The 56599-nt window shown below is 60.8% G+C and carries 54 protein-coding genes (2 of these 54 running past the window's edge); 27 read left to right on the forward strand and 27 right to left on the reverse strand.

The genetic code is table 11. The features are described from left to right. The 7 genes from ACE10W_RS16675 to ACE10W_RS16705 form a co-directional block, all read right to left on the reverse strand. Window positions 1–369, reverse strand: the 5' portion of a protein-coding gene (locus ACE10W_RS16675) for a hypothetical protein (RefSeq protein ID WP_375762619.1). Its footprint begins 306 nt before the window's first position; the window shows 369 of its 675 coding nt (coding positions 1–369); it begins with the start codon at window positions 367–369; the stop codon falls past the left edge of the window. Continuing rightward, window positions 366–593 (reverse strand): hypothetical protein, encoded by a 228-nt coding sequence (locus ACE10W_RS16680; RefSeq protein ID WP_375762620.1) that lies wholly within the window; start codon window positions 591–593, stop codon window positions 366–368. The genes ACE10W_RS16675 and ACE10W_RS16680 overlap by 4 nt, the downstream gene beginning before the upstream one ends. After that, complete coding sequence (locus tag ACE10W_RS16685; protein ID WP_375762621.1) at window positions 593–793, reverse strand: cold-shock protein; 201 nt, start codon at window positions 791–793, stop codon at window positions 593–595. The genes ACE10W_RS16680 and ACE10W_RS16685 overlap by 1 nt, the downstream gene beginning before the upstream one ends. Beyond that, entirely contained in the window at window positions 790–954 is a 165-nt protein-coding gene (locus tag ACE10W_RS16690) for a hypothetical protein (RefSeq protein WP_375762622.1), read from the reverse strand. Before ACE10W_RS16690 ends, ACE10W_RS16685 begins: the two co-directional genes overlap by 4 nt. 28 nt (window positions 955–982) lie before the next feature. After that, window positions 983–1678 (reverse strand): hypothetical protein, encoded by a 696-nt coding sequence (locus ACE10W_RS16695; RefSeq protein ID WP_375762623.1) that lies wholly within the window; start codon window positions 1676–1678, stop codon window positions 983–985. An 18-nt stretch (window positions 1679–1696) separates the two neighbouring features. Then, complete coding sequence (locus ACE10W_RS16700) at window positions 1697–1924, reverse strand: hypothetical protein (protein ID WP_375762624.1); 228 nt, start codon at window positions 1922–1924, stop codon at window positions 1697–1699. 220 nt (window positions 1925–2144) lie between these two features. Next, window positions 2145–3410, reverse strand: coding sequence for a tyrosine-type recombinase/integrase (locus tag ACE10W_RS16705; RefSeq protein WP_375762625.1), 1266 nt, complete (start codon window positions 3408–3410; stop codon window positions 2145–2147). A 316-nt stretch (window positions 3411–3726) separates the two neighbouring features. On the opposite strand from ACE10W_RS16705, the gene ACE10W_RS16710 reads away from it, so the two are divergent. Next, a complete protein-coding gene (locus tag ACE10W_RS16710) occupies window positions 3727–4035 on the forward strand; it encodes a hypothetical protein (protein WP_375762626.1) in 309 nt (102 codons plus the stop codon). Window positions 4036–4175: 140 nt separating this feature from the next. Beyond that, window positions 4176–4409, forward strand: coding sequence for a DUF4145 domain-containing protein (locus ACE10W_RS16715; protein ID WP_375762627.1), 234 nt, complete (start codon window positions 4176–4178; stop codon window positions 4407–4409). Between the two features lie 80 nt (window positions 4410–4489). On the opposite strand, the gene ACE10W_RS16720 is transcribed toward ACE10W_RS16715, so the two are convergent. After that, on the reverse strand, window positions 4490–5035 hold the full coding sequence (locus tag ACE10W_RS16720) for a hypothetical protein (RefSeq protein WP_375762628.1): 546 nt from the start codon (window positions 5033–5035) through the stop codon (window positions 4490–4492). Window positions 5036–5143: 108 nt separating this feature from the next. Here ACE10W_RS16720 and ACE10W_RS16725 point away from each other — a divergent pair, with 108 nt between their 5' ends. The 6 genes from ACE10W_RS16725 (at window position 5144) to ACE10W_RS16750 (ending at window position 13481) form a co-directional block, all read left to right on the forward strand. Beyond that, window positions 5144–5659 (forward strand): hypothetical protein, encoded by a 516-nt coding sequence (locus ACE10W_RS16725; RefSeq protein ID WP_375762629.1) that lies wholly within the window; start codon window positions 5144–5146, stop codon window positions 5657–5659. Window positions 5660–5889: 230 nt separating this feature from the next. Beyond that, window positions 5890–9351, forward strand: coding sequence for a type I restriction-modification system endonuclease (gene hsdR / locus ACE10W_RS16730; protein WP_375762630.1), 3462 nt, complete (start codon window positions 5890–5892; stop codon window positions 9349–9351). Next, the gene (locus ACE10W_RS16735; RefSeq protein ID WP_375762631.1) at window positions 9348–9938 is read left to right on the forward strand and encodes a hypothetical protein; all 591 of its coding nucleotides are present in this window, start codon (window positions 9348–9350) and stop codon (window positions 9936–9938) included. Before hsdR ends, ACE10W_RS16735 begins: the two co-directional genes overlap by 4 nt. A 1-nt stretch (window position 9939) precedes the next feature. After that, the gene (locus ACE10W_RS16740) at window positions 9940–11430 is read left to right on the forward strand and encodes an N-6 DNA methylase (RefSeq protein ID WP_375762761.1); all 1491 of its coding nucleotides are present in this window, start codon (window positions 9940–9942) and stop codon (window positions 11428–11430) included. Further along, window positions 11427–12746, forward strand: coding sequence for a restriction endonuclease subunit S (locus ACE10W_RS16745; protein ID WP_375762632.1), 1320 nt, complete (start codon window positions 11427–11429; stop codon window positions 12744–12746). Before ACE10W_RS16740 ends, ACE10W_RS16745 begins: the two co-directional genes overlap by 4 nt. Before the next feature lie 372 nt (window positions 12747–13118). Next, the gene (locus ACE10W_RS16750; RefSeq protein ID WP_375762633.1) at window positions 13119–13481 is read left to right on the forward strand and encodes a hypothetical protein; all 363 of its coding nucleotides are present in this window, start codon (window positions 13119–13121) and stop codon (window positions 13479–13481) included. A 311-nt stretch (window positions 13482–13792) separates the two neighbouring features. Here ACE10W_RS16750 and ACE10W_RS16755 read toward each other — a convergent pair whose 3' ends face one another. The 6 genes from ACE10W_RS16755 to ACE10W_RS16780 form a co-directional block, all read right to left on the reverse strand. Beyond that, a complete protein-coding gene (locus tag ACE10W_RS16755; RefSeq protein ID WP_375762634.1) occupies window positions 13793–15271 on the reverse strand; it encodes a hypothetical protein in 1479 nt (492 codons plus the stop codon). 617 nt (window positions 15272–15888) lie between these two features. Continuing rightward, window positions 15889–16407 carry a hypothetical protein gene (locus tag ACE10W_RS16760; RefSeq protein ID WP_375762635.1) on the reverse strand — a complete coding sequence of 173 codons (519 nt, stop codon included), beginning with the start codon at window positions 16405–16407 and terminating at the stop codon, window positions 15889–15891. A 102-nt stretch (window positions 16408–16509) separates the two neighbouring features. Beyond that, window positions 16510–17229 (reverse strand): recombinase family protein, encoded by a 720-nt coding sequence (locus ACE10W_RS16765; protein WP_375762636.1) that lies wholly within the window; start codon window positions 17227–17229, stop codon window positions 16510–16512. A gap of 412 nt (window positions 17230–17641) precedes the next feature. Next, window positions 17642–18640, reverse strand: a complete 999-nt coding sequence (locus tag ACE10W_RS16770) for a serine/threonine-protein kinase (RefSeq protein ID WP_375762637.1) — start codon at window positions 18638–18640, stop codon at window positions 17642–17644. A 62-nt stretch (window positions 18641–18702) separates the two neighbouring features. Continuing rightward, window positions 18703–19695 (reverse strand): serine/threonine protein kinase, encoded by a 993-nt coding sequence (locus ACE10W_RS16775; protein ID WP_375762638.1) that lies wholly within the window; start codon window positions 19693–19695, stop codon window positions 18703–18705. 37 nt (window positions 19696–19732) lie between these two features. Next, the gene (locus tag ACE10W_RS16780) at window positions 19733–20551 is read right to left on the reverse strand and encodes a PP2C family protein-serine/threonine phosphatase (RefSeq protein ID WP_375762639.1); all 819 of its coding nucleotides are present in this window, start codon (window positions 20549–20551) and stop codon (window positions 19733–19735) included. 804 nt (window positions 20552–21355) lie between these two features. Here ACE10W_RS16780 and ACE10W_RS16785 point away from each other — a divergent pair. Continuing rightward, the gene (locus tag ACE10W_RS16785; protein WP_375762640.1) at window positions 21356–23359 is read left to right on the forward strand and encodes an ATP-binding protein; all 2004 of its coding nucleotides are present in this window, start codon (window positions 21356–21358) and stop codon (window positions 23357–23359) included. An 88-nt stretch (window positions 23360–23447) separates the two neighbouring features. Here ACE10W_RS16785 and ACE10W_RS16790 read toward each other — a convergent pair whose 3' ends face one another. After that, window positions 23448–24833, reverse strand: a complete 1386-nt coding sequence (locus tag ACE10W_RS16790) for a tyrosine-type recombinase/integrase (RefSeq protein ID WP_375762641.1) — start codon at window positions 24831–24833, stop codon at window positions 23448–23450. Between the two features lie 296 nt (window positions 24834–25129). Here ACE10W_RS16790 and ACE10W_RS16795 point away from each other — a divergent pair, with 296 nt between their 5' ends. Both ACE10W_RS16795 and ACE10W_RS16800 read left to right on the forward strand, forming a co-directional pair. Then, on the forward strand, window positions 25130–25492 hold the full coding sequence (locus ACE10W_RS16795; protein ID WP_028170946.1) for a DUF1428 domain-containing protein: 363 nt from the start codon (window positions 25130–25132) through the stop codon (window positions 25490–25492). A 31-nt stretch (window positions 25493–25523) separates the two neighbouring features. Further along, a complete protein-coding gene (locus ACE10W_RS16800; RefSeq protein ID WP_231166696.1) occupies window positions 25524–25649 on the forward strand; it encodes a hypothetical protein in 126 nt (41 codons plus the stop codon). On the opposite strand, the gene ACE10W_RS16805 is transcribed toward ACE10W_RS16800, so the two are convergent. Beyond that, window positions 25631–26317 carry a TetR/AcrR family transcriptional regulator gene (locus ACE10W_RS16805; RefSeq protein WP_039185093.1) on the reverse strand — a complete coding sequence of 229 codons (687 nt, stop codon included), beginning with the start codon at window positions 26315–26317 and terminating at the stop codon, window positions 25631–25633. The genes ACE10W_RS16800 and ACE10W_RS16805 overlap by 19 nt on opposite strands. 107 nt (window positions 26318–26424) lie before the next feature. Between ACE10W_RS16805 and ACE10W_RS16810 the strand changes: the two genes are divergently transcribed. Then, on the forward strand, window positions 26425–28713 hold the full coding sequence (locus tag ACE10W_RS16810; RefSeq protein WP_304552752.1) for an arylsulfatase: 2289 nt from the start codon (window positions 26425–26427) through the stop codon (window positions 28711–28713). 85 nt (window positions 28714–28798) lie between these two features. On the opposite strand, the gene ACE10W_RS16815 is transcribed toward ACE10W_RS16810, so the two are convergent. The 3 genes from ACE10W_RS16815 to ACE10W_RS16825 all read right to left on the reverse strand — a co-directional run bounded on the left by ACE10W_RS16815 (window position 28799) and on the right by ACE10W_RS16825 (window position 33742). Continuing rightward, window positions 28799–29362, reverse strand: coding sequence for an invasion associated locus B family protein (locus tag ACE10W_RS16815; RefSeq protein WP_038966870.1), 564 nt, complete (start codon window positions 29360–29362; stop codon window positions 28799–28801). A 64-nt stretch (window positions 29363–29426) separates the two neighbouring features. Next, window positions 29427–32573, reverse strand: coding sequence for a multidrug efflux RND transporter permease subunit (locus ACE10W_RS16820; RefSeq protein WP_011086679.1), 3147 nt, complete (start codon window positions 32571–32573; stop codon window positions 29427–29429). Beyond that, on the reverse strand, window positions 32570–33742 hold the full coding sequence (locus ACE10W_RS16825; RefSeq protein WP_038966871.1) for an efflux RND transporter periplasmic adaptor subunit: 1173 nt from the start codon (window positions 33740–33742) through the stop codon (window positions 32570–32572). Before ACE10W_RS16825 ends, ACE10W_RS16820 begins: the two co-directional genes overlap by 4 nt. Before the next feature lie 399 nt (window positions 33743–34141). On the opposite strand from ACE10W_RS16825, the gene ACE10W_RS16830 reads away from it, so the two are divergent. From ACE10W_RS16830 to ACE10W_RS16855, 6 genes are all read left to right on the forward strand, one after another. Then, a complete protein-coding gene (locus ACE10W_RS16830; RefSeq protein ID WP_028170951.1) occupies window positions 34142–34381 on the forward strand; it encodes a hypothetical protein in 240 nt (79 codons plus the stop codon). A gap of 227 nt (window positions 34382–34608) precedes the next feature. Continuing rightward, the gene (locus tag ACE10W_RS16835) at window positions 34609–37140 is read left to right on the forward strand and encodes a TonB-dependent siderophore receptor (RefSeq protein ID WP_304553780.1); all 2532 of its coding nucleotides are present in this window, start codon (window positions 34609–34611) and stop codon (window positions 37138–37140) included. 19 nt (window positions 37141–37159) lie between these two features. Then, window positions 37160–37849: a Fe2+-dependent dioxygenase gene (locus ACE10W_RS16840; protein WP_161535282.1), complete on the forward strand. Its 690-nt coding sequence runs from the start codon at window positions 37160–37162 to the stop codon at window positions 37847–37849. Further along, the gene (exbB, locus tag ACE10W_RS16845; RefSeq protein ID WP_271556554.1) at window positions 37846–38826 is read left to right on the forward strand and encodes a tonB-system energizer ExbB; all 981 of its coding nucleotides are present in this window, start codon (window positions 37846–37848) and stop codon (window positions 38824–38826) included. The genes ACE10W_RS16840 and exbB overlap by 4 nt, the downstream gene beginning before the upstream one ends. 3 nt (window positions 38827–38829) lie before the next feature. After that, window positions 38830–39294: a TonB system transport protein ExbD gene (gene exbD / locus ACE10W_RS16850; RefSeq protein ID WP_304552762.1), complete on the forward strand. Its 465-nt coding sequence runs from the start codon at window positions 38830–38832 to the stop codon at window positions 39292–39294. Window positions 39295–39302: 8 nt separating this feature from the next. After that, entirely contained in the window at window positions 39303–40130 is an 828-nt protein-coding gene (locus ACE10W_RS16855; RefSeq protein ID WP_011086685.1) for an energy transducer TonB, read from the forward strand. On the opposite strand, the gene ACE10W_RS16860 is transcribed toward ACE10W_RS16855, so the two are convergent. The 8 genes from ACE10W_RS16860 to ACE10W_RS16895 all read right to left on the reverse strand — a co-directional run bounded on the left by ACE10W_RS16860 (window position 40118) and on the right by ACE10W_RS16895 (window position 47826). After that, the gene (locus ACE10W_RS16860; RefSeq protein WP_011086686.1) at window positions 40118–40540 is read right to left on the reverse strand and encodes a hypothetical protein; all 423 of its coding nucleotides are present in this window, start codon (window positions 40538–40540) and stop codon (window positions 40118–40120) included. The two genes, ACE10W_RS16855 and ACE10W_RS16860, sit on opposite strands and share 13 nt — an antisense overlap. A gap of 63 nt (window positions 40541–40603) precedes the next feature. Continuing rightward, window positions 40604–41284: a site-2 protease family protein gene (locus tag ACE10W_RS16865; protein ID WP_060911616.1), complete on the reverse strand. Its 681-nt coding sequence runs from the start codon at window positions 41282–41284 to the stop codon at window positions 40604–40606. Between the two features lie 151 nt (window positions 41285–41435). Next, on the reverse strand, window positions 41436–41828 hold the full coding sequence (locus ACE10W_RS16870) for a GFA family protein (protein WP_011086688.1): 393 nt from the start codon (window positions 41826–41828) through the stop codon (window positions 41436–41438). A gap of 1 nt (window position 41829) precedes the next feature. Further along, entirely contained in the window at window positions 41830–42963 is a 1134-nt protein-coding gene (locus ACE10W_RS16875; protein ID WP_304552766.1) for a serine hydrolase, read from the reverse strand. Window positions 42964–43032: 69 nt separating this feature from the next. Continuing rightward, window positions 43033–43779, reverse strand: a complete 747-nt coding sequence (locus tag ACE10W_RS16880) for an SDR family NAD(P)-dependent oxidoreductase (RefSeq protein WP_161535278.1) — start codon at window positions 43777–43779, stop codon at window positions 43033–43035. A 124-nt stretch (window positions 43780–43903) separates the two neighbouring features. Continuing rightward, on the reverse strand, window positions 43904–44635 hold the full coding sequence (locus ACE10W_RS16885) for an SDR family oxidoreductase (protein ID WP_038966876.1): 732 nt from the start codon (window positions 44633–44635) through the stop codon (window positions 43904–43906). A gap of 138 nt (window positions 44636–44773) precedes the next feature. Next, window positions 44774–46603: an IlvD/Edd family dehydratase gene (locus tag ACE10W_RS16890; protein ID WP_028170958.1), complete on the reverse strand. Its 1830-nt coding sequence runs from the start codon at window positions 46601–46603 to the stop codon at window positions 44774–44776. A gap of 122 nt (window positions 46604–46725) precedes the next feature. Next, a complete protein-coding gene (locus tag ACE10W_RS16895) occupies window positions 46726–47826 on the reverse strand; it encodes a LacI family DNA-binding transcriptional regulator (protein ID WP_161535276.1) in 1101 nt (366 codons plus the stop codon). Between the two features lie 200 nt (window positions 47827–48026). On the opposite strand from ACE10W_RS16895, the gene ACE10W_RS16900 reads away from it, so the two are divergent. The 9 genes from ACE10W_RS16900 to ACE10W_RS16940 all read left to right on the forward strand — a co-directional run. Continuing rightward, window positions 48027–49094 carry an ABC transporter ATP-binding protein gene (locus ACE10W_RS16900; RefSeq protein WP_011086694.1) on the forward strand — a complete coding sequence of 356 codons (1068 nt, stop codon included), beginning with the start codon at window positions 48027–48029 and terminating at the stop codon, window positions 49092–49094. A 59-nt stretch (window positions 49095–49153) separates the two neighbouring features. Next, complete coding sequence (locus ACE10W_RS16905) at window positions 49154–50473, forward strand: ABC transporter substrate-binding protein (protein ID WP_011086695.1); 1320 nt, start codon at window positions 49154–49156, stop codon at window positions 50471–50473. Between the two features lie 64 nt (window positions 50474–50537). Continuing rightward, complete coding sequence (locus tag ACE10W_RS16910; protein WP_028170961.1) at window positions 50538–51494, forward strand: carbohydrate ABC transporter permease; 957 nt, start codon at window positions 50538–50540, stop codon at window positions 51492–51494. Continuing rightward, complete coding sequence (locus ACE10W_RS16915) at window positions 51487–52410, forward strand: carbohydrate ABC transporter permease (RefSeq protein ID WP_161535274.1); 924 nt, start codon at window positions 51487–51489, stop codon at window positions 52408–52410. The genes ACE10W_RS16910 and ACE10W_RS16915 overlap by 8 nt, the downstream gene beginning before the upstream one ends. A 65-nt stretch (window positions 52411–52475) precedes the next feature. After that, entirely contained in the window at window positions 52476–53462 is a 987-nt protein-coding gene (gene denD / locus ACE10W_RS16920) for a D-erythronate dehydrogenase (protein ID WP_304552773.1), read from the forward strand. A 29-nt stretch (window positions 53463–53491) separates the two neighbouring features. Further along, a complete protein-coding gene (locus ACE10W_RS16925; RefSeq protein WP_304553783.1) occupies window positions 53492–54484 on the forward strand; it encodes a sugar kinase in 993 nt (330 codons plus the stop codon). A gap of 13 nt (window positions 54485–54497) precedes the next feature. Then, window positions 54498–55148, forward strand: a complete 651-nt coding sequence (eda, locus tag ACE10W_RS16930) for a bifunctional 4-hydroxy-2-oxoglutarate aldolase/2-dehydro-3-deoxy-phosphogluconate aldolase (RefSeq protein WP_038966878.1) — start codon at window positions 54498–54500, stop codon at window positions 55146–55148. Window positions 55149–55210: 62 nt separating this feature from the next. Continuing rightward, window positions 55211–56380: an acetyl-CoA acetyltransferase gene (locus ACE10W_RS16935; RefSeq protein ID WP_011086701.1), complete on the forward strand. Its 1170-nt coding sequence runs from the start codon at window positions 55211–55213 to the stop codon at window positions 56378–56380. Window positions 56381–56500: 120 nt separating this feature from the next. After that, window positions 56501–56599, forward strand: the 5' portion of a protein-coding gene (locus ACE10W_RS16940) for a hypothetical protein (protein ID WP_011086702.1). It continues 108 nt past the right edge of the window; only the first 99 of its 207 coding nucleotides appear in the window; the start codon lies at window positions 56501–56503; its stop codon lies off the right edge, out of view.

Genomic DNA, 56599 nt, shown 5'->3' on the forward strand with positions numbered 1-56599 from the left:
GCCAAAGCCGCTGCTGTCGTGCTCGCCTGACGTCCGGATGAAGAAGATCATTGGGCGACCGCGGAAAAAGCCCGCTAAGTTGAGTTCGAACGGCCGATCCAACTTGAACTGATTGACGATCAGAGGAAGCTCGCGCGAGACGATACCGACCAACTCGTCAAAGTTCGACGCGCGGCGCGAGAGTTCGCGGGCGGCTGTGTCCAGGCCGAGGGTGTTACCACGTCCGGTAATGACGGCCGGCCACTCGGGAATGCAGTGCACCTTTGATCGGAATTCACCGACGAAACCGTGATCGTCATACGTCGCCGCGTCCGTTGCGATCGTAATGCAGTTGTGCTTTTTTGACGCGACGAGATTGTTGGCGGTCACGGCTTGATTACTTTCAACGCCATGTCGAGTTTCAGACCGATCTCGCCAGCAACATCGAAGATCGTTTCAAGGCACGGTGGCGACGGACCTTCCTTGACCGCGCGCAGGCGATCAAATGCTCGATCGCGGATCCCGGCCAATTCGGCTTCGTCGGCGTCGCTGCGGATTCCGATCAGCAACTCGGCTTCGAAATCCAAAACTAGTTTTTTGAGTTCGTCGGTCATCAAACCAGCCTGACCTTAGTAGCCATAGGCTTGCCGGTTCGCTCGTTGATGCCGACGTCGAAGGCCACATAGGTGCCCACTTCGAGCCTGGTCGTGCCGCGCGGAAGCGCCGAGGCATGGCAAAAGATGTCGTGCCCATCGACGCGCAGGAATCCGAACCCGCGCTCGTCGTTCCAGTTCTTTACTTCGCCGACTTTCATCGCTTCGTCTGTCCGAGTGCGCGAGCGAGTGGAGCGGGCAGCGGTTGCTCAGCCGGCAACGGCGTCTGCTTGACACCCGCAGCGGCGTTGAAGTCGGCGACCGGCTGCAACGCCTCGGTCACCTGCTTTGCTGCGGAGTCCGCGTCGAGTTTCTTTATCATGTTGGATCGTCCTTTCTGTCTGGTGGGGTTACGGTTCGTTGCGAACGATGCGTTCGACTTCGGCGGCAATGTGCCGCTGATCGGCGACGCGCTCGTTCAGAAAGCCTTCGAGCGCGGTATCGTTCGGCAATTCGCCGAGTTCGCCGTAGGTCTTCGCGACTGCCTTGGTGGCGTTCACGAGTAGGTTCACCGCGTCGCGCTCGGCGTCGAGTGTGGCGGTCATGCCGGGGTGCGCAAGTTCGCTCGCCGCGTTCCGCGCGATGTCCACAGTCTGCGCATCGGCGCCGATCAGTTCGGGCGCTTCCAAAATCGTAGTCAGGAAAAGCGGCGACATGGCCGGGATCAGGCCGCGTAATTCCTGATTGGTCTTGCCAGCGAGCTGGTCACGGACGCGATTGCGAAGAATGGCGCCGGCCGCGTCGGCTTTATCGATCTCCGGCAGCTTCAGCGCTGCGCGCTTTTCTTCGATGTGTTCGGCCAGGCGCCGGGCGAGCATCTTGGCTTTGATCACTTCCCATGCGCGGGGGCCAATAACGTCGCGCACCTTCTTGGTCTTTCCGGCCGGGCTGAGATCCTTGTCGTTGCGAACATTGGCAACGGACGATCGCGTCACGTCGTCCAAGGTACGTTGCAGCGCGATGACGCCGATCAGCGCGTTGCGGACCGGTGCGCTTGAAATCGCCGCGGCAGCCTGCTCCATGTGGCGGTAATATGGCTGGTTCATTTTGGTGATGACCTGTTGTTACGCGGCGACGCTCGCGCGCGGCGTTGAGGTGGGTTGGAAGCTGGCAAGGAAGGTGGGAACGTGCATGCCCCAACGGCCGGCGATCTTCTTTGCGCCGGGCACGCGGTCTTGTTCGAGCATGAACCACGTCGCCTCTTTGGAGCGGCCGAGGTACTTGCCGATATCAGCGGCGCCCCAAACGAACTCGTCGGGATTTGCGATAGTCTTTGAAGTTTGGACTTTCACAGCGAGACTCCGCAGAGGCTCGCGACAGGGCAAAGAAAAAGCGCCTGAGACGAGCACAATTGCCTGTGCTGTTCTCGGCGCGCGTCTCGCTTACCGTTCGACTTTCGTTATTCCGGCCAGGGCATCCCGCCCCAAAGCGCCATCTCGGCGACGACACAGAGACTACTTGTCTCGAACTATCGAGACCAATGCTGCGCGCTAAAGCTTAAGCAAACGTTACCTAGCCAAACTTGCCCTCTGCTGCGGCCAACTCTGCCGAGTCGTCCGCGCGAGGAAACAGATGGCCATATAGATCCGCAGTGATGGCAATGTTGGAGTGACCAAGTCGTTCACTCACGACCTTAAGCGGCAGCTCTAAGCCACCGTCGACCTTGCGGTTTATGCACCAGCTCGCGAAGAAGTGGCGAAGGGCATGGAGGCCAGTGTATTTCGCTATGAGGATGGGTTTCCCGTCTTTGTCGCGCGACGACGTTCCGCTCTCATCAAGAGCAGGCGCGGTCACGCCCGCGGCAATCATCGTCGGGATCAGGCCGCGTGTGATGATGTTGGCGTGTGATTCGACCTTGCCTGAGCCGTTCGGGAATACGTAGTGCTGCGCACCGTCCGAACCACGCGGGCACTTCAATTTCCATTCTTTTAGCGCTTTAAGGGTGGTCGGAGGGATCGGCACCGAACGTTCGCCGGCTTCTGACTTCGGCCGACCGATTTCGTTGTAGGCGTCGGCGCGCTGATGGACGTGTAGTTCGCCCTTCTTCAAGTTGACGTCTTGCCAGCGAAGGCCGCGAAGTTCGGAAGCTCGAAGGCCGCACCGAATCGCGACGAGTAGGAAAGGGCGCCACCGACCGTCGGCAGCCCCTAGCAAGACTTCGATTTCCGCTGGGGTGGGAATGTCCACCCCGATTTTCAATTTCCCCTTGGCTCGGCGCTCGGCTCTCCGCTCCTTGCCGCGCTTCCGGCTCGCCTTGAGGCTACGGACGACGTTCTGGCCGACGTGGCCACGCTCTTGCGCATCGGCGAGCAACGAGCCCAACGAGCCCGTCACGCGTTTCACCATGTCGGCCGATCGCTGCGGCGCTTCGGACTGGCCAGGGGCAGGGGTGCCCTTCCTAAGCTTGTCCTGCCAGTCCCGCACCACGCCAATGGTCAGCGCGGAGAGCTTCAGGCCGCCGAGGTACGGATTGATGTGATCGCGCAAGTGCTGTTCGTAGCCGTCCCGCGTGGTGCGTTCGAGATCCGCGCACGCGTCGATCCAGTTGCGGCCGGCTTCAGTTACGGTCGGACTTTTCGACGCGGGGACGTGAGTGCCTTTGCCCAGATCGACCCGGACCTGTGCCTGGAAGGCGTCGGCGTCCTTCTTGCGGTCGAACGTCTTGATGACACGCTTACGTTTGCCGCGGCTGTCCAGCTCAGGAATGCTGTACTGCACCACGTAGGCTTCGCGCGTCTCGCCGGACGATGTAGTCCATGCGCGCTTTCTGACTGACATCGGCCCCGCTCCATAGCTCGATTGGGCTCGACTATACATGAGGCGCGACAAAGGCGCAACAAATCGCCTATTTATCTAGCAAAATCAATCTACGAAAGAAGACTCTGACTCTGTTTGTCTTGGTTCGAATCCAGGTTCCCCAGCCAACTATTCTATGCCCGACCAATTCCTTGAAAGAGCTGCGCTTTATGGCGCTGGGTAACAGTCGTACCCTAACGGTGCCCCTAACGCCTGCCCCTAACGCAGCATCATAGTCGGTAGAGCTTGGGACTACGGTAACAAGTACTCGGCTAAGCGGTTGGTTGTAGGACGGATCATGCGCTATTTCTCGCGAGCTGGACTTCTTATTGGACTTCTGGCGGTCGGCAATCCCGGCTCGCCTGCGAAAAGCACCGAGCAGGATGATTCTTCCTGCTGGCTGAAATGGACCGCGCGAAAATTACAGGTCATTCCGAAACCGGATGACACGATAAATCCGAAGACAGGCAAAGAGTTGTCGCAAACGCCGGGCGCCATAAGAACGCGCGCTCTAAAGTACCAAGCGGCCAGGGATGCACTAGAGCTACGTGGAAAAGAAGATCCGGACTGGAGGGCATTCTTAGGAGAATGCGCGAAAGGCAACTGACTTCATGACGGCATCGGATACCTCGAACATGAGGCAATTGGAGAACAGCGTTGCAGCGGCATTTGTGGAGTGACAGCTATCTAGAGAACAATCCCCCCTTTTGGCCCTGTCCTGCGCGCTCACGTGAGACACTTCAGCCCATGCCGGATTCGCTGTCTGTTGCTGCGGCGGCTCGCCCTCTGAACGACCGCATCAAGGAGTTTGAAGCCATCGACGCCAGCCATGCGGAGACATTTGACGCGCTTCGAGAAGTCGGAAATGTAGGGAGCCACCAAGGCGACAACACGCGGGAGACCGTTTTGGATGCGTGGGAGGTTTACGAAGACGCTTTTCGCGTCTTTTCGGGGGGCACAAGAGCAGGATCCACGCACTGAAGGTCAAAAATTCGCGCGTCGAAACGAAAGTAGCTCCTCCGGCATAGGCGTAGACCGGCCAGCCACCTTCGGAGGCTTTTTCATTTGACGAAGGTTGAGATGTTCTGAGCGGCTAACAGCGCGGGCCAATCAAGCGGGTTTGTTGGCTGATTGCCTTCGCAGAATACCCTCAGCTTGTCGGGTGAAATCGTGTCGTACGTCACGAACGACCCATACTCAACCAGCAACCTCCTCACCAGCTCTTCAGCGTTCAGTCGCTGGTTCTTGAAGATATCGTTAGCCTGAAAATGCCAAGCGTTTGACCAATCAAGGTGAACTCTTTGCGGAATATCCTCTGAGTTCACTGCAAACGTGACCATCCCAATGTCAGTCCGAGGCTCGATGGTGTTGCATGCAGGAGGCGGGCACTTCTTCGCTCCCAAGGGATGCATGCACAACACTTTCGGCTGTCGCACGATCTCATTAAGATCCTCCGGAATGCCAGCGTCCTTATTCGCGATTAAACCGTTCTTGCAGATTGAATCTAGGTGTTCCTCTGGGCTGACGTGGATAGCCCAGCCATAATTGAAGACAATTGCTCGTCTGACGACGTAGGAGTCAAAAACAAGTCGGTAAAGATCTTTCATCACCCGTGCTCCATTCGAATCTATTTCGTTCTCTAAGAACGAATCGGGCAGCGCAAATCAACACCAGCAGGTCCTTAACAACCGGGTAACAGCGATGAGTCCTCCCTGATGCTAATGTCGCTATTCAACGAAGCTCTGGACGAGTTCCTGTGGCGGGAGCGCGATAATATCATCGCCAACATCTCGGAACGCAATCTCTGTGGTCGCCTCATGCTGTATCTGGACGCCGCAAGACTTCGCTACGGGCTCGCCGACTACTTCACCGACACCGAATACAATCGGAATAAGGGCGACCTCAAGCGCGTCATCCACGGTCCCGACGACTTCAATACGATCACGTGCGATCTAATCATGCACAGTCGCGGCCGAAGACAGGATGACAACCTGATCGCCATCGAGATGAAGAAGCGACACCACAAGGCAGCTTCAAAGGACGCTGATCGGAGAAGACTCATAGCTCTCACCAGAGCGCCTGCCGCAGTGCAAGGATTCGCGGATATGCCGGACCACGTCTACGACTACCAGCTTGGCCTGTTCATCGAACTCGACGGCGATCAAGCTACGTGCCTCGTCGAGGTTTATCAGCAAGGGGCGAAGGTGGAAGATTTCCAGCGGGGATTCTAAGGCAGCGAAGTTCCTAAAGAATTCGGATCGGCGTCAAAAGACGGGCGCTATATCCGGCGCAGGAATTGCCCTCGACGAGTATGGCCATGAAAACATCCGGAATTTCAATGGCTTGCTTCGTCCATCCAGCTCTTTTGTTGCCGACGCTAAACGCCCTCGAACAATCGGTCGATCGTCGGGGTCGCATTTAAGCATCGCCTGTGCAATCCTGCGTGCCGCAAGGGCTGGGAATGCAACTCTCGATTAACTTCAGTTTTCTGGGCGTTCACGACGCCAAGCTGGTTGAGCTTGGGGCGCGAGCAGAGGACTATTTCACCTACGATCCTCCGACCGCGATCATCAAGCTTCGTCAGTTTGCTGAGTTGCTGGCCAAACTCATCGCGGCTCGTCACGCAGTTTACGAAGGGGAACGCGAGACTTTTGAGGCTACCCTTCGCCGCCTTTCCTTTGAGCGGATCATTCCAAAGGAAGCTTCGGACGTATTTCATGCACTCCGCAAGGCAGGTAACAGCGCCGTTCACGAAGCTTCCGGCAACCACTCAGATGCCCTTGCTGCGCTAAAGTTCGCGCGTCAGCTCGGTGTTTGGTTTCACCGGACGTATGGAAAACAACCAAATTTCAATCCTGGTCCCTTCGTTATACCGGTCGACGACCCGGACCCCGCCATAGCTTTACGCCGAGAGATTGAAGTACTCCGGAAGCACGTGGCAGAAACCGAAGAGGCTGCTGCCAAGGCGCTGGCCGACGTCGAGGCGCATCGTCAAGCGCGGACTGACGCGGAGGAGCGCTCGAAAAAGGAGATTGAGGACAGACAGCTCTGGGAGCAATTGGCGCAGGATGCAGAAGCGGAGAAGCTCAAACTTGTCGCTGCACTCAATGAACAGACATTTGCCTCAGGCCTTGCGGAGTCTACATCTCAGTTCGAGGCTGATGCTCCGACGGATACGGCTCATCTTGACGAGATCCAGGCCGCGGCCCGGCAAGCCTCGAAGTCCGACATGCAAGACCTCATCGTCAGAGGTGAAGAGGCCGCCCGCAAGATCGATCTCGACGAAGCGGCCACACGCGCCTTAATCGATCGACAGCTCCGCGATGCCGGATGGGAGGCAGATACTAAGATCCTTCGTCACGGGTCTGGCTCGCGTCCAACGAAGGGGCGTTACCTCGCCATTGCCGAGTGGCCGACAAGTAACGGCCCGGCTGATTACGCTCTGTTTAATGGATTGACCTTAGTCGGCGTTGTGGAGGCCAAGCGCCGCCGCAAGAACGTCTCCGCGGCGATCGATCAAGCAGAACGCTACTCGCTCGGTTTCACCGAAGGTGATGGCTTTGTGTTCGCAGGAGGACCCTGGGCTGACCATCGAGTACCATTCGTTTTTGCAGCTAATGGCCGCTCGTATCTCAAGCAGATCGAGACTGAGAGCGGCATTTGGTTCCGGGATACTCGCCGCGGCGGCAACCATCGTCGCGCTCTCGTTGATTGGCCGACACCTGAAGGACTCGCTGGACTCCTCGAAGTCAACCAGGACGCAGCGACAGCGGCCCTCAAAGCGTTGCCTTTTGAGTTTGGCTTTCCGCTCCGAGACTATCAGGAGGAGGCCATCAAAGCGGCGGAAAAAGCGCTGGAGGCTGAACGTCGCACTATGCTCATTGCGATGGCCACCGGCACAGGCAAGACCAAGTTGGCCATCGCGATGCTCTATCGGTTTTTGAGCACCAAGCGTTTCCGGCGCATCTGCTTCGTTGTGGACCGGTCCGCCCTAGGCAAACAAGCTGCAGATGAATTCACTACGACAAGGGTACTCTCGGGCAAAGCATTTGCTGACATCTTTGGCCTCAAGGGGCTTGATGATGTTGCGCCGGAAACTGAGACGAAGGTGCACATCTGCACGATTCAGGGCTTAGTGAAGCGCGTTCTCTACACCGCGGACGACTCCGAAGCGCCGCCCATTGACCAGTATGATCTTATAGTCGTGGATGAATGCCATCGCGGCTATCTGCTTGACCGCGAGATGTCCGACGCAGAATTGAGCTTCCGCGGTCAGGACGATTACGTTTCCAAGTATCGACGCGTTCTTGAGTATTTCGATGCCGTGAAGATTGGCTTGACGGCTACGCCGGCCCTTCACACTACAGAGATCTTCGGTGATCCTATCTTCAAGTATTCTTACAGGGATGCGGTGATTGAGGGGAACCTCATCGATCATGAGCCGCCGATGAGGATCGAAACCGCTCTCGCTCGCGCGGGCATACTCTTCGAGAAAGGTGAAGCGCTAGACGTTCTCAATACAAGTACCGGCGAGGTAAACCTCACTCACGCGCCTGACGAGATTCGGTTCGAGGTCGAGCAATTTAACAAGCAGGTGGTGACCCCCGAATTCAACCGCGTGGTGGCTGACGAACTAGCCAAGCACATCGATCCGGCGCTTCCCGGCAAGACCCTGATCTTTGCGGCTACTGATGCCCATGCCGATATCGTGGTGTCCAAGATCAAGGATGCATTCGCCGCAGCCTATGGCGAGATAGACGATGCTGCAGTCAAAAAAATCACCGGTAGCGTCGATAAGGTGCAAAACCTAATCCGCTCGTTCCGAAACGATGCCAATCCGAAAATTGCGGTTACGGTCGACCTGCTGACCACAGGCATCGACGTGCCTTCAATTACGAACCTTGTCTTTCTGCGGCGGGTCAACAGCCGAATTCTGTATGAGCAAATGATCGGCCGAGCCACACGGAAATGCCCCGAGATCAACAAGGAAATATTCCGCATCTTTGACGCGGTCGACCTCTATCCGAACCTGCAGAACCTCACCGAGATGAAACCGGTTGTGGTCAACCCTTCCATCGGGTTTGAACAGCTCGTCAAGGAACTCATATCGGCGGATGATGATGGCCACCGCGACACAATTCGCCAACAGCTTGCGGTGAAGCTTCGTCGGCGACTTAGCAAGCTCCCCTCCGATGTCCGAGAAAGGTTTGCGGCTGTTGCCGGTGAGGAACCGGAGGAGACCTTGGGGCGCCTCTTGCAGAGTAGTCCGGCCGAGTTGTCCAAGTGGTTCTCAGACCGTGCAGCTATTGGCCCCATTCTGGATTGGCAGAATGACGGTGGTACTCCCCGTTTCATGCCGGTTTCGAACCACAGCGATGAAGTGGTCGCGGTCACTCGGGGATATGGCGCAGCGACAAAGCCTGAAGACTTTCTTGACGGCTTCTCGGCGTTCGTACGGGACAACATCAACGCGATTGCTGCTCTTAAACTCGTTGTGCAACGTCCGCGCGACCTCACTCGCGCTGATCTGCAAGAGCTAAGAAGGGCACTCGACCTTAAAGGATATTCGGAGGCCAACCTGCGCCGCGCTTGGGCCGACGCCAAGAACGAGGATATCGCTGCCTCCATCATCGGATTTGTGCGCCAAGCGGCACTAGGCGATGCTTTGACCCCTTATGCGGATCGTGTAAGAGCCGCAATGCAAAAGGTCTTGACGAATCGGTCCTGGACGGACCCACAGAAGCGCTGGCTGAAGCGCATCGGGGAACAGGTCGAAAAGGAGATCGTGGTGGACCGCGGGGCAATCGATCGAGAGCCCTTCGCCGCGGATGGTGGGTTCACCCGTCTCAACAAGGTATTCGGAGGCGAGCTTGAGGCCGTGCTGACCGGAATCAACGAGGAGCTGTGGAGAAACATTGGATGAGTGATCAGGACGAGGCGCTTACTATGCCTCAGGGCGACGAAGCCGCCGCAACATCGCAACAGAGCTTTGGCGAATGGGTAAGCAGCGAGATGGCGAGACAAAATCTCACCATTCCGCAGCTAGCGACCAAAACCAAGATTTCCTATACGGGAATCTGGAATATCGTGAAGGGGAATACCGTCTATCCAACGGAGGAGACAAGGGCGAAGCTTTCAGCTGCGTTGAATCAGCCCGTCCCCACAGAGGTCGAAAAGGAAATAGAGCAAGAGTCTGAGATCTCAGGATATACGTGGACGGATTTCACTCCGTCCGACATAGGAACAGTGCCCGACAAAGCTGGCGTGTACGTATTCTATGATATTACCGACCGCCCTGTGTATGTCGGCAAATCGGCGAAGAGCGTTCGAGCCAGAGTGAAGGACCATCAGACGCGGTTTTGGTTCAAGCCTCCGCTAGTTGTTCGCGGTTCATTTCTCGCGATTGATGACGCAGCGATGTGCGAAAAGATTGAAATGATCTTGATTAAGTTTCTTGGCAAGCATGCGCTTCTAAATGTTCAGGGCGTGGTGCGAGACATGGTTGAATAGCATGCTCAGCACAAGCGATATTGTCGTTAAACTGTGGTCGCTATGCCACGTCCTTCGCGATGATGGCGTTACCTACAACGAGTACGTCACTGAGCTAACCTATCTTCTCTTCCTCAAGATGCTCGCCGAGGTACCCGACCACAAGGGCGGCCTGCGAGAGGATCGGCTGCCGAAGCAATACCGCTGGCGTGAATTGGCCAAGCGCGAGGGGCTCGATCAGCTCGACTACTACAAGCAACTACTACTAGACCTTGGCAGGCCCAGCACGAAGGATGCCTTGGTCCGCGCCATTTTCACGGACGCGCAAACGAAGCTACGCAAGCCGACTAACCTCAAGTCGCTCACATCCAGCATCGATCAGCTCGATTGGTTTTCGGCCCGCGAGGAGGGGTTGGGCAACCTCTATGAAGGCCTGCTGGAGAAGAACGCCGCTGATAAGAAATCCGGCGCGGGGCAATACTTCACGCCGCGCCCCCTTATCGATTGCATCGTCCGCCTCATGAAGCCGCAACCGGGCGAAACCATCCAGGACCCCGCAGCGGGCACAGCCGGGTTCCTTGTGGCCGCCGACCGCTACATCAAGGATCAGACCGACGATCTCTACAAGCTCCCGCCCGACAAGGCGCACTTCCAGCGCCACAGCGCGTATGTCGGCGCGGAGCTAGTCCCCGACACACACCGGCTGTGTCTGATGAACCTGCTGCTCCACGGCATCGAGGGCGGGGTGGAACTGGCCGACACGCTCTCGCCAGATGGCGAACGCCTTGCGAAAGCCGACCTTCTGCTGACCAACCCTCCGTTCGGCGCAAAGAAAGGCGGCGGTCGCCCGACACGTTCGGATTTCTCCGTCACTGCCGACACTTCCAACAAGCAGCTCGCATTTGTCGAGCACATCGTTCGCGCCCTCAAGCCCGGCGGACGAGCAGCCGTGGTGGTACCGGACAACGTGTTGTTTGAGGACAATACCGGGCGACGGCTGCGCTCATGGCTAATGGAGCTGTGCAACCTGCATACGATTCTGCGTTTGCCAACTGGTATCTTCTATGCGCAAGGCGTCAAGACCAACGTGCTGTTCCTCCAGCGCGGCAAGACCGACAAGGCCACAACCAAGGCTGTGTGGGTCTATGACCTCCGGGCCAACATGCCTGCCTTCGGAAAGACCCGCCCCCTGACGGTTGAGGACTTTGCGGAGTTCGAGAAGGCCTATGGCAGCGATCCGAATGGCGGCGCCAAGCGCAGGGATCAGCGCGAGGATGGCCGCTGGCGCTGCTTCACACGCGAGCAGATTATGGCTCGCAATGACAATCTTGACATCGTCTGGTTACGGGATACCGAAACAGAAGCCGAGGAGCAACTGACCGAGCCCGAAGATATCGCTGCTGCGATCATCGGGCATCTCAAGGCAGCGCTTGAGGATATTGAGGAGCTGTCGGAGGAATTGGAGCCGGATAGTGTAGATGCAGCTGCTGTTGTGGCCGAGGCGGCAGAATGAGCGAGTTGCCGAGCGGGTGGATTTGGACTGCGGTTGGGGAAGTCGCCGACGTTCGGCTTGGAAAGATGCTGGATGCGATCAAGAACAAGGGCACACCGGTTCCCTATCTCCGCAACATAAATGTCCGCTGGGGCAGCTTTGATTTGGCGGACATACTTGAGATGCGTATGACTGCGGAAGAGCAGGAGAGCTATTCGATCGAGGACGGCGACGTCATTGTCTGCGAAGGTGGCGAGCCTGGTCGCGCCGCGGTGTGGCGATCTGGTCCAACGAAACTAAAATTTCAAAAGGCACTCCATCGCGCTCGTACCTTTGACGCCGTGTCGCCCGAATGGCTAGCATTCTACATGCGCCACATCGCGACAAATGGAGAATTACAAAGCAGATTTACAGGAACCACGATCAAGCATCTTCCGCTTGCCGCGATGCGCGAGGTGCCGATGCCGCTTCCTCCAATCCACGAACAACGCCGGCTCGTGTCGAAGATCGACAGCCTGTCCGCGAAGTCCAGACGCGCCCGCGGTCACCTCGACCACATTCACCGGTTAGTGGAGAAGTACAAGGAGTCGGTTCTCGACAAGGTATTTGTTTCGGCTAAGGGCACAACGCTTGAGTTGAGCAAAGTCGTTCTTCCTGAGGCTCCAATTAGGTATGGTGTTATTCAGCCGGGCACAATCAAGGACGTCGGCGTGCCTCTTATTCGGGTCTGCGATTTGCAGGATGGTGGTGTTGCATGGTCCGATCTGCGACGCATTTCTCCGGAAATAGACGCAAACTACGCTGATGCACGTGTCCAAGCGGGTGATATCCTTGTTTCCGTTGTCGGAACTATTGGTCGAGTAGCCCTGGTAACTGAGCCTAGAGAACCAACGAACATTGCTCGTGCGGTAGCTAGAGTAAGGCCTAACCCACGTACGGTTCTGCCAGAATGGCTGGCATGGCGGCTTCAATCTCGCGATTGCCAAAACTTTTTTCAGCTTGAGGCTCGCGAAGTTGCTAGAAAAACACTGAATATCGCTCAACTCAAGATTACGCAGATTGACATACCTCCTCTAACTGAACAGGCAGCCGCAGTTGAGGTTGCCACTCGTGCTTTTGCCTGGATCGACCGCCTCGCTTCCGAAGCCACCAGCGCTCGCAAGCTGATCGGCCACCTCGACCAAGCCGTTCTCGGCAAGGCGTTTCGCGGCGAGCTGGTGCCACAGGACCCCAACGACGAGCCCGCCTGCGTCCTTTTGGAGCGGATCAGGGGCGAGCGGGCGACCGTCGCGCCGGCGAGAGGAAATAAAAAGATAGGCACGAAGCGGTTGAGGTGACTTGAGCGCCTTTGAGGCGGATTCACTGCGCCTCCCAACTCGGCGCACGGCGGTGTGGGATGGTAGCCGTCCTTGCAGCCGAAGGCCGTCTCCAGCAGACCAGTTGCATCAGTGCGGCTAATCCCGCTAGAATTTGATTGAGCGATACGCGTTGCTCCGGGGCGTGGAAACCCCGCGCTAGCGGTATGTGTCCGCCGGAATGGGCACGATCTCCTTGGCCATTATGGTCGGGGAGCCTGCGACGTATGTCCAGGTTCTCCCGAACTAAAGGTCGTAGGGCCGGCTAGCACGGTTTCCAACTCCCCGATCACCAGGGGTCAAGAAGCACTAGGCTTACGGGGGCGCACCGTAGGCGAGCTTCGTGGAGTTGGAATGATGAACGCTACAGCATCATCAATCGCTGAGGACAAGAAGGGGGCGGCTGGGCGCACTGCCTCGCTGCTCTGGATTGCGACCGGTGTCTACTATTTCGTGACTACGGAGAAGGCCGGGTTTCTTTCTTGGCAGGCAGCCCTATTTTTCGTGGGCGGGATGCTAGTGGCTGCCTTAGTGTTCGGGGCTGCCAGCCACTACCTCTTCGCTGCCCACCGTGAATTCTACCTCAACCATGCTCGAAGTAAGCCCGTCCTAACTACAGTCGCGGCGCTCGGTAGTCTCGTCCTCAATGTTTTTGAGATAGGCGCTCCCATCCTTGTGGCGAGGTGGGCCTTCTTGGGTCTCTACGGCCTGAACTGACCATTAGGTCCATGCCATGTTGTGCCTACCTATAGGTGCTCCTTGATGGGCGGCCTCAGAGCTGTGCGGCGCGTCGGTATGGTGTGGCATCGCCAGCCTTGGCAACCCATCTGGGTAAGGCGCGAGATGGCCTGCACGAGGGTACTAGATGGCTGCGCGTGGTTGGACCTTGACGCAGGTGGTGAGTGATCACCAGCCCTTGAAGGGGCCACGGAGGAGAGACCTTAGAGGCGGCGGAGATGTGCCCCTGTTTTTGGCGATCACAAAGGAGGCCTTAAGGCGCCCCACCCAGGCCTTAATGAGGGTCATAATTAATACTGCGATTTCAATACGATAGGCAGTGGGGCGCCGACTGTTTCCAGAGCGGCATTAGTCATCTCGCGGGCTGCGATATCTGCCTTTGAGCGCTGAACCATTAGTCCATCGTGCATATTCATGGCGGGGACATTGAGCTCGGCCAGTCGAAGCAAGCTCCGCAGCATAATCTGCGATTCCCGAAACATTAAGCGAAGGCCAAGGCCCGTCGCGAAAACATCGGAAAGCTCTGGGAATGCAGACAATACGGCATCACGGATTTCAGCTCCCGTCATGCCCCGCGGTAACCTCTGCTTCAATTCAGATGGAATGCGACTCAGAGGCGTTTCTCTGAAAAGCATCGCACTGACGATTTGCTTAATGCCATCGCGGTATAGCCCTGCATCGACTTTAGGAATTCTCGCATAGAGATCGCCAGCGGGTGCTTCAATGCCAGCCTCGATAAAGGCGAGGCGCAAAAAGGCGGAAGAAAAGTCCAAATCAGCAATTGGTTCGCCGTTGATCCTGATCGCGTGTCGACGATTGGAGGGTAGCTCTTGCCACCAGCCATTAAACATCCGGCCTCCGAGGTCAAACCGCGGTTGATCGTGCTCGCTCATTTTGAAATGCCTAACGAGATCACGATGGGTCGTGAGAACCGGTGGCCCACCATCGTGCTCAAACATGAATTTAGCAGTTCTCAAAAAGCCGTTCAGCCGCTCCATATCCTCACGCAAGGCGACGGTTTCTTCCGTATCCTCATAGTCAATCAATTCAACGTCTTTGCTCTTTCTAGCAAAATTGCGCCGGCTCACGCTCAACCGGATCGTTTCCGTCCCTCTCTCCCAAGCGAAGTGTTCGGGCCCGAGCCGAAAGCGCTTTATTTCCGAAGCCAATGAAGCAGCCGGGGTGAACGAACTCGCTATTCCCCGTTGATGAGATTTGCGCAGTTCAATCAGGCTGCCTCTAGAGGCGAGCCCTTCCAGCACTCGTGGGAGTAATGCAAATCCCCTTCGGTCATAGCGGCTAATCTTTCGCTTAGGTGCACGGAGACTAACTGTAATGTTGGGGCAATCATTTCCCGTAGCGATTCCGAAAGCGACATTAGCTAGCAATGCTTTGATGATCGTCTCAAGGTTCGCTCGGTCTTGCGCTTTCATTCTGCGCTTGCGGGGCGCGCTCTCCTCGTAACTTGCTGTCACATTTTCGGCAACCACGTGCAGAAACCGCCGGTTTGTCGTGAGCCAGGGATCGAACGGCCGAAACGTATGTGGCTCAAGCAGTACTGCGGGCTCAAACTCTGACACCCTTACAGATTTCACCTGATCACGCTTCAGCGCTCGCTTTGTGTTAGCCTTTTTGGAAGGGATAGAGCGTCTAGGCTTTTGCAACGTGACCTCTTCAAATGCTCTTGGGAAGCGGCGCGGGGCCGAACAGCTCGTGTTTAAGGCGAAGAATATTTTCGAGATGCCGATTCGCGGGCTCCGATGCTTCATCGATCAGCTTTCCTAGATGGCGGAGCATTACGCCAGCAGATCGGGGGTAGCGATCATATCGGGAGTTCGGCCCATAGACCGCATGATATCCCGATGCAGTGCGGAGAGCCCGCTTGCCTAGTTGAGTTATCCTGAATTCGTCTGGAACCCCGATAGGCCGAACGGGATCGTCAAGTACAGCGGCGGACACAGCCAGAGAGATTAGCAATAGCTTCCTCGGCGGCACATCTCCCTTTCGCATTCTCGCCAGTGTCGCTTCGGCTTTCACACGCGGATGCAAGTGAGGTAGATCAGCTATCCGCTGCGTTGGGCCGGCGCATTCCAAAAGCAGCGCAAGTCGGCGCTCGGCCGTATTCAGGGCGACGTCTTCTGGCAAGCCTTTGATGTAACGCTCCACGGTTTGGATATAGGGGCGCAGCTGTGCGGCCCGATAAGTCGTTTTGATCAGATCGCCGTGTCGGTTTCGTCTGCGGCAGCATCGATCGCAATGGATGAGCGAAGCTCCCCTTCCTGCACGGGCTTGCGGCGGCCGCCCGCAGCCTGGAATGGGACAAACCCTAAAGGCACCATCGTTAGGCGTTGAAATCCGACGTAAGAATGCCTGAGTGTGCTTTGACTTAGGCATCGCCACGGCGATCCTTTGCGATGGCGCGTTTTATTTGATCGTCAATGCCCTCCCGGCCGCGACTCCAAGGGTTCTCTCTGGGGTCGCCTGGTCTAAGTACGAGAGGAGATTCCTTTTTGCGGCCGGTGCGTATGAACTTGATGTGGTCGTCGAGAGCCCGCTTAGGTTCGTCCGAGATGCGCTGAAATGTCCACTGAAGATCCTTCGACCTTCGAAGCTTGCTGAGTTCGATAAGTTCTGCGCGATGTGTCTTCGGCTTCTTGCAAAAGTTGGCAGCTTCATACTCTTCAATGCGCCCCATCACGCCTGTCGCGGATGTGGGAACGGAGAAGAAAGTTAGGTATTCGCCCCTCGGACAGCGCTCCGCTATCATGGTGAAGAATAGATAGAGGCTAAGTTGCTCACTGGCGTCGTGTCGAAAGTCCTCCAGCTCGCCGTCGTTCACTTTGAAGGCGACTACGGTGTTTTGAAATCCATGGTTTTCGGTGCTTGAAGAGTACGTAATTTGCATAATTCGACCTCGCTATGGCCCACTAAATTATGTAATATCGATGCTAAATTTAGCAATATCAGAGGGTCATAAATGGCTGCAGATAAGCGCAATAGATTGATATTATAGATCTATTTCGTTCGTTGGCTCCTTTGGGGCAGTGCCCAGGCGATGCCGCATGCGGATGATTTGGGGCGCGGACCACGTGGTGTAGCCTCTCGCTGTTGGAATGCCGCGTGCGGTGAGGGCTTTGGCTATCGCAGAAGGCGATTGAGTGCCCCCGGCCTGAAGCTCCGCTAGCAGAGGTGCCAGGTCATACGCTCGACGTTTGGCAAGCATCGCCTGGGCTTCTCTGCCCTTGGCTCTGGCCTTGCCGGACAGTGTGCCCCCACGATTACCCCCGAGCCGTTGACCTCTAGCCTTTGCTGCAGCGAGCGCCGCCTTGGTGCGTGACGAGATTAGCCCTGCCTCTAGCTCGGCAACTGCCGCCATCTGTTGCAACATGAACCGGCCTGTAGGTCCCTCGATCATTGGTAGGTCTGCAAACCGGACGTCAACACCTGCCTCGAGCAGTCGCGCGAGAAAGCCAACAGACCGCGTGAGGCGATCTACTTTAGCCACTACCAAAGCTGCTTGGTGCACCCGTGCCGCAGTGAGGGCTGCGTCCAGCGCCGGCCTGTTGCTACGTCTGCCACTCTCCACCTCGGTAAATTCTGCAACGACCGTAGCCGGTCCTCCACCAAGGTAGCTCGCTACGGCAGCCCTTTGCGCTTCTATGCCCAACCCCGAAGCTCCCTGCTTGCGGGTGGATACACGGTAGTAGGCTACGAACTTTCCCTTCATTGGGCTTCGATCCTTCACTTGAACTCACTCATGACAACTTAGCCAACGAGCGTTGACACCATTGTTAGTGGTGCACGAGCCGTCCGCCAACATCCGTAAGGTGAGTCAAATGGACTCAGGGAGGCGGGTCATCTAACGAACGTTTGGCAATTGGCCATGAGTCAAAACGACTCACGTCATCACCAACGCAGAACGACGGGTTGTCGATACCAGAGAAGTGGAAGAGCTAATCAGCTCAGCGGGCCGCCGCCTCATTGCGCCCCGCCAGACCCCCGCAGGGGGGACTTACGACGTTCTTGCTGTCGAGGTGGCATCTCGAATTTGCGACCCCAAGTGAATTCGACCCGGGAACGAGCACCTACCAACTGATCTCGCCTACGTCCTGCGACTGCACGTCGCGCTTCGAGTAACTTTACGGGCAAATGACAATAGGATGAGCGCGAGGGAACGGCGTGCCGTGATGGGCGCTGAAAATTACCTTGCTCCCAACCTTGGCATTAGCCGGCCCATAGAGGCTATCTTTGTGATAGAAGATCTTCTCGCCGGTTGATGCTCTTACGAAGCCTGTCGTCAATTTAACTTCGCTGATCACTCCAGATTTGCGTGGTGCGAAGTTGAAGCATAGCTCCTCGCAGGAATGCACCAAGTCCAGAGCGAGCGGCCGCAGTGTCTTGTCGTAAACAAGGCATTTTTCGACGATTGCGATGATCGAAGTTGAAAGCGGTGCGAATTGAGCTTTGCGCGTCAAGAACGTGGGCCAGACTAGTGGCTGCCTCTTCTCTACGTTCACCGGCACCATCATGCCTTCGCCAAACGGATATGAACCAGTCATCAGGCGGAATATCAAAGCCCCGAGGGACCAGATGTCAGCCTCGCAGCCCACGTGGTCGCCGGGCTTTCGGAAGATCATCTCGGGGGCCATATAGGGAAGCGCTCCCTTCACAGTTCCGGACGTTGAGCGCGTTAGGTCTCCGTTCTTCGCGATCACTTCCTCAAAAAGCTCTTCAGCGAGCGTCGCAATGCCAAAATCAGTGATTTTAACTGAAGAGAAGTCGGAGCCGACCAATATGTTGCTCGGTTTCAGATCGCGATGCGCCACTTGCGCCTGGTGTGAAGCAGCTAGGCCTTTCGAGATACGAAGTATCAGGTACGCTGCGAGATGCGGATCAATTTGAGGAACAACATCGAGTGTGGCTGCCTCCAGCGTCGTCCCGTCGATGAATTCCTCAATCAGATAGCAGGAGTTTCCAGCCTCAAAGTAGTCGAAGGTTTTAGCGACGTTGTAATTGCTTATTCGCGCTGACAAGATTGCGCTTTGCTTGAAGCGCTTGTTCGCCTGACCCGCTTGGGGAGTCTTCAGGGCGACCACTTCGCCAGTTAGCTTGTCGTTCGCCTTGTAGACGTCCTGCATGCCGCCAGACGCCACGTAAGAGATTATCTCGTACCGCGAAGCAAGTTCGGTGCCCGACGCAATCATGCCGTTACCTCGGGATTAGAAATATCAAAAGTGACGAAGGCTCGGGGCGGAGAGGAGCCAATGGTGATGACGCACGCGGATAGCATGCTCATGCCTAAGGTCACCTTTGTGTTGTTCACATAGACATCGCCAGTCAACGCCGTAATTTTGAACTCATAACCGTCGTATCGAATGGACAAGCTGCCTTGATTCTTAAAGGACAGATTCACTGATCGCTTTGCCGCGTTCAACTCGTGTGCGCCCTGCGTCTCGGTGCCGACGCGAGCGCGGTGTTTGTCCCGAAGTAGGTCGCGACCTAACAGCGCGGTAACTTCTGACATCGAAGGCCGCCCAGCGGGAGATAGATCAAGGCAAGCTTCGAGAGTCTTGGCTACCTCGGCGTTCAGATTGGGTTGGGCCGCAATGATCGACCCCGTGGGGATAGCCTTCGGCTTCTCGTTATGTGGCGGGATACCAAGAAGGGCCAGGGCTGTGCGAGCAAAAGCAAAGGTATCGATTGCGGTAGTGAAGGAAATTGTCTTTGTGCCGAACAGCTCGGGAGCCATGTAACCTACGGTGCCGGCAATACTCTTGGTCTTATCATCCTTGCCAGTCTCTCTCGCTAGACCAAAGTCAAAGATCTTGATGATCCCATTCGCATCGCGACGAATATTTTGAGGCTTGATATCGCGATGTATCACCCCTGCCGCGTGAATCTCTGAGATCCCGGTCGCAATCTGCCACAACGTCTTTTGATATTCCGCGCCCGCTGAGAATTTAAGCTGGTCTAAGTCTGTGCCAGATATGTGTTCCAGTACGAGGCATCGAATATCCTGTTGGTTCCATTTGAACGATACAACGTCTAATAGCTGTACGACGTGTTTTGAGCGTAGACGTATAAGGGCCTTTTGCTCATCCAATAGTCGCGGCAAGTCGGAAGGTTTGAGGACACGTTTGAGCATCACTTTGCGCGAGAGGTTCTTATCCTCGCACTCGTTCAGCTCGCCCATTCCTCCCCAGGACGCATTCCCGGTAGGCTCGTATCTATTAGCTATCAGCGGCATCCTCGCCCTCATCGGAAGAGATCTTGATTTCAAGTTGATCGCCCTGTGCGACCTTTTTTGACGTCTTGCTCTTCCGTTTAGTTGCGGTCTTCTGCTTGGTCGCTTGCGGGTGTTCTACTTGTTCATTGGCCGGTTGGTTCGGTGGAGAATCCGCTGTCAAGACTTTGCTTGGAGCACGTTGGAGATGGAGTTGAGAATATCCGCTCCAGACCGTAGGCAATGAACGATTTACGCGATTCAGCTTGTCCAATAGGTGCGAGACGGTAAACGCGGCGACGGATGCGTTGTCGGGGCCGCCCAGCCAGCGAGCCAGCGCGAGTAGCCTATCGGTTGCCCGTAGAGGCTCGGTGGCGCTGAGCAATAGTTTCTCGAATATCGCTTCATCAAAGTAATGCGCGCCATCAGACGTTACGAAAAATGAGTTCAAGCCGGCAGAGACTTTCTGAACATTGGGAATGAGTGATTTTCCGATGCCGATGAACTGCACAAGGCCCCGATCCGCCCCCCCGAAGGCCTCTTTCAGATTGTCGTCTACGGTCAAACGAATCAGTTTGGACCACTCGGTATCGAGCGCGTAGACGCGACTGTCGCCGACATTGGTGACAAAAATTGACTGGCTGCCCTCGATCAGAACGGCCGATAGGGTTGCGCCACCACGCCCCTGCCAAGTTCTGTATACCGTTTCGTTCGCGATATTGGTGGCGATATGAAGCTTTCGCTGTGGCTCTAACTCTGAGGCAGAGATCAGTGCAGAGAAGAAAGCGGCGATACTCACCGTGGCGCACGCTCCGCCGTCCTTCATTCCTCCCATTCCATCGCTGAGTGCAAAACAGATGAAAGGCCTTTGGCCGTCCGAAACCCGTAGGGCGGCTACACGATCTTGGTTGTCTGTTCGCAACACTCCTACATCGCTCGCGATTATGGCCTGGTCATCAAACAGCAACTGGCGCGACCGTTGGTGCGCGGTCTCGGCTATCCACTCTGCTAGGAGGGCAAGATGATCAGAAATGGTAGACTCCCGCTAGAGTTGTTGCGGAGACGATCACATCTTCCCCGCTGATTGCAATCGCTTTCGTTGGGCGCTGGCTGAGCTGTGGAATTCTAAATGATCCCCGGCGCATCGGTACCATACATAATTTCGAATAGAATCAAAAAGTTATCGCCAGGCTCTTGTTCGCGCCCACTTTTGCCCGGCGGCAAGGCCCGGCTCGCGGCGAGGATATCGCAATGCAGCGGCTACAGTGTTGGCAGTGTGCTAGGCCGAAAGACGGTGGTTGTAATGGGGGAGTTGGTCGGAGGCTTGATCTCCCGCGTGAGTTGCGAGACAGTCAAGCCGGTTGGGGCCGGAATGCGTGGTTTATTTTCTGCTGATTCGTAAGTCGGCCGCGTCGAAGGCGCCAATCGTCGATATTTGCATCGGAAATGATTCGCCAAAGAAGTTCGCCCGCGAAGGCTTATCTTTGCAGTCATCCTTAGGCGACGCGCGGCATCTGCCATGGGAAGTATCGTCCCAACAAGATCCGCCGGCAATGCGGCTAGGCTGGCGCTATAGTCACGATCAGTAGCCGCACTGCGGCAACCCAAGAGATAGAGTCCGCAGGTAGGAATGACGATACTCACTCTGACGGCGCAACAGGATCACTTGGAAAAGGTTGCCAGGACCCACGATCCTATAAAGGCTATTTCGGAATTCGTTTGGAACGGATTGGATGCCAATGCAACGAATGTCGAGGTGAGCTTCGCATTCAACCCTCTCGGTGGAATTGAATCCATCCACGTAGTGGATAACGGTGATGGGATTACACCAGCACGTGCGAACAAGGACTTTGCGAATCTCGGCGACTCTTGGAAAAAGACCGCTTCCCGCGTTCGCTCACAGCGTGCTCTGCATGGCAAGGAAGGTCGAGGCAGGCTGCGTTTCTATTCGTTGGCGCAGAAGGCTGTGTGGGATTCCACATTTTGTGTCGATAATAAGCTAGCGGATATCCGCATCGAAATTGAATCCGCAGCGCTCGGGAATGCAACGGTATCTGAACAGACGATGTCCACCCGGGAACATACAGGCACGCAGGTCATTCTGTCGAATCTGAAGGGCAGTTTTGACTGGCTTGCTTCGAGGAAGGCATTTTTGGAGATTAGTGCGGTGTTTGCCCCGTATCTCTTACGGTATCCAACAGTATCGATTTCTTACAACGGCGAAAGGATACGGCCTACCGACGCGATCTCTGCATCGTACGACTTCCCAACCGAGGCGATCGTTTGTCCCCATCGGACAGTCAAAGATTTGGCCATCTCCGTGGTTGAGTGGAATTCTCATGTTGAGAACCGCCGTATTCACCTCGGCGGCGAGAACGGGATCGTCCTTGGTTCACAGCCAGCGAACGTCGTCGCGCCAGGGTTCGAATATTCAGCCTATGCTTATTCCTCCTTTTTCCAAGAGATCGCTGATGCCCATCTGCTCGAACTGGACGATCTGACTGATCCAGACTTTTCCTACCTCCTCACCTACATCCGAGATGCGCTGTCGGACTACTTCCGCCAAAGGCAGGCCGCGCGATCCAAGGGCCTTATCGAGGACCTGAGAGCCGAAGGCGCGTACCCCTACGATGGCGAGCCGCGAGACGAGATCGAGCGGAAGGAGCGGCAAGTCTTCGAAATCGCCACCTATGCAGTTTCTTCTTATTCGAAAGATTTCACGAAGGCCGACGCTTCGCTTCGAAAGATGACGCTAACTTTCTTGAAGGAGGCGATAAGGCACAATCCCGATTCCTTGTCGACGATTTTGCGTGCCGTCGTGAACTTGCCTAAGGCGCGACAAGATGAATTCTCTTCATTGCTAGAAAAGACCCAGTTGGGAAATATTATTCTAGCTTCGAGTCTGATAGCCGAGCGTGTGGTTGCCCTTCAAGTCTTGAGAGGAATGGTTTTCGACCCCGAGTATCGGCACGGCACCAGGGAGCGCGGTGAACTAGACGTTATCATAAGGGATAATACGTGGATGTTCGGCGAGCGGTTTCACATCGCGCTTTCCGAGGTCGGACTAACACGAGTAATGGAGCGGGTCGCCCAAGAACTTGGTGTCAAAGGATCAAAGAAGACTGTCAAGAAGGCGGACGGGTCGTCGGGTCGGCTGGACAACTTCCTTGGACGGGTAGTGCCGCATCCTGACCAGACGAAACAGGAGTTTATTGTAATCGAACTGAAACGTCCGTCTCTAAAGGCCGGGCGTAAGGAGCTCGATCAGTTGGAAGATTATGTGAATGCTCTGATGGAGCAGCCTGACTACGCCCACACTGACACTCAGTGGACCTTCTTTCTCGTTACGGGAGAGTATGATTCTTCGATCGCTCCCAGAATAACGCAGAAAGATAGGCCGGTTGGGCTTTTCTTAAAGACGTCAAATTCTGAAGTGTGGGTGAAAACTTGGGCTGAACTTATCCGAGATTGTGACGCGCGACTACATTTCATCCAAGATAAATTGAGGGTGGAGGTGTCGGCGGATGAAATTGATGCAAAAATCACCGCGCTTCGTGCTTCGGTCTTGAAAGAAGATCGCACTACGACTTCAAGATTTGCGCGGCGGCCGGCCGGGGTACAGGCGGCCGACTAGTCGATTCGTCGGCGGTGCGAAGAGAGCGGGGGCTAGGGGCACTCGATCAATCCCCACTCGCATCGGATGTTTCAAACGTGGCTTTGCCTTAGAGCGGCAGTTTAACGGACTCCACGCAGGCCTTCTTCAGCCGCTTTAACTGGGCCTGCGAGTATAGCCCAAAGGTAATCCCCACCTCGCTTTCGTGGCCCATGATGTCCGCCACAACGTTTTCTCGCTGACCTGCATCCTCAGCCTTCGTGGCAAACCAGCGCCTAAAGCTGTGGAAGTTGACCTTGGACCGCCGTGCACCCGGCCTCTTGTCATGCACACCAAGCTTCTTCCGGTAGTAGGTAAACCGCTTAGAGAGGGCCATAGTCCGGTTGCCATCCCAGCCGGTGTCCTGAAAGTCTGGAAACAGGTAAGCTGCCGCATCGCGTTTGCCGATGAGCTTCGCGATCATGGGCCGTAGCGCCGAATGAATCGGAATGGTGCGAACGCCCGCAGCAGATTTACTGCGAGTGACCCGAAACATGTTGTCGCGACAATCACTGATGCGAAGTTGACCGATCTCATCGAGACGCATTCCCGAAAGGGCCGAAATCCTCATGGTGTTGGCCATATCGGCGTCTGCCGGGCCTGCAAGCAGGATACGAACCTCATCATCCGTGAACGGCCGCTCGGGGCCCATCGGACCGTCCGGGGCGATCCTGTGTGCCTTGGCCTTGGGGAGCGACTTGCGCATCCACGGGTTCGATTTCACGCCGAAGCTCTTCTCCAGCCAAGTCCAATATTGCCGCAAAGCGGATAGCTTCTTGTTGGCGGTCTTGAAGTGCACACCAGCCTTGACGAAGGCCTCATCGCGGAAATCGGCGGCAACTCGGTCGGTCGTGGTCTCGATGAAGAAGCCTTGGCTCGCCTTCGTGCACCAGTCCTTGAACTGTGACAGCGCCGTGCGGGCGTCGGCCTTCGTGCGCTCGCTATAGGTCGAGGCCGCAAGCCACCGTTCGATGTAGAGGTCAGCAGGGGTGACCTTTGCGGACGCCAGTTGAACAAACTCGGTGGCTTGCTTAGTCGCTGCCCGGGGTTCTTCGAAGGGGTGGTAGTCTTCCCGGACGCCGCCGGCTGCGGTGTCGATCTCCTCGGCCCGGTCCGTTATTTGATACATGAGGTCGTTGCGCCGCGCGGCGTCTGCTCGGACGAACTCCTCGCGGAGAGCCATGGCTTCCAAGAGCAGCGGGTCCTGATCCTCGGGCCCGGGTGTCCGGTGTTTGGCAATCTCGGACTTCAAATCCGCAACGGCGTTCCAGCGGGCAATGCGGGCCACCCGGAGGTCGGTGGTCTCCAGGGACTTCAGAAGCCGCTTCTTGCCAATGGCCCGCCGTAGCGTCCTGGGGACCTCAGCGACCGCGTACCAAGTCGTCCCTTCGCCCCGGGGCTGGGTTAGATAGCGCCGGTCGCCGCCACCTTTTTCCGCTCTCAGAATAACGTTCACTTGGCCTGCCCCTAACGGTGCCCCCAACGGGTCGCCCCTAACGCAGGGATAGATATAGGCCTATTTTTGCAGTATTTCCAGTGCTCTGGACCTATTGACGTAGGGTCCAGGTTCCCCAGCCAGTTCAGGCGCTTTTCCCAAGCCATGATTGACCCGCCCCGCGGCCGCGCCATTTGCGAAGCCCCGCTCGCCGTGCCGCCGCTCGCGACGGTTTGCCTCATCTGAAAGCGCATCCGCGGCGTCGGATCGCGGTGCGCTCCATCGTCCTTGGGACACACAACCCAAGGAGATCCGTGATGCCATATGTCGATGGTTTCGTGCTGGCCGTGCCGAAGGACAAGATCGAGGCCTACAAGGCGCTGGCGAAGACGGCCTGCGCAGTCTGGATGGAGCACGGCGCGCTCGATTATGTCGAATGCATCGGCGACGACGTTCCCTATGGTGAGCTGACATCGTTTCCGCGCGCGGTGATGGCGAAGGAGGATGAGCTCGTGGTGTTCTCCTGGATCGTCTATCGGGATCGGGAGACACGCGATGCGGTCAACAAGAAGGTGATGGCGGACCCTCGGCTGAAATTGGACGGCATGCCGTTCGACGGCAAGCGCATGATCTATGGCGGCTTCACGACGCTGCTGCGCGCGAGCGATGTTATCAGTTGAGTGAGGTCGAGCAGGGAGGCTCGTGGCCCGGATGGAGCGTAAGCGAAATCCGGGTCCGCTGTCCGTGCTCCAGGTCGGCAGAAGCGTGCTGTCGGGCACCGCGGCCGCGCTCGCCGAGGACCCGCAGGTGCAGAAGGCCTATCTCGGCGTCGGGTGACCCATCTCCGCCTGAAGCAGCAGCAACAGGCAACCGGCGAGCCGCCTCTCCATCTCTTTCGACGAAAGCGACAGCGGTCCGGGATCGTTGAGGATCGCGTTCACCAGCGTGCCCAGCACGACCTGGAAGCCGAACGCGATGGTGCGGGTCTTGGCGGCCTTGCGTCCCTTGCCCATTCCCTTGCCCATGGCTGGCAACAGGAGAGGGGTGGCGCGCATCGTGGTGGCTTGGGCGAGCGCCTTGAACGGCGTCCATTTGTCCGGGCGGGTGTCGTCATGCTGAAGCGCCGCGCGCAGCACGCCCTCGTGGTTGCGCATCCAGGCGATGATGCCGCCGACGATGACATGGCAGAGCTTGTCGAGGCCGGTGTCGGGTGACGGGCGCCTGATCTCGCCCAGCCGCTGCTCGCCGTCGCGCGTGGCCAGCGCCATCAGGGCGTTGAAGTAGGCTTCCTTGCTCTCGAAGCGGCTGTAGAAGGCGCCGACGGTGACGCCGACCTCGGCGCAGAGCGCCTCGATCGAGAGTTCGGCAAGGCTGCGCGCCCGCAGCATGTCGGCGCCGGCGCGCAGCAGCGCCAGCGTCGTCTCCCGGCTGCGCTTCTGGCGCGACGGGGCGACGCCCGGCAGGTCGAAATCGCGAAATCCGGGCTCTTCTGAACGTGCTCGCATCCGCGCTTGCATCCGTTTCAAATCATAATCATAATTCTGATTATAATTTAAGCGTGGTCAGACCGCGGGTCAACCGTCCGGTTCACGCAACAAGCAGGGAGGAGCAGATGAGCGCAGGCAGCGGCACGCCGTTCCGCGGCACCGTCGGCAAGACGGTTGCGGAGTCAAAACCCTGGTGGCCGCAGGCACCGAGGCCGCCAGAGGGCGCGCCGAACATCCTCATCGTGCTGTTCGACGATGTCGGCTTCTCCGATTTCGGCTGCTACGGATCGTCCATCAAGACGCCGGCCATCGATAAGCTCGCCGCGGAGGGCCTGCGCTACAGCGGCTTCCACACCACGGCGATGTGCTCGACGACGCGTGCGGCGCTGCTCACCGGGCGCAACCACCATTCGGTCGGCGTCGGCTGCCTTGCCAATTTCGATTCCGGCTATCCCGGCTATCGCGGCAAGATCGCGCGCGAGGCGGGGACGCTCGCCGAGATGCTGCGGGTGCACGGCTATCGCAACTACATGGTCGGCAAGTGGCACGTCACCCCGCTGACCGAGAGCGGCGCCACGGGCCCGTTCGACGGCTGGCCGCTCGGGCGTGGTTTTGATCGTTTCTACGGCTTCCTCGATGCCGAGACCGACCAGTATGCGCCCGAGCTCGTTTCGGACAACACGCACATTGATCCGCCGGGCACCTATGCCGACGGGTATCACCTGACCGAGGACCTGATCGACCAGTCGATCCGCTTCATCGGCGATCACGTCGCCGACCGGCCGGATATTCCCTGGCTCACCTGGGTCGCGCTGGGCGCCTGCCATGCGCCGCATCAGGCGCCCGCCGATATCATCAGGAGCTACGACGCGGCCTTCGCGCACGGCTGGGACGTCGAACGGGAGCAGCGGCTGGCGCGCCAGAGGGCGATGGGCCTCGTGCCGGCGGCAACGCGGATGCCCGCGCGCAACGACGGCGTGAAGGCCTGGGAGGAGCATACCGCGGACGAGCGCCGCGTCTTCACGCGCCTGCAAGCAGCCTTCGCCGGCATGCTCGACCATTCCGATCGGCATCTTGCCCGGCTCGTTGCGTTTCTCGAGACGGCCGGCATCCGCGACAACACTGTCATCATCGTGATGTCCGACAATGGCGCGAGCCAGGAGGGCGGGCCGCTCGGTTTCGTCAACGCGATGGGGCCGTTCAACTTCAAGCCGGAGCCAATCGCGGAGAAGCTCGCCCGCATCGACGACATCGGTGGGCCCGACACCCACAGCAATTTCCCGCATGGCTGGGCGATGGCGTCGAACACGCCGCTGCGCCGCTACAAGCAGAACACGCATGGCGGCGGCATCCGCGATCCCTTCGTCATCAATTGGCCGAAGAAGATCGCAGGCAAAGGCGAGCTGCGGCACCAGTTCGTGCACGCCTGCGACCTCACGCCGACGCTGCTGGAATTGATCGGCATCGAGCCGCCCGGCACGATCGCGGGCTGCCGGCAGATGCCGCTCGAAGGCGAGAGCTTTGCGCGCTCGATCACGGACGCGTCCGCGCCCTCAAAAAGCTCGCCGCAATATTTCGAGATGTTCGGCCATCGCGGCCTCTGGCAGGCGGGGTGGAAGGCGGTCGCCTACCATCCGCCCGGCACGCCGTTCGAGAACGACAGATGGGAGCTGTTCCATCTGGACCAGGATTTCTCCGAGACGAATGATCTCGCCACCAAGGAGCCGGAGCGTCTCGGTCGCATGATCGCGACTTGGTGGGAGGAGGCGGAGAAGCACAACGTGCTGCCGCTCGACGACCGCTTCGGGCCGCGCTTTGCGGAGAACGCTGCGCGCTTCCACGGCGCGCGTCACCATTTCGTCTTTCACGCCGGCATGGGCCACGTGCCGACCGACGTCGCGCCCGACGTGCGCAGCCGCAGCTACACGATCGAGGCGCATGTCGAGATCGACGAGGCGGTCGCCAACGGCGTGCTGATCTCGCACGGCGATGCGACCTCGGGCTACAGCCTCTACGTCAAGGACGGCCACCTCGTGCACGACCTCAACATCGGCGGCAGCCACCAGGTCGTGCAATCGAACCGCAAGGTGCCGTCAGCTGCGCGGCGGCTCGGTGTGCATGTCGAACGCCTGCTGCGCAGGGAACCGCCAGCCAAGGGCTCGCGCACTGGCGTCACCGAATACACGCTGCTGATCGACGGCGAGCCGGCGGGTACGCTCCAGACCCAGCTCGGCTTCCACACGCTGATCTCGTGGTCCGGCCTCGACATCGGCCGCGACCGCGGCAGCCCGGTGTCGCATTACGAAGCGCCGTTCGAGTTCGAGGGCCGGCTGCTGCGCGTCACCGTCACCATGCACAACGACCAGAAGCTCGACGGTGATGCCGTCGGCAACGCGCAGATGGCGCGGCAGTAGGGGCGAGCTTGCGGCTGCGAGAGAGCTCGGCCTTCATGGATGGCCGCAGGAAAGCTCTCGCGGTGGGCAGCGAGAAAGTAGACCGTTACTTGATCTTGTCGTAGGCGGCCGCGAAATCGCCCAGCGGCATCGGGATCGCGATCGTCTCCTTGGCCATGTTCTGGAAGGAGACCTTCAGCTGCTTGCCCGACCGCAAGGCTGCGAGCAGGTCCGCCGCGATCGGCGTCGAGGCGTAGCAGCCGCGGTTCTCGCAGGTCTGGATCTGGAGGTCGACCGTCTTGCCCTCGTCGACCTGGAGCTTGGCGCCGATCGGAAGGTTGAGGCCGAGCGGCAGTTGCAGCAGTGCCACCGGCGTGCGGGTGTCGGGCGCGATGCGGATGTTGATCAGGACGATGGTCTGGCCGGTCTTGGTCAGCACCGCGTTCTGCTCCATCGCGCATTCGAGCGGCGCATCGCGGCTGACGCTGGTGCAGCGCACGACCCAGCCGGCCTGCTGCGCGCCGTCAGCCTGCGGCTGTGTCGGCGCCGGCGCGGGCTGTGCGGCCGGGGCAGGAGCCGCGTTCTTCTTGGCGCTCTGCTGGGCATACGCGGCACCGGTCGACAACAGGAGGCCGGCGGCAAGGGCGACAAGTCTGGATTGCATGGGCATGGCGAGACTGCGTTGGCGTGAACCGGAAGCCTCGCTGTAGCGTCGCGGGAGCGGCGGCGCAAGCTTACTCGGCGGCCTGCTTGACGGTGCCGCGCGCGGGTGCCTCGTGGCCTTCGCCGTCATCCGAACGGCCCCAGCCCGAGAACCAATTGTTGAGCTCGTCGAGATAGAGATAGACCACCGGGGTGGTGAACAGCGTCAGCGCCTGGCTGACGATCAGCCCGCCGACCATGGCGTAGCCGAGCGGCTGGCGGATCTCGGCGCCGGTGCCGTGGCCGAGCATCAGCGGCACGCCGCCGAGCAGTGCCGCCATCGTCGTCATCATGATCGGGCGGAAGCGCAGCAGCGCAGCCTGGCGGATCGATTCCGCCGGCGTCTTGTGCTCGTCGCGTTCGGCGGCGATGGCGAAGTCGACCATCATGATGCCGTTCTTCTTCACGATGCCGATCAGGAGGATGATTCCGATCAATGCAATGAGGCTGAAGTCGAAACCGGACGCCATCAGGATCAGGAGCGCACCGACGCCGGCCGAGGGCAGGGTCGACAGGATCGTGATCGGATGGATGTAGCTCTCGTAGAGGATGCCGAGGATCAGATAGACCACGACGAGCGCGGCGAGGATCAGCAGCGGCACGGTGCCGAGCGACTGCTGGAACGCCTGCGCAGTGCCTTGGAAGCTCGAGTTCAGCGTCGGCGGCGCGCCGAGATCGGCCATCGCTTTCTGCACGGCTTCGGTGGCCTGGCCGAGCGCGACGCCCTGGGCGAGGTTGAAGCTGATGGTGATCGCCGGGAACTGGCCCTGGTGGCTGATCGAGAGCGGGCGGACCGGATCGGTGGTCCAGGTCGCGAAGGTCGACAGCGGCACCTGGTCGCCGGTCAAAGGCGATTTCAGATAGAGCTTGTTCAGGCTCTCGAGACTGCCCTGCATCTCCGGCAGAATCTCGAGGATCACCTTGTAGGTGTTGAGCTGGGTGAAATACTGCGTGACCTGGCGCTGTCCGAAGGCGTCGTACAGCGTGTCGTCGATCAGCTGCGGCTGGATGCCGTAGCGTGAGGCGGTGTCGCGGTTGATCTTGAGCTGGACCGTGGTGCCCTGCGTCTGCTGGTCGGTCGCGACGTCGCGCAGCTCCGGCAGCGTCTGCATCTTGGCGAGGATCTTCGGTGCCCAGTCGTTGAGCTCGCCGAGATCGGCATCCTGCAGGGTGAACTCGAACTGCGTGCGCGTCGGCCGGCCGCCGAGCCGGACGTCCTGGGCCGCCTGCATGTAGAGGCGGGCGCCTTCGACCTTGTCGAACTGCGGACGCAGTCGCGCGATGATCTGCTGGGCCGATGCCTCGCGCTGGTTGCGAGGTTTCAGCGTGATGAACAGGTTGCCGTTGTTGCCGGCGCGGCCGCTGCCGCCGATCGACATGGCAACGCTGGCAACGTCGGGATCGGCCAGGATGATCTTGCCCAGTTGCTCCTGGCGTCTCACCATCTCCTTGAACGAGATGTCCTGCGAGGCTTCGGAGGTCGCCGTGATGAGGCCGACATCCTGCTGCGGGAAGAAGCCCTTCGGGATCAGGACGAACAGGTAGATCGACAGGCCAAGCGTGGCGAAGAAGATCGTGAGCGTGGTACGGCGCCAGGCCAGGGCATGATCGAGGATGTATTCGTAGCCCCGCAGCATCCCGTCAAAGGCGCGCTCGCTCCATTGGTAGAACTTGCCGTGGGTCACCTCGCCATGGGCGCGCAGGAAGCGCGAGGCCATCATCGGCGTCAGCGTCAGCGACACGAACATCGAGACGAAGATGGTCATCGCCAGCACGACGGCGAACTCGCGGAACAGACGGCCGATGATGCCGCCCATCAGCAGCAGCGGGATCAGCACCGCGACCAGCGAGATGCTGATCGAGACGATCGTGAAGCCGATTTCCTTCGAACCCTTGAAGGCGGCCGCCATCGGCGATTCGCCTTCCTCGATGTAGCGGGTGATGTTCTCGAGCATCACGATGGCGTCGTCGACAACAAATCCGACTGCGATCGTGAGTGCCATCAGCGACAGATTGTCGAGTGAATAGCCGACGACCCACATCAGGGCGCACGCGCCCAATAGCGCCAGTGGAACCGTGATGGTGGGAATGACGGTCGCCCAGAAGCTGCGCAGGAAGATGAAGATGACCATGACCACGAGGGCGATGGTCAGCAGCAGTGTGAACTGCACGTCCTCGACTGCGGCGCGGATGGTCGTGGTGCGGTCGCTGATGAGCTCGATCTTGATCGCGGGCGGAATCGCCGCCACGAGGCGGGGCAAGGTCGCCTTGATCTTGTCGACGGTCTCGATGACGTTGGCGCCTGGCTGCTTGAATATCACCAGGAACACGCCGCGCTTGCCGTTGGCCCAGGCCGCCTGCTTGGCATCTTCGGCGCCGCTGACCGCCTGGCCGATGTCGCGGATCCGCAACGGACCGCCGTTGCGATAGGCGATGATGACGTCGTTCCAGTCCTTGGACTGGGTGAGCTGATCGTTGGCGTAGATCGTGTAGGCGCGCTTGTCGCCGTCGATATTGCCCTTGGGGCTGTCGACCGTGGTGATCGCGATCTGGCTGCGCACGTCCTCCATCGATAGGCCCTTGGCGACGAGTTTCGCCGGATCGACCTGAATGCGGATGGACGGCTTCTGCTGGCCGCCGATGAACACCTGCGCGACGCCGGAAAGCTGGCTGATCTGTTGGGCGAGCTGGGCGTCGACTGCGTCACTGACGCTGGTCAGAGGCAGCGTCTCCGAGGTCGCCGACAGCAGCAGGATCGGCGCGTCGGCCGGGTTGACCTTGCGATAGGTCGGCGGCGAGGGAAGATTCTTCGGCAGTTGGCCACTGGCGGCGTTGATGGCGCCCTGCACGTCATTGGCCGCGCCGTCGATGCTGCGGTTAAGGTCGAACTGGATGGTGATCGACGCGGTGCCCAGATAGCTCGTCGAGGTCATCTGGGCGATGCCGGGGATCTGGGCGAACTGGCGCTCCAGCGGCTGCGCCACCGACGAGGCCATGGTTTCGGGGCTGCCGCCCGGCAGGTTGGCGGTGATCTGGATGGTCGGAAAGTCCACCTGCGGCAGCGGCGCGACCGGGAGCAGGGGATAGGCGACGAGACCGACAAAGAGAATGCCCGCCATCAGCAGCGAGGTGCCGATGGGATAACGGATGAAAGGTGCCGAAATCCCGCCCGCGTTCATTCCTGTCGAACCTTGTTCTGGGCCGGATCCGAACTCGCCACCGCCGTCGAGACGAGGCTTCCGGGCTGCACCTTGAACTGGCCACCGGTGATCACCTGCTGCCCCGGCGCGAGGCCTTCGTCGACGACCGAACGTCCGTCGATCGCGTAGCTGACCTTGACCTTGTGCACTTCGGCCTTGTTGTCCTGATTGACGGTATAGGCGTAAAGGCCGTTGGTCGAATGCTGGACCGCATCATCCGGGACCACCGTCGCGTCCTTCAGCGTCCGCACCAGAAGCCGCGTCGAGACCGACTGTCCCGGCCACAGCGTGTGGTCCTTGTTGTCGAACACCGCCTTGAGCCGGATCGTCCCGCTGGTCGTGTCGACCTGGTTGTTGATGACGGCGAGCTTGCCCTCGGCCAGTGTCTTCTTGCCGTCGGTGGTGAACGCGATCACCTTGAGTGCCCCGGCCTTCTGGCCCTCGCTGATATAGGCGAGCTGATCTTCAGGCGCGGTGAAGATCACCGAGATCGGCTCGACCTGCGAGATCGTGACGATACCCGTCTGCGTCGAGGCGTTGACGATGTTGCCGACGTCGACCTGGCGCAGGCCGGCGACGCCGGTGATCGGCGCCTTGATCTGGGTGTAGTCGAGCTGGGTCTGGGCATTGGAGATCGCGGCGTCGTCGGCGGCGATCTGGGCGGTGAGCTGGGCGACAGTGGAGCGCTGGGTGTCGACCCGCTGCGCGGTGGCGAATTCGCCGAGCTTCATGGCGCGCTGGAGCTCGAGATTGGCGTTCGCCAGATTTGCCTCGTCCTGCGCCTTCTTGGCCTTGGCCTGGTCGAGCGCGGCTTGATAGGGACGGGGATCGATCGAGACCAGAAGCTCGCCCTCTTTGACGATCTGGCCTTCGGTAAAGGCGATCCTGTCGATCTGGCCGTCAACCCGGGGCCGGACCTGGACGGTGTTGAAACCCTGAACCGTGCCGAGACCGGTCAGGTAGACCGGGAAATCGACCTTCTGGACCGGCGCAACGCTCACGGGAACGGCGGGGGCGCGGGGCGGACCTTTTTGTGCCGTCTGGGTTTTTCCGGCATTCGGCGAGCCGAATTTCTGCCAACCATAGTAACCCGCGGAGGCCACGGCCGCGATGATCAGAATCCAGAGGATCGGCCGTGTTTTTTTCATATCGGCTCGTGTCGGCTCTTGTGCCCTCATTTACGAATTGTGGGGCAATCATTGGGTTCCAAGGCGCTTGTATAATACACGCCAAGTTCCAGTGTAAACAGCACTATCGATCGGGAATCCTAAACAATTGGAAAGCTTTGCACGGCTTAGGCAACTCGCTGGCGCGCCGGTGTGCAGTGCTGCATTTTCCCGCCGCGAGCGATCAGCGTGCAAAAATGAGGCAATGCCCGTAGCCGGTGTGGGTGGCCGCGGCGAGTTGGGAACGAGGCTGGCGCAACACCCGGGCAGGAGCGTCGGGATGTGCGCGTTCCGAGAACGGTTCTAAATCGCGCGGGCGGTGTTTCGGTTGTCAGGAAAATCGGCATCGTTCATATCGGCGCGCCACAACGGGAGCGCAGGATGGACGAATTGAACGGCAAGCTGATCGCGTGCCAGATTCTGATCACGGGATTGATCGCCCGCGTCGCCAACGAGCAGCGCGACCCCTTGCGCTTCCTCACCGACTTCCGCGACGAGATCAAGGCGGTGGTGAAGGGAGTCAACATCGCCGGCATGGACAACACCGATCGTGTGCGTGCCGTCGCGCAGAAGACTGTCGACGAATTGTTCTCGCTGATGAAGCCGCCGAGCAGCGATTGACGCTGCGCACGCGATCGTTGATTTCGCGGCTTTTTTCGCGCTCGTTTTAGAACGACTCCAATCTCACTTTAGAACCGTTTGAAACTGTAGATTAGAATCGTTTTGATCTGGACTTATTCAAGCGTTCTCGCGGCTTGCCCGCATTGACCCACTATTTTGCCGTCGATACCAACAGCCCAATCGCTCATCGAAGTGAATGAGCGGACATGAAGATGGGGCGTGTTGTAATGGGGCAGGTGGTCGCACCGAAGTCGTTGCGTTCGGTCGCAGCATTCGATCTGGCGTATGAAAAGTCCGCGGGCATTTCCGGCAAGAAGGTCTCGGCAGTCGCAAGCCTGATCGCGGCGGCGTCGGTGTCGAGCGGCGCAGAGGCGCAGCAGTCGAACCTGCCGCCGGTGACGGTCGATGCTCCGGTCCAGCGTCCGCGCCCGACGGCCTCGAAGCCCACGCCGGATCAGGTCCGCGCCCGCAACGCGCTTCGCCGCGCCGCGCAGCGCCAGCAGGCCCAGCAGGCTGCTCCGGCGACGCCCTCCGGACCCGCCGACGCGGATCCCTATGCCGATCCGGCCGCGCCCTACAAGGTCGATCACGTGCAGGCCGGGGGCAAGTTTCCGGAGAAATTGGTCGATACGCCTAAGTCGATCACGGTTCTCAGCAAGGAAGTGCTTGAGGACAAGAACGCCACGACGCTGAAGCAGGCGATTCTCAGCACGGCTGGCGTGACGCTCGGGTCGGGCGAGGGCGGCAATGCATTCGGTGACCGCTTCTTCATCCGCGGCTTCGACGCGCGCAACGACATCTTCATCGATGGCGTGCGCGATTCCGGCGTCAGTGTGCGCGAGAACTTCTTCACCGAGCAGGTCGAGATCCTGCGCGGTCCCGGCTCGACCTTCTCCGGCCGCGGTGTCGCCGGTGGTGCGATCAACATCGTCACCAAGCAGGCGACGACGGCAAAGAGCTTCTACAACATGGACACCACGTTTGGCACCGACCAGACCAAGCGTGTCACACTCGACGTCAATCAGGTGATCGACCCGACGCTCGCCGTCCGCGTCGGCGGCCTGTTCCAGGATGCCAATGTCGCCGGCCGCGACTACGTCACCGACAATCGAAACGGCGCCTTCGTCGCAACGACCTGGACGCCGACCGATACGGTCAAGGTCACCGGCAACTACATTCACACCGAGCTGACCGGCCGCCCGGATTTTGGCGTGCCATATTATCGGCCCAGCACGACGTCGACTGCCGGCGGTCCGTTTCCGGACTTCGGCGCCAATCGCAATAACTGGTACGGCTTCGTCAACCGTGACTTCTTCCGGACCGGCCAGGACATCGGCACGATCAACGCGGAAGTGCAGATCACGCCCGATCTGATGATCAGCAACAAGATCCGCGCGTCCCGCTCGACGCAGAATTACATCGGTACGCTTCCTGAAGCGCCGAAGCTTGTCGATCCGCTCTCGGCCTCGACGCTGAGTGCAAATCCGCAGAGCCGATTCCAGGTCACGGACGTGTTCGCCAACCAGACCGAGGCAACTTACAAGTTCAACGACGATGTAGGCTTCAGGCACACCTTGCTCGGCGGTGTCGAGTATGATCGCGAGAGATCGTCGATCGACAGTTATACCGGCCTCAGCTCGGAGCTGACGACCGGCACGCCCTTCAGCGGCAGCGGATCGAAGACCGACGTCAGCGTATTCGCTCCGCAATATACCAATCTTCCCTTCGGGATTCCGAGCCTCACCGGAAGTCCCACCAAGATCGGCATCGACACCGTCAGCGGCTACGTCATGGATAGCGCAAACTATCGTGACTTGGTGATCCTGAACGGCGGGTTCCGCTATGATGACTACAGCATCAACACGCGGAAGCTCGGCAGTCCTGGCCAGCAATCGGCGGAGTTTCTAATTCCGAACTTCAACCTCGGCCTGACGTTGAAGCCGGCACCGAACGGCAGTGTCTATGTGGCGTATGCGACCTCGGCGAACCCGGTTGGTGCCGAATTCGACGGCACCAGCACAGCCTATGGCGGCCTCAACCCGAACCTTCCTGGCGGCAATACGCAGATATTCGGGCCCGAGAAGAACAAGGCCATCGAACTCGGCACCAAGTGGGAGCTGTTCGATCGTCATCTGCTTCTGACCGCAGCGTTGTTCCAGACGACGAAAGAGAACGCACGCGAGTCGCAGAACGTGGGCAGTGCGGCCGCTGCAGCTCCTTTGGGATGCGTCTATCCGACCGGAACGACTGGCAATATATCGTGTATCACCGCCGGAGCAGCCTACCGCATCCGCGGCATCGATCTCGGCGTCGGCGGCAAGATCACCGACAAGTGGAGCGTGTTTGGCGGTCTCGTGCTGATGCAGTCGGAAGTGACGCAGTCGCTGGCGCCGTCGGCCAACAAGGCGCTGTATCCGACCAATGTCGGGCGTCCGCTCGCCAACATCGCGCATGAGTCCTTCAGCTTGCTGACGAAGTACCAGCTCACCGACGTCTGGGAACTGGGTGGGCAGGCGGTCTACCGTTCGAAGATTTACGGCGGCACTTTGCTCGCGGCCAACCAGGGCACGTCGATTCCGAGCTATTGGCGTTTCGACATGTTCGCGGAGGCCAAGATCAACAAGAACTGGCAGGTCAAGCTGTTCGTGAACAACATCTTCGACAAGCGCTACTACGACGCGTTGTACCAGAGCGCGGCACCGTTCGTGCTGGAGGCACCGGGCCGTGCCGCCTATGTGGTGCTCTCGGCGCGCTACTGATGGAGCGATAATCAGTTTCATGCTGACATGCATCGAAAACGTTCTCAGCAAGGATGATGTGGCGGATTTCCGCCGCATCATGGACGCCAGCGCATGGGAGGACGGCCGCTCCACTGCCGGCTCGCAGTCGGCCATGGTCAAGCGCAACGAGCAATTGCCGCCGGACAGCGAGGTCGCGCGCAAGCTCGGCAACCGCATCATCTCGGCGCTGACGTCGAACCCGCGCTTCATCGCGGCGGCGATCCCGCTTCAGATCTTCCCGCCGCTGTTCAACCGCTATGCGGCGAGCAGCGGTCACCATTTCGGCCTGCATGTCGACAATGCGATCCGCGGCGACCGCCTGACCGGCCTTCGCATCCGCACAGACCTGTCGGTCACGCTGTTCCTCGCCGAGCCGGACGAGTATGACGGTGGCGAACTTGTGATCGAGGACACCTACGGCTCGCACGAAGTCAAGTTGCCAGCCGGCGACTGCGTGCTCTATCCCTCGACCAGCCTGCATCTGGTGACGCCGGTGACCCGGGGAGCGCGGGTTGCATCTTTCTTCTGGCTTCAGAGCATGATACGGGACGATCAAGCCCGGAGCATGATCTTTGACCTCGACACCGCGATACAGGCGCTGGTGGAACGGCTCGGGCGTGACGATCCCGAAACGGTCAAATTGACGGGTATCTATCACAACCTCATTCGCTACTGGGCCGAAGTATGAAGATCATGTCCTTCCAAGCAAGCCGTGCCGCAGCCTTGATGCTGGCGGCCGCTTGGCTCGCATCTCCGGTTTCTGCCCAGACACAGACCCCGCCTGCGGCCCCGGCACAGTCTACGGCCCGGCCGGCACCGGTCAGCCCGGTCCCAGCGGCACCATCGACGACCGCGCCTGCCGCCCCGGCGCCTGCGGCCTCGACGGCGACCGCTCCCGCGGCACCGACGGCATCCCCCGCAGCCATCGCTCCGGCGACTGCGAAGCCCGACGCCGCGTCCGCTACCGCGCCGGCCATGAAGGAGTTGTCGCCCTGGGTGATGTTCATGTCGGCGGACGTCATTGTGAAGGCGGTGATGATCGGGCTCGCCTTCGCATCGCTGATGACCTGGACCGTCCTCATCGCCAAGTCCATCGAGCTGTCGGTCGCGTCCGGCAGGCTTCGTTCGGCGCTGAAGAAGATCTCGGAGGCACGGTCGCTCGCGGAAGCGCAGATGGCGCTCGGCACCAAGGAGGGCATCCTGCCGTCCTTCCTAGCGGCAGCGCTACGCGAGGCGCGGATGTCGGCCGGCCTGTCCAGCGATGCCGGCATCAAGGAGCGCGCGGCCTCGAGCTTTTCCGAGATCGTGCGCGCGGAGGCGCGGCGCATCCGCATCGGCATGGGCGTGCTCGCGACCATCGGCTCCACGTCGCCCTTCGTCGGCCTGTTCGGCACGGTCTGGGGCATCATGAACAGCTTCATCGGCATCTCGAAGTCGCAGACCACGAACCTCGCCGTGGTCGCGCCCGGCATCGCCGAGGCGCTGCTCGCCACCGCGATCGGCCTCGTCGCCGCGATCCCTGCGGTCATCATCTACAATCACTTCTCGCGCGTGACGAAGAGCTATCTCGAGCTCGTCAGCCGCGCCTCGGGCGCGGCGGGGCGGCTGCTCTCGCGCGATCTCGACCGCAGCCACGGCAGCGTGCATTCGCGCGCGGCGGAGTGAACCATGGCCGTTTCGCTCGCAGACAACGAAGACGACGACGACTTCTCGGAAACGCATGACATCAACGTCACACCGTTCATCGACGTCATCCTGGTGCTGCTGATCATCTTCATGGTCGCAGCCCCGCTCTCGACGGTCGATCTGCCGATCGATTTGCCGACGTCGAGCTCGACGCCGCAGAAGAAGCCGGACAAGCCGACCTATCTCAGCATCAAGCGCGATCTGACGCTCGCCATCGGAGAGGATTCCGTCCACCGCGCCGAGCTGATCGGCACGCTCGACGGGCTGTCCGACATGAGCAAGGACAAGTACGTCTTCCTGCGTGCCGATCGCTCCGTGCCCTATGGCGAGTTGATGGGCGTCATGGAGCTGCTGCGCTCCGGCGGCTACACGCGGGTGAAGCTGGTTGCGCTCGAAGGCCCGCCCACGGCGGCGGGATCGGCCGCCGCTGGCGCGGCGCAGCCATAGGGGGCGTCATGTCCGACGTCGAACTCGAACCCAGACCAGCCCGGCGGCTTTGGATTTTGGCGGCGGTTGCGGCGCTCGCGCTCCATTTGGGCGGGGCCGCGCTGGCGCTCGCGAACCTGCGGGCCGACGATGGCGACGAGGGGCTGGGCGCTGCGGGAGCGGAGTTCGCGGTCGAGATGACGTCGCCGCCGGTTCAGGAGTCCGACAGGGCACCCGGGCCGACGGACTCTGAGGAGCAGGAAGAGCGCCCGGCGCTGCCCGAGCAGAAGGCCGAGGTCAAGGAGACGGATCTTCCACAGGATCGGCCGCAACAGGCCGAGGATCCCGATCGCCTCGTCACCGAGAACAAGCCGAAGAAGGAGCAGGACGACGATCCGAAGGTGGCCGCCGTCGAAACGCCGGCCATGGAGGCATCGCAGAAGTCGGTCGCCATGGAGCGCCAAACCTTTGAAGACGCCACGCGCGAGGCCGAGAAGGCGATGGCGCCGGTTCTCGGCATCGGCAAGGACATCCTGAAGCTGACGGCCGACTGGAACCGCAAGATCAGCGCGCACCTATCTGCGCACAAGGTCAACCCGGAGGGCAAGGAGCCCAATAACCAGACGGTAAAGGTGAGCTTCGCGCTCAACCGACGGGGGAACGTGATCTCGGTTGACGTCGTGGAGTCGTCCGGAGATGCGGCTTACGATGCCGCCGCGATCTCCATGGTCCACAAATCCGATCCTTTCCCGACACCGCCCGCCGCGCTGACCGAGGACCGGATCGAGCGCACGGTCCCCATCATCTTCAAGCCGCCGGACGAGAAGAAAAAGAAGAAGACGGCTCAGCGCCAGTAGAGCCGGATTCCGACATAGACCACGACCAGGCAGGCGAAGATCAGCGCCACCGGAAGCGGTCGCTTCTGGGTTCCACCGAGTGTCGTCGCCCCGAAGGCGGCAGACCTCTTCGGCTTCGGTGCCGGACGGCGGAAAGCGGTAACATTGTCCGCCGCCGTTTCAGGCGGGCGGGTGCGGACGTCGGGCGGGGTTCCGGCGCCGCCCATCTCGGCATAATAGGCCCGGTAGATCGCGCCGATGGTGGCTTCGGTAGCCTCGCCCTCGCTCATCTGCGCCAGCAGGTTCTTGTAGCTCGCGAGGAACTCCTGGGCTTCCGGCGGCAGCGCGGACGACCCGTTGAGCTTGGCCATCATCTTCCAGGTGGCAAAATCGGCGCGGGCTCGGGTGTCGGCGCGTCGCGCGATCAGCATATCGGCAGCTTTGACCAAGTCGGCCTCTGGCCCTTCGGCTTGTGTTCGGGTGTCGTAGTTCAACTACGCGTTGCCGGTCAGGAAGAGAACAGCCTGAATCACATAACCGGTCAACGTTCGCAGTATTGCTGAAATAACATCAAGATTTAGACCGAACTGCGAGCCCGCAAGCGGCAGCAGGATCAACAGGCCGATCAGGATCAGCATACCGAACGGCTCCAGCCGGGCCAGCGGCAGGGCGAGCGGCCGCGGCAGCAGCCCGACCGCGACGCGCCCGCCGTCGAGCGGCGGGATCGGCATCATGTTGAAGACGGCCAGGACGGCGTTAATCAGCAGCGCATTCTTGAGATTGTCGAAGATCCACTGCGCGGACCCCGCCGGCGCCAAGGGCAGGGCGTGGAGAGTGAGAGCCGCCGCCAGCGCCAGCAGGATGTTGGTCGCGGGCCCGGCCAGCGCCACCCAGACCATGTCGAGCCTGGGGTTGTTGAGCTTGCGGAAATTCACCGGCACCGGCTTGGCGTAGCCGAACAGGAACGGCGAATGCGCAAACAGCAGCATTGCCGGCAGGATCAGGGTACCGAAAGGGTCGATGTGGCGGAGCGGGTTGAAGCTGACGCGGCCGAGCTGCCAGGCCGTGTTGTCGCCGAGCCGATGCGCGACGAAGGCGTGCGCCGCCTCGTGGAAGGTGATGGCGAGCACCAGCGGCAGCACCCACACCGAAAGGTCATAAAAGGAAATGTTCACGGCTCGTCCGTCCCGGTTTGCCTGCGGCCTTGCAGCCGTCCCAGCCAACCCGGCGGTGCAGCAACGCTTCAGCTCAAGATAGGGTGGCCGGTTCCGAAATACCACGCCGCAAATGACCGGCGGACCGTCCCCGCCGTGCAGTCGTGCAAATTCATGCAGGAATCGTCGTCTGATATTGTATCAGGCCGTCGTCGAGCTTCAGCCAGGCGAGCTTTTCCGACACCCAGATGTGCTCGGTCGGCGCGAAGGCGTTGCGGTCGTCGAAGGTGGCGAGTGCTACACCGGCCAGCGTGCCGTTGCGTCGCCAGGCGAACAGGCGTGTGCCGCAGCGCTTGCAGAACACGCGGTCGATGTTCTCGGACGAGGCATAGCGCTCGGTCTCGCCCTCGACGGTCAGCGCACGCTGGTCGAATTGTGCGCGGGCGAAGTAGGGCGAGCCCATCGCCTTCTGGCACAAGCGGCAATGGCAGATGCGGACGTTGAGCGGCTCGCCCTCCGCCTTGAACCGCACCGCGCCGCACAGGCATCCACCTTCCCGGATCATGTCAGGCCACCCGCCATTCGCCGACCTGGCGCGCCATGCTCCAGTTGAGATTGTCGAGATCGCCATCCATGTTGGAATTCCCGCGCCTTGTGTTGGTGAAGGCTGCCCAGCAGAAGCCGCCATGGGTGCGCACGGCAATCGTGCTCGTGCCCGGCAGGCTGCCATTGTGCCACCAATTGTCTGACTTGTTGACACAGAAACCCTTGGCATAGTCCGGGCTGTAGCTGGGCGCGGTGGTCATGATCTCTATGGTGCGCGGCCGCAGGATGTTCGCGGGTCTCGTGTAACCGTCGACATGCATCAGGAACTGCACGAGATCCGCCGGCGTCGCGATCCAGCCGCCATGGGAATCCATCCGCCTCACTTTCATGTCGTAGGGATTTTCGCCCTGGCCGTAATAAGCGACCTCGCCGGTCTGGCGCTGCTCGCGCGTGTTGCCCGCGATGGTCATGTCGGTGACGCCGCAGCGCGCGAGCACATCGGTGCGGACGTGCTCGGCATAGGGCTGGCCGGTGAGCTTCTCGATCACGCGCCCGAGCACGCAATAGCCGAAATTGGAGTAGGCGTAGTGCTGGCCCGGCGGGCGGTCGAGCGGCCGGTTGGCCAGCGTCCAGGCGATCAGCTCGGCATGATCCATCCGCGGATGGGTGAACATGGGATCGCGGTTGTCGTTGCTCCAGCCGCCGGCGGTGTGGGTCAGCAGATGCTCGAGCGTGATCTGGTCGATGCCGGCGGAATAGGGCGGCTGTCCGTAATCGGTGCCGAGCAACGCGCCCGGGCCGAACACGCGATCCGCCAGCTTGAGGCGGTTCTCCTCGATCAGGCGGAAGATCGTGACTGAGGTGATCATCTTGCTGACGCTGGCGATCCGGAACAGATGCCGCGGTGTTACGGCCTCGTTCCGCTCGATATCGGCAACACCGAAGGCGTCCTCATGGACAACAGTGCCGGCATAGCCGATAGCAACGGAGAGTGCCGGCACGCCGTACTTGTCCATGAAGCTGTGCGCGAGCCGTGCCATGGCGCCGCGCTCGGCGGGTGAGGGCGGGCGGATGTTCGGCGGGTTGGGCGAGAGTTGCGCGAACGTCGTCGACGACAGCAGCGGCAGCGCGCCTGCGCCCGCTGCGAGCTTCACGAAATCCCGACGCCCAAAATCCCGACAACCAAGCCGCATGGTCCGCCCCTTCCAGGGGCGGCCAATGCTTCAGTAGGTCGCCCGTCCACCGGAAATATCAAACACCGCGCCGGTGGAGAAGGCACAATCTTCGGATGCGAGCCAGCTCACCATCGCGGCGAGCTCTTCCACCTGCACGAAGCGCGCTTTCGGGATCTTCGACAGCATGAAGTCGATATGCTGCTGCGTCATCTGGTCGAAGATCGCGGTCTTCGCCGCCGCCGGCGTCACCGCATTGACGAGGATGTCGTGCGCGGCGAGCTCCTTGCCGAGCGACTTCGTCAGCGCGATCAGGCCGGCCTTGGACGCCGAATAGTGCGAGGCGTTCGGATTGCCTTCCTTGCCGGCGATCGAGGCGATGTTCACGATCCGCCCGTATTTCTGCTTGAGCATTTCCGGCACGATCGCCTTGCAGCAGATGAAGGGGCCGTCGAGGTTGATGCGCAGCACCTTGCGCCATTCCTCGAGGTCAGTCTCCCAGACCGGCTTGTTGACGCCTGCGATGCCGGCATTGTTGACCAGGATGTCGATCTTGCCGAAGGCGGCCAGCGTCGCATCGCGGGCCTGCTCGACGGCTGCGGTGTCGGTGACGTCGACCTTGAACACCTTGGTCTCGCCGCCGATCTCCTTTGCCGTCTTCTCGGCCAGCGCGGCGTCGAAATCCCAGATCGCGACCTTGGCGCCGGAGGCGGCGAAGCGCTGAACGATGGCGCGGCCAAAGCCCTGTGCGCCGCCGGTGACGATGGCGACGCGGCCGTTGAGGTCGATCTTGTTCATCGAAAAATCCCTCTATCTGTCCCTCACGGTGAGGAGCGCGCGCTTGGCGCGCGTCTCGACCCATGGAGCCCGTGGCCCGTCCCTCGAGACGGCGCTTGTCGCGCCTCCTCGGGACGAGACGTGATCAGAGCATGTAGCCGCCGTCGACGACGAGGTCGACGCCGGTGGTGAACGCGCTCTCGTCGCTGCCGAGATAGACCGCCATGGAGGCGATCTCGTCGGCGGTGCCGAGCCGGCCCATCTTCTGGCGGGAGATGAACATCTCCTTGCCCTGCGGTCCTTGCGCGGCGGCGCGGTCGAGCATCGAGGGCGTCTCAACGGTGCCCGGGCAGATGCTGTTGCAGCGGATGCCCTTGGTGATGAAGTCGAGCGCGACCGCGCGGGTCAGCAGCGACACCGCAGCCTTCGACGCGCTATAGACATAGCGGTTGGCGGGCGGCCGCAGCGCGGCGCAGGACGAGATGTTGACGATGCTGCCACCGCCGCCCGCGAGCATGTCCGGCAGGAAGGCCCTGATGGTCCGGTGCATCGACTTGACGTTGAGGTCGAACGAAAAGTCGAAATCCTCTTCCGAGCATTCCAGGATGGTGCCGTGGTGCACGAAGCCGGCCGCATTGAGCAGGATGTCGATCTTGCCGACTCGTTTTGCAAAAGCATTGACGTCGGCGGTGTTGCGCACGTCGAGCTTTGCGGTTTCGGCGATGCCTTCCTTGGCAAGGCCCGCGATGCCGCTCTCGTTGATGTCGGTCGCGATCACGGTCGCGCCTTCACGCGCGAATGCGATGGCGCATGCGCGCCCGATGCCTGCTGCCGCAGCCGTGATTACGGCGCGCTTTCCCTTGAGGCGGTCTGCCATTTTTTTGTTCTCCTTTGAATTTTTTGTCGTCATTCCGGGGCGCGCCTCTTGGCGCGAACCCGGAATCCATCGGGCCACAGCGTCGGTTGATCAATGGATTCCGGGCTCGCGACTTCGTCGCGCCCCGGAATGACAGTGTCAGTGATTATCCCGCGCCACTCCAAAGGTGCCGGCGACGTTCTGGTAGCGCGTGGCGAGCTCCATGCAGGCGCCGGTCGACTGCTGGCCGACGGTGTTGCGGTAGATCTCCTGCCACGGCGTCTGGTTCGGCGGATGCTTGAAGCCGCCATTGGCCTTGAGCTCGGCGTGGCGCTTCTTCAGCTCGTCGTCCGAGATCAGGATGTTGGCGCTGCCCTTGTTGAGGTCGATGCGGACCTTGTCACCGGTCTTGAGGATCGCGAGGCCGCCATTGGCGGCTGCTTCCGGCGAGGCATTCAGGATCGACGGCGAGCCCGAGGTACCGGACTGGCGGCCGTCGCCAATGCAGGGCAGGGACAGGATGCCGCGTTTGATCAGCGCCGCCGGCGGCTGCATGTTCACGACCTCGGCGCCGCCGGGATAGCCGATCGGGCCGGTGCCGCGGATGAACAGCACGCAGCGCTCGTCGATGTCGAGGGAGGCATCGTCGATCCGCGCGTGATAATCCTCCGGACCCTCGAACACGATGGCGCGGCCCTCGAAGGCGTTGAGATCCCCAGGCTTGCTGAGATAGCGGTCGCGGAATTCCTTGGAGATCACGCTGGTCTTCATGATCGCGGAATCGAACAGATTGCCCTTCAGCACCAGGAAGCCGGCGTCCTTCACCAGCGGCTTGTCGTAGGACCAGATCACGTCGTTGTCGGGCGTGGGCGCATTGGCGCAGTTCTCGCCGATGCCGCGACCGTTCACGGTGACCGCGTCTTCGTGGATGCGCTTGTGCTTCATCAGTTCGCGCACCACGGCCGGCACGCCGCCGGCGCGGTGGAATTCCTCGCCGAGATAGAAGCCGGCCGGCTGCATGTTGACCAGCAGCGGCACGTCGTGGCCGACCTTCTGCCAGTCGTCGATCGAGAGCTCGACGCCGATGTGGCGCGCCAGCGCGTTGATGTGGATCGGCGCATTGGTCGAGCCGCCGATCGCCGAATTGATCACGATGCAGTTCTCGAACGCCTTGCGGGTCAGGATGTCCGAAGGCTTGAGGTCCTCCCAGACCATCTCGACGATGCGCTTTCCGGTCTCGTAGGCGATCTGGCCGCGCTCGCGATAGGGGGCGGGGATCGCCGCACAGCCCGGCAGCGAGAAGCCGAGCGCTTCGGCCAACCCGTTCATGGTCGAGGCGGTGCCCATGGTGTTGCAATGGCCGACCGAGGGCGCCGAGGACGCCACGATCTCCATGAACTCTTCATAGTCGATCTCGCCGGCGGCAAGCCGCTCGCGCGACTTCCAGACGATGGTGCCGGAGCCGGTCCGCTCGCCGGCATGCCAGCCGTTCAGCATCGGGCCGCCCGACAGCACGATCGCGGGCAGGTTCACGGTCGCCGCCGCCATCATGCAGGCGGGCGTGGTCTTGTCGCAGCCGGTGGTCAGCACCACGCCGTCGAGCGGATAGCCGTAAAGGATTTCGACGAGGCCGAGATAGGCGAGGTTGCGGTCGAGCGCCGCGGTCGGGCGCTTGCCGGTCTCCTGTATGGGATGGGTCGGGAATTCCATCGCGATGCCGCCGGCCTCTCGGATGCCCTCGCGGACGCGGTGGGCGAGCTCGATATGGTGGCGGTTGCAAGGGGAGAGGTCGTTGCCGGTCTGGGCGATGCCGATGATCGGCTTGCCGGACTGCAGCTCGGCGCGGGTGAGGCCATAGTTCAGATAGCGCTCCATATAGAGCGCCGTCATGCCCGGGTTATGCGGGTTGTTGAACCATTCCTGCGAGCGAAGGTGGCGACGGGCGCCGTTACCGGCGGGCGCGTGCCCATTGGTTGGCTTTTTTGTCATTGGGTTCTCCTGCAATGCAAACGCACTGGCGTCGGTCTTGGGGTGTCGGCTTGTGCGATGCCCAGCGGCGCTAGCGATGACCTGCCTTCCCGCTGGCGGGTCGTTTCCTCACAAATCCGATACTAGTCATGGCTACTTGGTAACGCTACCATTTTGTTCGCAGTGCCCGCACCTGACGCAGCCGGCCTGCCGTCTGAACGTCGCGCCGACGAGCTTTGCCGCTCGATCACCTTGAAGCCGAGATCGAGCACCGGCTGCTCCGGGCGCCGTCCGTCGATCGCCTCGATCAGCATGGTGGCGGCTGTCTTGCCCATCTCGTAGCGGTTGGTGCGCACGCTGGTCAGGGTGGGGACGGCGGAGGCCATGAATTCGAGGTCGTTGAAGCCGACGATCGCGATCTGCTCGGGGACGCCGATCTCGCGGCGCCGGCATTCGAACAGCACGCCGAGCGCGAGGTCGTCGTTGGCGCAGAACACCGCATCGAGGTCGGGCTCGCGTGCCAGGAGATCGGTGAACAGGGCGCCGCCGAGCGTCACCGACGTCGGCGTGGCGGTCGTGACGACGAGGCGTTGCTCGAACAGGGAGGCGTCCTTCATGGCCGAGACATATCCGTCCAGCCGCCGCTGCACCCGCGGGTCCATGCGCGCGCCGACGAATCCGATCTTGCGGTGACCTTGCGCGAACAGGTGGGCAACCGCCGCGCGTGCTGCCTCATAGTGGGAAAAGCCGATCATCATGTCGACCGGATTGGGCCCGATCTCCATGATCTGCACGATCGGACAGTCGGCCGCCTCCAGCATCGCGCGCGATTCCGCGGTCTGGTCGATGCCGGTGACGATCAGCCCGGCAGGCTTCTGCGCAAGAAACAGGCGCAGCAGCTTCTCCTCCTGGAGGATGCTGTAGCGTGTGTTGGACAGCTGGATCGAGTAACGGCCGCCTTCGGAGGCGTCATAGATGCCGCGCAGCACGTCGGAAAACACGTTGTTGGTCAGTGACGGAATCAAGACACCGATAACCTCGGTGCGTTGCGAGGCGAGCGCGCGTGCCGCCAGGTTCGGCACATAGCCGAGCTCCTTGGCCGCGCTCTCGACCCGCGTCCGCTTGGCGACTGAGAGCGCTTCGGGGTTACGGAAGAAGCGGGACGCCGTGATCGGGCTGACGCCGGCAAGCTCGGCGACTTCCGCCAGCCGGATTTTGCCTGACTTGGTGCGTTTTCGACCCATTGCTGCTCTTAACACAGTCACTGCCGCAAACAAAGGAACGTTGACAGCGCTACCAGCAACGACTAACCAAAGACAAATTGCCAAAACCGCACAAACTGCCGACAATGTCGCCTGTTAAGACCGGGCTTCGTTCGGCGAAGTTCAGAAAAAACAAGACGGTCGCGGCGCGAGGCGCCGTGGACTTTCGAGGAGGGAGCTAGATGTCGTCTGTGCAAATCCGCGACGTGCGGAAATCGTTCGGCAACTTTGAAGTCCTGCACGGCGTCTCGATCCCGATCGAGGACGGCCAGTTCGTCGTTCTGGTGGGCCCCTCCGGCTGCGGCAAGTCGACGCTTCTGCGCATGCTCGCAGGCCTCGAGAACATCACCTCCGGCACGATCTCGATCGGCGACCGCGTCGTCAATAATGTCCAGCCCAAGGAGCGGGACATTGCGATGGTGTTCCAGAACTACGCGCTCTATCCGCATATGACCGTTGGCGAGAATATGGGCTTCTCGCTGAAGCTGCGGAACGCGAGTTCCGACGAGATCAACAAGCGCGTCAAGCGCGCCGCCGAGATCCTCGCGCTGTCGCCGCTGCTCGAGCGCTATCCGCGCCAGCTCTCCGGCGGCCAGCGTCAGCGCGTCGCCATGGGCCGCGCCATCGTGCGCGATCCGCAGGTCTTCCTGTTCGACGAGCCCTTGTCGAACCTCGACGCCAAGTTGCGCGTCGCCATGCGCACCGAGATCAAGGAGCTGCACCAGCGGCTGAAGACCACGACCGTCTACGTCACCCACGACCAGATCGAGGCCATGACTATGGCCGACAAGATCGTCGTCATGCATGACGGCATCGTCGAGCAGATGGGCACGCCGCTCGAGCTCTACGACAAGCCTGAAAACCAGTTCGTCGCCGGCTTCATCGGCTCGCCGGCCATGAACTTCCTGAAGGGGCATGTCCGCGTCAACGGCACTGCGACCTTCGAAGGGCCGAACGGCGTCAAGCTGCCGCTCAGGAACGCGCCGGAGGGGGCCGACGGCCGTCCCGTGGTCTTTGGTGTCCGGCCCGAGCATTTCACCATCGCCGACGATGGCGCTGAGGCCGAGATCGTCGTGGTCGAGCCGACCGGCTCGGAAACCCAGGTCTTCGCCAAGCTCGGCGGCGAGCAGGTCGTCGCCGTTTTCCGCGAGCGTCACCAGTTCAACCCGGGCGACAAGGTCCGGCTGAGGCCCGATCCGTCGGTGGTTCACCTGTTCGACGAGGCCACGGGGAAACGGCTCAATGCGTAATGCAAGCTGAATAAGGCAGACTGCAAAAGACTACAAAAAAGCATCACAGGGAGGACGACATGCAAGACTTTACCCGCCGGGCTCTGCTCCAAGGCGGAACCGCGCTGGCTGCCACCGGCGCACTGACCGGGCCGGCACTGTTCGACTTCGCAAGGGCTTGGGCGGCGGACTCGCCGTGGAAGGCCGAGCCGGGCGCCAAGCTGACGGTGATGCGCTGGAAGCGTTTCGTGCCGCAGGAAGACGAAGCATTCAACGCCATGGTCGCGGCGTTCAAGACTGCGACCGGCACCGAGATGAACGTGTTCAGCGAGTCCTTCGAGGACGTGCAGCCGAAGGCATCGGTTGCCGCCAACACCGGCTCGGGTCTCGATCTGGCCTGGGGCCTGCACACGCTGCCGCAGCTGTTCCCGACCAAGGTCCTCAAGATGAACGACGTCGCCGATTATCTCGGCAAGAAGTACGGCGGATGGACCGATGCGGCAGCCAAGACCTGCAAGCTCGGTGACGACTGGTTGGGAATCCCGGTTGCGACCAACGGCGGCTACATGACGTACCGCAAGTCGGCGACGGACAAGGCCGGCTTCAAGGAATTCCCGAAGGACTTCCCCGGCTTCCTCGAGATGTGCAAGGCACTGAAGGCAAACAACACGCCGGCCGGCTTTGCCCTCGGCCATGCCAGCGGCGACGGCAACTCATGGCTGCACTGGGTCCTCTGGGGCCACGGCGCTTACACGGTCGACCAGAACGACAAGGTCATCATCAATTCGCCGGAGACGGCGAAGGCGCTGGAGTATTGCAAGGCGCTTTACGAGACCTTCATCCCGGGCACGCCGTCGTGGAACGACTCCTCCAACAACAAGGCGTACCTGGCTGGCGAACTCTATTGTACGGCCAACGGCATCTCGATCTACGTGGGGGCCAAGACCGATCCGACCAAGAAGGAGCTGACTGAGGACACCTATCACGCCCTGTGGCCGGTGGGTCCGATCGGCAAGCCGACCGAATTGCAGCTTGCGCTGCCCATCCTCGCGTTCAACTTCACCAAATATCCGAACGCAGCGAAGGCCTTCATCGCCTTCATGCTGGAGAAGGAGAACTACGAGAAGTGGTTGAGCGGTGCGCAAGGCTATTTGACGCAGACCTTGAACGCCTATGAGACGGCCCCGGTCTGGACCGCGGATCCCAAGAACGCCGTGTTTGCGCAGGCGTCCAAGCGTACGTTGCCGGCCTCGGGCATCGGCACTGTGGGCGAGAAGGCGGCAACCGCAATCGCCGACTTCATCGTCGTCGACATGTTCGCCAACTATTGCACCGGCACCAAGGATGTGAAGGGCTCAATGGCGGAAGCCGAGCGCCAGTTGAAGCGCATCTATCGTTAACCGTCGCGGAGTGGGTGGTCTCGCCGGCCACCCACTCGTCAACACTCCGATCAGGGATCCGAGCATGGCCGATATCGCAGTTGCTCCCCGCGCCAAGCCGCAGATTCAAAAGGCACGCGCCTGGGACCAGCTCAAGCACAACCGCAACTGGCTCGGTTTCTGGTTCATGGTGCCGGCCATGGCATTCCTGATCTTCTTCCTGGCCTATCCGCTCGGGCTCGGGATCTGGCTGTCCTTCACCGATACCCGCATCGGCCGCGTCGGGCACTTCATCGGCACCGAGAACTACGAATGGCTCTGGGACGATTCCATCTTCTGGCTGTCGGTGTTCAACACGCTGCTCTACACCTTCGTCGCCAGCGCCGTTAAATTCGCGGTCGGGCTCTATCTCGCGCTGCTCCTGAACGAACACATGCCGTTCAAGGCGATGCTGCGCGCAGCCGTACTGATCCCGTTCATCGTGCCCACGGTGCTCTCCGCGCTGGCGTTCTGGTGGATATTCGACTCTCAGTTCTCCATCATCTCATGGTCGTTGCGGCATCTCGGGCTGATCAGCCAGAACATCAATTTCCTCGGGGATACCACCTGGGCGAGGATCTGCGTTATCTTCGCCAATATCTGGCGCGGAGTGCCGTTCGTGGCGATCACGCTGCTCGCCGGCCTGCAGACGGTATCGCCCTCGCTCTATGAAGCAGCGACCCTGGACGGCGCCACGCGCTGGCAGAATTTCCGCTTCATAACGTATCCGCTGCTGACGCCGATCATCGCCGTGGTGATGACTTTCTCGGTGCTGTTCACCTTCACCGACTTCCAGCTGATCTGGGCGATGACGCGCGGCGGCCCGGTCAACGCAACCCACCTGATGGCGACGCTGTCCTATCAGCGCGCGATCATCGCAGGGCAACTGGGCGAGGGCGCCGCGATCTCGAGCGCCATGATTCCGTTCCTGCTTGCCGCGATCATGGTCTCGTGGTTCGGCCTCCAGCGTCGCAAGTGGCAACAGGGAGAAAGCAATGACTGATCTTCCTGCCTCGAAAGTCGATCTCAAGTCCGTGCTATCGACGCCGGCGCGCGTCGATCACAGCGAGGGCATGAGCTATCTCCAGTCCGTGCCGCGGCGCATGGTGACGCTCTATCTGCCGCTCACGATCATCGTCGTGGTTCTGCTGTTCCCGTTCTACTGGATGGCGCTGACTTCGGTGAAGCCGGACGAGCAGCTGCTCGATCTCGACAAGTTCAATCCGTTCTGGACCTGGAATCCGACCTTCAAGCACTTCTACAAGCTGCTGTTCGAGAGCTACTATCCGCATTGGCTCTGGAACACGATGTATGTGGCGATCTGCGCCACGGTGCTCTCGATCGTCGCATCGGTGTTTGCGGCCTACGCCATCGTGCGGCTGCGTTACAAGGGCGCCAATCTCGTCGGGGGGCTGATCTTCCTTGCCTATCTCGTGCCGCCTTCGATCCTGTTCATTCCGCTCGCCACCGTCGTGTATCAGTACGGCCTTTTCGACTCGCCGCTGGCGCTGATCTTGACCTATCCGACGATCCTGATCCCGTTCTCGACCTGGCTGTTGATGGGCTATTTCAAGACCATCCCCTTCGAGCTCGAGGAATGCGCGCTGATCGACGGAGCGAGCCGCTGGCAGATCCTGATCAAGATCGTCGTGCCGCTCGCAATCCCCGGCCTCATCTCGGCCTTCATCTTCTGTTTCACGCTGTGCTGGAACGAGTTCATCTACGCACTGACCTTCCTGCAATCGACCAGCAACAAGACGGTGCCGGTCGCGATCGTCAACGAGTTCGTGGATGGTGACATCTACCGTTGGGGTTCGCTGATGGCGGGGGCGCTGGCCGGCTCGCTGCCGCTCGTCATCCTTTACGCCTTCTTCGTGGAGCATTATGTGTCGGCGATGACCGGCGCCGTGAAGGAATGATCGCGGGGCTTGCCGAGGGCGCGTCAGGAGCGGCGCGGTCCGGCCAATAAGAAGGAGTTAAGCTCTTGCACATTCTGGTTCTGGGCGCCGCCGGCATGGTCGGCCGTAAATTCTGCGAACGGCTGCTGCGCGACGGCCGGCTCGGCAAGAGCGAGATCACCAAGCTGACCATGCACGACGTGGTCGAGCCCAAGAAGCCGGAGAAGGCCGGTTTTCCGGTCGAGACGGTGTCGGGCGATTTCGCCGTGCCGGGGGCGGCCGAAAAGCTGATCGCCGGACGCCCGGACGCGATCTTCCATCTCGCCGCGATCGTCTCGGGCGAGGCCGAACTCGATTTCGACAAGGGCTACCGCATCAATCTCGACGGCACGCGAATGCTGCTCGACGCGATCCGCCTCGTCGGCGGCGGCTACAAGCCGCGCGTGGTGTTCACCTCGTCGATCGCGGTGTTCGGCGCCCCGTTCCCGGACGCGATCGGCGACGAGTTCTTCCACACCCCGCTGCTCAGCTACGGCACCCAGAAGGCGATCGGCGAGCTGCTGCTCGCCGACTATTCCCGCCGCGGCTTCCTCGATGGCATCGGCATCCGCCTGCCGACCATCTGCATCCGGCCCGGCCTGCCCAACAAGGCGGCATCGGGCTTCTTCTCCAACATCCTGCGTGAGCCGCTGGCCGGCAAGGAAGCGATCCTCCCGGTGTCCGAGGACGTCCGCCACTGGCACGCGACGCCGCGTTCGGCGGTCGGCTTCCTGGTCCACGCCGGCACCATGGACCTCGCCACCGTCGGCCCGCGCCGCAACCTGACCATGCCGGGCCTGTCGGCGACCGTCGGCGAGCAGATCGCCGCCTTGAAGCGCGTTGCCGGCGAAAAGGTCGCAGCCCGCATCAAGCGGGAGCCCGATCCCTTCATCGTCGGCATCGTCGGCGGCTGGCCGCGCAACTTCAACGCAAAGCGGTCGCTCGAGCTCGGCTTCACCACTGCCGAGAAGAATTTCGACGATATCATCCGCATTCACATCGAAGACGAGCTCGGCGGCAATTTCGTCGCCTGACGCAATCGATGAACAGCGTGGATCTGATGATGGCGAGCGTTGCTTGCATCGGCGAATGCATGGTCGAGCTCCGGCAGGCCCAAGGTGGACATTCCGCGGGACAATCTGCCGGACAGTCCGCCGGGCAGGGCGGCGGTCTCTATTCGCGCGGCTTCGGCGGTGACACCCTCAACACCGCGGTCTATCTGGCGCGGCTCGAGGTCAAGGTCGATTACCTCACCGCGCTCGGCGACGATGCCTTGAGCGATGAGATGATCGCGGCCTGGACCGCGGAGGGCGTCGGCACGCGGCGCGTCGTAAGGTTGCCGGGCAAGCTGCCCGGCCTCTACATGATCCAGACGGATGCGAAGGGCGAGCGCCAGTTCTTCCACTGGCGCGACAGCGCGGCCGCCCGCCAGCTGATGAGCCTGCCGGAGACGGACGAGCTCCTCAACTCGCTGATGAGCTACGACATCGTCTATCTCTCCGCGATCACGCTCTCGATCTACGACGCCCCCGGCCGCGAGCGCCTGCTCGCGGCGATCAAGCGCGCCCGCCTGCTCGGTACCCGCTTCGTGTTCGACACCAATTTTCGCGCGCGGGGATGGCCCGATCGCGATGTCGCCCGCGAGGCCTTTGCCGCGGCGTTTGCGACCGCCGACATCGTGCTGACCTCGACCGAGGATCTGCTCGCGCTCTATCCGGGCGAGAGCCACGACCAGCTGATGGCGCGCATCCCGAGCCCCGAGCTGGTGTTCCGGCTGGCCGAGCCGGTGAGCCTGCTGCGCTTTCCGGGCGGGACCAGCGAGGTCCGTGCCGATCCCATGACCAAGCCCGTGGTGGACACCACAGCCGCCGGCGACAGCTTTGCCGCGGCCTATATCGCAGCCCGGCTCGCCGGTTCCGAGCCGGTCGAGGCGGCGCAGGCCGGTCATCGCCTCGCCAGCCTCGTGATCTGCTATCCCGGCGCCATCATTCCGGGCTATGCCATGCCGCCGAAGAAGCGGCACCGGCCGGCGGCTACGCGCCAAGCGACCAAGTGAAACGAAGGCCAAGATGACCACGACTGCCCAACAGAACCAGCTCGTCGCGCTATTCAAGGCTGCGACCGTTATTCCCGTCCTCACCATCGAGCGCATCCAGGATGCTGTACCGCTGGCCCGTGCGCTGGTTGCGGGCGGCGTCCGCACGCTGGAGGTGACCCTGCGCACCCCCGTTGCGATCGAGGCGGCGAGGGCGATGATGGCCGAGGTACCCGAGGCGGTCGTCGGCATCGGCACGATTCTCAATCCGGCCGACTTCACCCGTGTGGAGAAGCTCGGCGTCGCGTTCGGCATCAGCCCGGGCCTGACCCCGGACCTGTTGAAGGCCGCCACCGATAGCTCGTTGCCGTTTGCGCCGGGCATTGCCACGGCGTCCGAGCTGATGATGGCGCTGTCCTACGGCTTCGACGTCGCAAAATTCTTCCCGGCCGAGCAGGCCGGCGGCATCAAGGGCCTGCGCGCGCTCGGCGGGCCATTCCCCAACGTGCGGTTCTGCCCGACCGGCGGGGTGGGCGAGGCCAATGCGGCGACCTGGCTGGCGGAGCCCAACGTGGTCGCGGTCGGCGGATCCTGGCTGTGCCCGACCGCGGAGATCAGGGCGGGGAACTGGGCCGGCATAACTGCCATCTGCCAGCGCACCCTCAAGGCCCTGAAAGGCGCGTGAAGTCTTGCCATCCCTAGGCTAAGACATAGCTCAGGGGAGAGCGCTTCCAAGGAGAAAAGACCATGACTGCCAGCATCGTCGGATGGGCGCATACGCCGTTCGGCAAGTTTGACACCGAGACCGTCGAAAGCCTCGTCGTCCGCGTGGCCAATGAGGCGCTGGCGGATGCCGGCATTTCGGCCGGCGACGTCGACGAGATCGTGCTGGGTCATTTCAACGCCGGCTTCTCGCCGCAGGATTTCACCGCTTCCTTGGTGCTCCAGGCCGACCCGAAGCTGCGTTTCAAGCCGGCAACCCGCGTCGAGAACGCTTGTGCGACCGGCTCTGCCGCGGTGCACCAAGGCCTGCGCGCGATTGCCGCAGGTGCGGCCAGGATCGTGCTCGTCGTCGGCGTCGAGCAGATGACCCGCACGCCGGGGCCGGAGATCGGCAAGAACCTGCTCAAGGCGTCCTACCTGCCCGAGGACGGCGACACGGTGGGCGGCTTTGCCGGCGTGTTCGGCAAGATTGCCAGCTCCTACTTCCAGAAATACGGCGACCAGTCCGATGCGCTGGCGCTGATCGCGGCCAAGAACCACAAGAACGGCGTCGCCAATCCCTTCGCCCAGATGCGCAAGGACTTCGGCTTCGAGTTCTGCCGTGCCGAGAGCGAGAAGAACCCCTATGTCGCCGGCCCCCTGAAGCGCACCGATTGCTCGCTCGTCTCCGATGGCGCGGCGGCGCTGATCCTGGCCGACGCCGAGACCGCCAAGGGCATGAGCAAGTCGATCGGCTTCCGCGCCACCGCGCACGCCCAGGACTTCCTGCCGATGTCCAAGCGCGACATCCTCCAGTTCGAGGGCTGCACGGTCGCCTGGCAGCGGGCGCTGGAGAAGGCGGGCGTCGCGCTCACCGATCTCTCCTTCGTCGAGACACATGACTGCTTCACCGTCGCCGAGCTGATCGAATACGAAGCGATGGGCCTGACGCCGAAGGGGCAGGGCGCCCGCGCCATCAAGGAAGGCTGGACCCTCAAGGACGGCAAGCTGCCGGTCAATCCGTCCGGCGGGTTGAAGGCCAAGGGCCATCCGATCGGTGCCACCGGCGTTTCCATGCACGTGATGACCGCGATGCAGCTTGCGGGCCAGGCGCCCGAGGGCATGCAGCTCAAGAACGCCAAGCTTGGCGGCATCTTCAACATGGGCGGTGCAGCGGTTGCCAACTACGTCTCCGTGCTGGAGCCGCTGAAGTAAGGCTTGTAGGGTGGGCAAGGGCGCGAAGCGCGGTGCCCACCTTCTTTCTTTATTGCGCTAGATCATGGTGGCCCCGCCCGGGCCCCTTAAAGCTCTTGATTGATTTGCAGGGAATGCATCATGAGCAATGACTACGAAGACTCGCTGTCGATGGACGCACTCAACGATCGCATCGCGATCCTCGAGGACAATATCAGGCAGCTCATCGAGCAGGCCGCG

It is taken from the genome of Bradyrhizobium sp. B025 (genome assembly GCF_042257955.1).
GTDB lineage: Bacteria > Pseudomonadota > Alphaproteobacteria > Rhizobiales > Xanthobacteraceae > Bradyrhizobium > Bradyrhizobium diazoefficiens.

What these genes read in the sequence shown, in the direction of transcription:
- ACE10W_RS16680 (WP_375762620.1), bottom strand. Translation starts at nt 593, where the DNA reads ATGACCGACGAACTCAAAAAACTAGTTTTGGATTTCGAAGCCGAGTTG.
- ACE10W_RS16685 (WP_375762621.1), bottom strand. Translation starts at nt 793, where the DNA reads ATGAAAGTCGGCGAAGTAAAGAACTGGAACGACGAGCGCGGGTTCGGA.
- ACE10W_RS16690 (WP_375762622.1), bottom strand. Translation starts at nt 954, where the DNA reads ATGATAAAGAAACTCGACGCGGACTCCGCAGCAAAGCAGGTGACCGAG.
- ACE10W_RS16695 (WP_375762623.1), bottom strand. Translation starts at nt 1,678, where the DNA reads ATGAACCAGCCATATTACCGCCACATGGAGCAGGCTGCCGCGGCGATT.
- ACE10W_RS16705 (WP_375762625.1), bottom strand. Translation starts at nt 3,410, where the DNA reads ATGTCAGTCAGAAAGCGCGCATGGACTACATCGTCCGGCGAGACGCGC.
- ACE10W_RS16710 (WP_375762626.1), top strand. Translation starts at nt 3,727, where the DNA reads ATGCGCTATTTCTCGCGAGCTGGACTTCTTATTGGACTTCTGGCGGTC.
- ACE10W_RS16715 (WP_375762627.1), top strand. Translation starts at nt 4,176, where the DNA reads ATGCCGGATTCGCTGTCTGTTGCTGCGGCGGCTCGCCCTCTGAACGAC.
- ACE10W_RS16720 (WP_375762628.1), bottom strand. Translation starts at nt 5,035, where the DNA reads ATGAAAGATCTTTACCGACTTGTTTTTGACTCCTACGTCGTCAGACGA.
- ACE10W_RS16725 (WP_375762629.1), top strand. Translation starts at nt 5,144, where the DNA reads ATGCTAATGTCGCTATTCAACGAAGCTCTGGACGAGTTCCTGTGGCGG.
- hsdR (WP_375762630.1), top strand. Translation starts at nt 5,890, where the DNA reads ATGCAACTCTCGATTAACTTCAGTTTTCTGGGCGTTCACGACGCCAAG.
- ACE10W_RS16735 (WP_375762631.1), top strand. Translation starts at nt 9,348, where the DNA reads ATGAGTGATCAGGACGAGGCGCTTACTATGCCTCAGGGCGACGAAGCC.
- ACE10W_RS16740 (WP_375762761.1), top strand. Translation starts at nt 9,940, where the DNA reads ATGCTCAGCACAAGCGATATTGTCGTTAAACTGTGGTCGCTATGCCAC.
- ACE10W_RS16745 (WP_375762632.1), top strand. Translation starts at nt 11,427, where the DNA reads ATGAGCGAGTTGCCGAGCGGGTGGATTTGGACTGCGGTTGGGGAAGTC.
- ACE10W_RS16750 (WP_375762633.1), top strand. Translation starts at nt 13,119, where the DNA reads ATGATGAACGCTACAGCATCATCAATCGCTGAGGACAAGAAGGGGGCG.
- ACE10W_RS16755 (WP_375762634.1), bottom strand. Translation starts at nt 15,271, where the DNA reads ATGAAGCATCGGAGCCCGCGAATCGGCATCTCGAAAATATTCTTCGCC.
- ACE10W_RS16760 (WP_375762635.1), bottom strand. Translation starts at nt 16,407, where the DNA reads ATGCAAATTACGTACTCTTCAAGCACCGAAAACCATGGATTTCAAAAC.
- ACE10W_RS16765 (WP_375762636.1), bottom strand. Translation starts at nt 17,229, where the DNA reads ATGAAGGGAAAGTTCGTAGCCTACTACCGTGTATCCACCCGCAAGCAG.
- ACE10W_RS16770 (WP_375762637.1), bottom strand. Translation starts at nt 18,640, where the DNA reads ATGCAGGACGTCTACAAGGCGAACGACAAGCTAACTGGCGAAGTGGTC.
- ACE10W_RS16775 (WP_375762638.1), bottom strand. Translation starts at nt 19,695, where the DNA reads ATGGGCGAGCTGAACGAGTGCGAGGATAAGAACCTCTCGCGCAAAGTG.
- ACE10W_RS16780 (WP_375762639.1), bottom strand. Translation starts at nt 20,551, where the DNA reads ATGAAGGACGGCGGAGCGTGCGCCACGGTGAGTATCGCCGCTTTCTTC.
- ACE10W_RS16785 (WP_375762640.1), top strand. Translation starts at nt 21,356, where the DNA reads ATGACGATACTCACTCTGACGGCGCAACAGGATCACTTGGAAAAGGTT.
- ACE10W_RS16795 (WP_028170946.1), top strand. Translation starts at nt 25,130, where the DNA reads ATGCCATATGTCGATGGTTTCGTGCTGGCCGTGCCGAAGGACAAGATC.
- ACE10W_RS16800 (WP_231166696.1), top strand. Translation starts at nt 25,524, where the DNA reads ATGGAGCGTAAGCGAAATCCGGGTCCGCTGTCCGTGCTCCAGGTCGGC.
- ACE10W_RS16805 (WP_039185093.1), bottom strand. Translation starts at nt 26,317, where the DNA reads ATGCGAGCACGTTCAGAAGAGCCCGGATTTCGCGATTTCGACCTGCCG.
- ACE10W_RS16810 (WP_304552752.1), top strand. Translation starts at nt 26,425, where the DNA reads ATGAGCGCAGGCAGCGGCACGCCGTTCCGCGGCACCGTCGGCAAGACG.
- ACE10W_RS16815 (WP_038966870.1), bottom strand. Translation starts at nt 29,362, where the DNA reads ATGCCCATGCAATCCAGACTTGTCGCCCTTGCCGCCGGCCTCCTGTTG.
- ACE10W_RS16820 (WP_011086679.1), bottom strand. Translation starts at nt 32,573, where the DNA reads ATGAACGCGGGCGGGATTTCGGCACCTTTCATCCGTTATCCCATCGGC.
- ACE10W_RS16825 (WP_038966871.1), bottom strand. Translation starts at nt 33,742, where the DNA reads ATGAAAAAAACACGGCCGATCCTCTGGATTCTGATCATCGCGGCCGTG.
- ACE10W_RS16830 (WP_028170951.1), top strand. Translation starts at nt 34,142, where the DNA reads ATGGACGAATTGAACGGCAAGCTGATCGCGTGCCAGATTCTGATCACG.
- ACE10W_RS16835 (WP_304553780.1), top strand. Translation starts at nt 34,609, where the DNA reads ATGGGGCAGGTGGTCGCACCGAAGTCGTTGCGTTCGGTCGCAGCATTC.
- ACE10W_RS16840 (WP_161535282.1), top strand. Translation starts at nt 37,160, where the DNA reads ATGCTGACATGCATCGAAAACGTTCTCAGCAAGGATGATGTGGCGGAT.
- exbB (WP_271556554.1), top strand. Translation starts at nt 37,846, where the DNA reads ATGAAGATCATGTCCTTCCAAGCAAGCCGTGCCGCAGCCTTGATGCTG.
- exbD (WP_304552762.1), top strand. Translation starts at nt 38,830, where the DNA reads ATGGCCGTTTCGCTCGCAGACAACGAAGACGACGACGACTTCTCGGAA.
- ACE10W_RS16855 (WP_011086685.1), top strand. Translation starts at nt 39,303, where the DNA reads ATGTCCGACGTCGAACTCGAACCCAGACCAGCCCGGCGGCTTTGGATT.
- ACE10W_RS16860 (WP_011086686.1), bottom strand. Translation starts at nt 40,540, where the DNA reads ATGCTGATCGCGCGACGCGCCGACACCCGAGCCCGCGCCGATTTTGCC.
- ACE10W_RS16870 (WP_011086688.1), bottom strand. Translation starts at nt 41,828, where the DNA reads ATGATCCGGGAAGGTGGATGCCTGTGCGGCGCGGTGCGGTTCAAGGCG.
- ACE10W_RS16880 (WP_161535278.1), bottom strand. Translation starts at nt 43,779, where the DNA reads ATGAACAAGATCGACCTCAACGGCCGCGTCGCCATCGTCACCGGCGGC.
- ACE10W_RS16885 (WP_038966876.1), bottom strand. Translation starts at nt 44,635, where the DNA reads ATGGCAGACCGCCTCAAGGGAAAGCGCGCCGTAATCACGGCTGCGGCA.
- ACE10W_RS16890 (WP_028170958.1), bottom strand. Translation starts at nt 46,603, where the DNA reads ATGACAAAAAAGCCAACCAATGGGCACGCGCCCGCCGGTAACGGCGCC.
- ACE10W_RS16895 (WP_161535276.1), bottom strand. Translation starts at nt 47,826, where the DNA reads ATGGGTCGAAAACGCACCAAGTCAGGCAAAATCCGGCTGGCGGAAGTC.
- ACE10W_RS16900 (WP_011086694.1), top strand. Translation starts at nt 48,027, where the DNA reads ATGTCGTCTGTGCAAATCCGCGACGTGCGGAAATCGTTCGGCAACTTT.
- ACE10W_RS16905 (WP_011086695.1), top strand. Translation starts at nt 49,154, where the DNA reads ATGCAAGACTTTACCCGCCGGGCTCTGCTCCAAGGCGGAACCGCGCTG.
- ACE10W_RS16910 (WP_028170961.1), top strand. Translation starts at nt 50,538, where the DNA reads ATGGCCGATATCGCAGTTGCTCCCCGCGCCAAGCCGCAGATTCAAAAG.
- ACE10W_RS16915 (WP_161535274.1), top strand. Translation starts at nt 51,487, where the DNA reads ATGACTGATCTTCCTGCCTCGAAAGTCGATCTCAAGTCCGTGCTATCG.
- ACE10W_RS16925 (WP_304553783.1), top strand. Translation starts at nt 53,492, where the DNA reads ATGGCGAGCGTTGCTTGCATCGGCGAATGCATGGTCGAGCTCCGGCAG.
- eda (WP_038966878.1), top strand. Translation starts at nt 54,498, where the DNA reads ATGACCACGACTGCCCAACAGAACCAGCTCGTCGCGCTATTCAAGGCT.
- ACE10W_RS16935 (WP_011086701.1), top strand. Translation starts at nt 55,211, where the DNA reads ATGACTGCCAGCATCGTCGGATGGGCGCATACGCCGTTCGGCAAGTTT.